Raw genomic sequence first — 57,671 nt, 5'->3', positions numbered from 1 at the left:
ATCAAGATGCGCCGTTTGAACGCACCGAAATCACCCCAGTAAAGCGTGGCGGATGTCCGTTTCATTGAGTTGCCAAACCGTGTGTAAAAATGGTAACATAGAAGCATCCAGAAGTTTGCGTTAGCTTATACGCGAAGACGGATAAATATGTCTTTCGAATGGAGTTTTTACGATGAATTTTGCGAAAACATTGGGGATTATTGGAGCATTGCTCGCGATGGGGCTTAGCCTAACCGTTATTTCCGTCGACAGCATTGCACGCGTTTTGGAAGAAGATTCATTAGTATTCACGATTCTGAACTTCGTGGCATTAGCGATGTCATTTGTCGGTTTATTCGGCGCCATTATCATGAACAAAGCACCGCTAAAAGGCGGCGTCATGCTAATCGCTTCGGCCGTAGCCTGCACAATGAGCGTATCGATGATGTTCCTAGTTCCGATCGTACTGCTTTGCGTGGCAGGATTAATTAGCCTGAGCACAGCAGATGACTTAACAGAAGCAAAAGCATAATTTGAAGAAGCAAAATCCGCGCCTCACTCAGCGTTTTTGAGTAGACGCGGATTTTGTTTTTTGTCTGCCGTAATATTGTTAAGTTTATGTAAATAAGTCCCTAGTATGATATAGTATGAACAATAAATATGTTACAATAGAAGCTAACTGTGATTAAACAGAATAGCAGAATTTAAAATAGGACGTGATAGATTCGTGGATATTATCCAGGCGATGATTAGTTTTATCATCCATATTGATCAACATCTAGTTGAAATTATCAATACATTTGGCATTTGGACGTATGTCATTATTTTCTTAATTATATTTGTAGAAACCGGACTTGTTATATTTCCATTCTTGCCAGGAGATTCCTTACTGTTCGCAGCTGGCGCCTTGGCAGTGTTACCAGGCTCAGAGCTCAATATCATCATCCTGCTCATTGTTTTGTGGGTAGCCGCAGTACTTGGCGACACGGTCAACTACCATATCGGTAAAAAAGTCGGCACCTCGATCCCGCCAGATAGCTGGCTCGGCAAATTCATCAACCAAGAAAAAATGGACAAAGCAGAAGCATTCTTCAATAAACACGGCGGTAAAACAATTTTCATCGCGCGTTTCATGCCATTCATCCGTACTTTCGCGCCATTCGTAGCCGGTGCAAGTCGCATGAATTACCGTTATTTCTTGAATTACAACTTACTGGGCGCAACTGTGTGGGTACTTCTTTGTACGATGGCCGGCTATTTCTTCGGGAATATCCCAGTCGTTAAGGAGAACTTCTCACTCGTTGTACTAGGTATTATTTTCGTATCGATCTTGCCGATGATTTTCTCGTTTGTTAAAAGTAAGATGGATAGCAAAAAAGCTAAATAAAAGTATTGAAAGCAGGTAGAGTCGGGATTTTTGACTTGCCTGTTTTTTGAGTTGATAAAGGAATATTTAGAGTGGGGAGAGATTAAAAAATGGTTACAATAACTGTTCGCATTTCAGATGCGGAGAAAAAGTTTCTAGATGAAATGGCGAAATTTGAAGGAAAAAGCCTATCTGATTTACTAAAAACTACGAAACTTGAATCGTTAGAAGATGAATATGATGCTCGCGTTGCTGATTATGCATACGAAGAATATTTAAAACAGCCTAAATCGCGTCCCTTATCAGATCCTATGTCAGAATACGGATTGGATGACAAGGAATGAGCTATCAAATTGACGGCGGAGATAATCCACGAGTAAGTGGAAAGCCCTTATTAGGGAATCGTGCTGGACGGTGGAGATATCGTATTGGCGATTACCGCGTTATTTGTAAAATTGATGGTGATAAACTAATTGTACTTGCCTTGGAAGTTGGTCATAGGAAACAAGTATATAAAAAATAAATTTTGCGAGAAATGTTAAATAAAGGAGCTTCTATCCAGTGGCAGGATGGAAGCTTCGATTTGTCAAACCTAATGTTGGTATATTAAAAGTGAGATTTATCCATTATAGTAATTTTGCTTAGAGTATGTGACTTTTGAAATAAGTCATATTGTAGAAAATATAATTTGTGATTTTGTGAACAAAAATAACTAAAAACCTGATAAAAATCCAGCTAATAACTAATTTAAAGGATAATAAATGCTTTTTGAATTCCGTAATTAGAATATAAATCCAACCTGTGTAAATAAAATCCATACCGTGTAAGTTGTGTGTGTAACAAAAATTACATTAAAATTGCGATGTCAGCGCTTTCTTATTTGGCACAATACTTGCATATTACATAGTTGTCCAGAATTTAGTACACGATAAAAGGGGGAGCTAGCGGGAAGATTTTTTGAAATTCTGGGTTTAGAAATTGCAGAGAAAGTAGGCATACCGTAAGCAGAACGCAAAAATTATGAAGAGGTGAAGAAATGAAAAAGGTAACAAAGAGGGTTGTAAGTGTAGTCTCGGTGTTGTTGTTAGTCGTTTCGTTATTTGCGTCATCCGTTCTAGGTAGTGTAGGGAATTCTTCTGTAAAAGCTAAAGCCGCAACCACATCGCAATACAGAAACGTGATGTATTATGGAGATTGGTCCATTTGGGGCGGGGAAGGTCAATTTTATCCGAAAGATATACCAGCAGAGCAATTGACACATCTAAACTTTGCGTTTCTTGATTTCGATAGTAACGGAAACTTGAAATTCACTGATAAAGATGCGGCAGTTGGCGCGCCAGTTGGGCAAGATGGAGTTCAATGGGGCGGAGCAAATGCAGGTATTTTAAACGCGTTACAAGAGTTGAGAGCTAAAAATCCGAATATGAAAATCGGTATCTCTATCGGCGGTTGGTCGAAATCTGGTGACTTCTCTGCAATCGGAGAAAATGCCACAGCTCGTGCTAATTTTGTAAGTAATGTTATGAAATTTATCAAATATACAAATATGGATTTTGTCGATCTAGATTGGGAATATCCTGCATCCGTTCGTGCTGCTGACTTAGTGGACAATAAGAACGATGAAGGTACGCCGAATGCAAAACCTGCGGATAAACAAAACTATATTACGCTTCTTCAAGACTTGCGCACGGCTTTAGATAAGCAAGGCGTAGATGTGAAGAAAAAATATGAGTTATCTGTAGCGCTACCAGCATCTCAAGGCATGCTTGCAAACGGTGTTGATGTGGCGAAACTTTTCAATATTGTTGATTTTGCGAATATCATGACGTACGATATGAACGGTGCTTGGACTCCGAATAGTGCGCATCACACGGCGCTTTACGGTAACCCAGCGGATCCTAATTATAGCGATGGTTTCTCCGTGGACCAAACGGTGAAATATCTGAAGGATAACGGCGCAGCATCCAATAAAATCGTTGTCGGCGCAGCATTCTACACACGTGGTTGGAACAAAGTGGAAGCGGGTACAAGTACTACGCAACCAGGACTTTTCCAAGCAGCTACAAAAAATAACAAAGATGCAGACTTAGGAGCAACATACGGCGCGCCAAACGAAAAACCGTTAGCAACTGGGGACGGTGGACGTGCAGGCGGAGTTTGGGCATATAAGAGCATTGATGCTTTGAAAGCTAAATCGCCAACTTTAGTCGAATACTGGGATGACGTGGCAAAAGCGCCATATCTATACAGCAAAACGACTGGCGAATTCTACACGTATGACAATGTTCGTTCTGTTACTGCCAAAGCGCAATACGTGAAGGATAACAATTTGGGCGGAATGATTTCGTGGATGCAATCACAAGATAAGCCAACCACGTCAACAAAACGCGACGAATTAACAAAAGCAATTAAAGAAGGATTGTTCGGCGCTGGAGCACTTGCAGCAAACACAATCATCTATTCAAATCTAAACGTAGAAGCCACTGTAGCGCCATATAGCGAAAACGGTGTCGGCTATGAAATTACGATCAAAAACAAAGAAGTAGCGAACGAAACAAATGAAGTTCTGCAAGCAACCGAATTTGCAGCAGAAACCGTAAAATTACCGAAGTTCTATATTCCTGTAAAAGCTGGCGAAACATTGACGGCCGGGGATTATAAAGCTGGTACAGTAGCAACTGCCAATGGTTTTACAACCGTTGATTTGGCGTCCGTTTACGATGCACAACAAATTCCGCAAGGTGCCACGTATACATTCCGCTTGAAATCCAATCTAGCGTCTGTAAACGTGAATAACATTGCGAATATCTCGTTAACACAACGCATGTCTAAAGCTGGAACAGAGCTTGGCAAACAAGTTATTTTTGGTGGAGGCGCGGTTGTCCCTGATCCTAGCGATACATTAGCACCAACTGCTCCAACGAATTTAGCAACAGTAGCAGCGAACGTGACAGATGTGGCGGTTCCATTAAGTTGGACAGCCGCAACGGATAATGTAGGCGTAGCAGGTTACAAAGTGTATCGCAATGGTACCGAAGTGGCGACTGTTTCTGGAACAACTTACACAGATACAGGCCTAACAGCTTCAACGGCTTATTCGTATACTGTAAAAGCATATGACGTAGCAGGCAACGTCTCGCCATCAAGCGCGGCACTTTCTGTAACGACAAAAGCAGGTACGGTAACTCCGCCAGTTGGAACAGGTACGTGGAGTTCTACAGCGGTCTACAATCAAAATGATCAAGTGACTTATAACGGTCACACGTATAAAGCAAAATGGTGGACACAAGGTGATGTTCCAGGGGCTGAACAGTGGGGTCCATGGGAACTAGTTATCTAGTCGCGTAACGACAAACGCTCACTTTCGTCGTTAAAAGCTCCGTTCCGATGCTCACGTACAGTCGTACGCTCCGCTTCGGTACTCGCTTTTGCCTAGAAATTAAGCATTTGTCGTCCCGCTCCCTGTTTTGCGGGGAGACTTGAAAACCGGATTTAGGGAAGTGGGGGAGTTATTGGCTCTCCTGCTTTTTGTTGTTCTATCGAGTAGAGGGGAGTAAGTGGAACAAGTTAGGTCTGATAGATGGAGACTTAGCTTGTTTCATTATAGTATGATACAATTGTGATAAAATGGTATTAAAAGGCGGAGTAACGGGACGCTTATGAAATATATAATAATAAGAATAGTGATTGTGATTTTAGTGGTTATCTGATCATAGTCGCGGGATTTGGAGTGAAATATAGCATAAATCCTTGGGAGTTCTGAGTAACTATAATCGATGGAGTGAATGGAATGCGAAAAAGTACAGGCATAGTAATAATACTAGTCTTTGTATTAGTTATAACGGGAGGTTGCGGAAGTATGAAAGAAAATGATGAGACAAATAGCCCAACAAAACAAGAACAAGAATTAATGACAACTAATAAAGACGATATTGAACTACTTTTAAGACATGATTTCAATGATATCGACAAAGTAACTCTCACGGATGTTGAAAAAACACCAATGGGCTATTTTATCAATGGCTATGCGAACGGCGATAAAGAACTGAGTTTCAGCGCCTCTATTACGAATGAAAAATTGGATGGATCATTAGGATTATCAGATAAGTTTGATTCACTATTGAAATCTGAAGCGGGTAAGTCGTTAAGATGACTAAGGACGCATAAAATTATAAACATCATGGGTTATCTTTTTTTGCTCTTTGGCTTTCATCTCAGAAAATAGCTTTTAAAGCTATTTATTCTGTAGCTTGTTCTTTCTTAATTTCATCTAGTGTCTTATCTTTGTCGTACTTTCCTTTATCAATCCATTTAGGGCTGAAAGAAATGTTGCCGTCAAATGTATCATTTGTTAAGCTAGCACTAAAATTTAACTCCTTATCTTCGTTAGCATAACCATGAATAAAATAGCCCATTGGAGTTTTTTCTATATCTATTAAAGTGATTTTTTCTACATCATTATAGTTATAATTTAAAAATGTTTGGATATCATCTTTTTGTTGATTCATTATATTTTTTTCTGTATTTTCCTGTTTTGACTTCAAAATAGAACAACCTCCTGCTATAATTAAGGTAAAGATTAACAAAATGAATAGGATTGTGAGCATTAGTTTTCTCATGATTATCCCCCCTCCAATACAAATAATACCATAGATTAGAGGTAGAGTATATGAAAATATCGGATGAAAGTTATTTTGATTTATCGCGAGATAGCTATGACAATGAGAGGCTAAAAGTTGGTTCATCGTTTACCCTGCAAAACGGGCAAAAATGGGTGGCTGTAAAATCAGTAGATTCAAAAGATAGCGGGCTACAAGCTGTGGCAGTGGTTCCCTTAAAGGAATATAAAGATTTCAACGCTGGCAAAACAAAATCTTACAACAATATGGTTTTTGTAAGCCGCGGTACGGAACCAGCCAAGCTAAAAGATGTGAAAGCTGATGTTGGGCTGTTAACATCCAAGACGGAAGGGCAATTTGACGATTACGATCGCTTTGTCCATTCTACGCTGAAAAAATATGATGTAAAAGATTACAGTTTCACAGGACACTCTCTGGGCGGTGCTCTAGCACAATATGAAGCCGTAAAGCATACAAAACCCGCTACAACATTTGCGGCAGCACGAGCATATAATAAACTAACAGATGCCGAGCAAGCAAAGGCGAAAAAAGGGGACTACTGGAATCTTATTAAAGATTTAAGGCATCAGGACGATGTGGTTGGATCTCTACCACCTAATGCGCTACTATTCTATCCTACATACTTCATGGAACGTAATCAATCAGCGTCTCTTTTGGATAAAGCGGGAATTGGGGGGCATTTGGCAGGAACGTTTGAAGGATGTTTTGGAGCTAATGGTTCCGCCGAAATGTTGTATAAACCAGATGATATTCGTAGGGTTGGTACATCTATTCAGCAAATCGGAACGGATTGTTTGAGCGATGTAGAGCGGTTTCTTACATTTTTCAGAAGTGAGCAAGAACTCCGTATGCGAGAGCTGAAGAGCAAATATGTAGGTCGATTGTCGGGGGATTTGAATTTATTAACAGAATATGAGATAGAAGATGCACTTCATGATGTTGCTCAAAGTAAGTCGAATGGTGTACCAGTGGTTTTTGATGTGGCTATGCTAGAAACTGTTTTAGAGCAATTGAAGCATGAAAAAGTGGCGTGGCAAGATTTTGGAAGACGTATTGTAGATGCAGGGAACTCTATTGAGAGAAATGACGGAGAGCTAGCTCATATATTAAGGACAGATTTATCAGCAATGATGCGTTCTTGAGCCTAGAAAGGGAGAAACAGGATGATTGATTTTCAGAAAGAAATACAGCAATTAGACATAGATATTAAGAAAGCGCTGGCAGAGGGCAGTGAAGCAGTAGCTGATAATTTAACGGGGATGAAAACAGAATTTGAGAAGCAACTTCAACGTACAAAACTGTACCAAGAGTTATATCGGGACGCGGAAAAACTAGCGGAGGACGGTAAACAGATGTTACATAAAGGCATAGATAGATTTGAGATATTAGGATATGAGGGGCAACGTTTGAATGACAAATTAAGATATTCTTTTGAATCTCACGCGGGTGCAATGGTTGCTAACGAATTTGGAGAGAAGCGAAAAAAGGTTCAGCAATTTCTACAAGATGATTATGAGGCTGTTGCTTCTAGCTGTAGGGCGAATATGTTGTGAGAGGTGCTAAAAATAAATCGTTTCTCTAGGGAGGTCCCAGCTAAAAAATTAGAGTCCTCTATAAGCTAAATCTCAAGGTCATAGTGCTGGGGCTTGGCTTTTTTTCGTGTGAAATAGTTGGAATCTTGTATTCAGAGGTCTATACTTAGTGGTGAATGATAATCTGGGAGGTTTTTGAATATGGCGTTAAAGGCTACGGATTTAAAGCAGTTTCATAATGGGCAGGGGATTCCGCTTGTTGGGCTCGGTGTTTGGAAGATGGAGGATGAGAAGCAAGCAGTTGAGGCGATTCGGGTGGCTGTGAATGCTGGGTATCGGGCGATTGATACGGCTAAGGTGTATGAGAATGAGGCGTCTGTTGGTCGGGCGATTCGTGAGGTCGGGATTCGGCGCGAGGATTTGACGATTACTTCGAAGCTTTGGAACGCGGATCATGGTTATGACGAGACGCTGCGGGCTTTTGAGGCTTCCTTGAAAAAATTGCAACTGGACTATCTGGATTTGTATTTGATTCATTGGCCAGTCGGCGATTACAAAGCTTCGTGGCGGGCGATGGAGCGGCTTTACAATGAAGGACTCATAAAATCGATTGGAGTGAGTAATTTTCATCAGCATCATCTGGAAAATTTATTCACGACGGCGAATGAGAAACCGGTCATTGATCAGATTGAAATGCATCCGTTATTGTCGCAAAAACCATTGCGGGCTTATTTGGAGAGTCAGGATATTGTGCATGAGGCATGGTCGCCGCTTGCGAAAGGTGGAGAACTATTGCATCATCCTGTTTTGGCATCGATTGCAGAGGCTAAAGGGGTGACTGTGGCGCAAGTGATTTTGCGTTGGCATTTGAATAACGGCTCGGTGATTATTCCTAAATCGGTGACGCCTGAACGGATTCAGAGCAATTTCGATGTGTTTGATTTTGATTTGAGTGACGAGGATATGAAGAAAATTGATGCGTTGAATGAGGATAAGCGTACGGGATCTAACCCAGATAGTGAGGAATTTTTAGCGCGTACGTGGAGTTGAAATTTTCGGCATATTGATGGGTCTGATAGGACTTGTTGATATGCCGATTTTTTACAAAAAGTTATTTATCATATTTTCCAACATGTGTCAACATGACTTTGCTTATTTCCGGGGTTTTTTTGTGTATTTTTGTGTCTAAAATGTGTCTAAAAAAGAAAATTAATAGGCCACTTTGTCTGGAAACGGTGAAATATATTACTTATATGGTATTATTGGAATGTGAGCGAGAGATTTAAGAGACCGCGATATATATTTTTCTGCTTGCTTTTTTTGAAGAGGCTAGAGATGATTAAATAATGGCAGAATCATAGAAGACTGAATAAACTAGATAGTACATAATTGTTGGATAGACTCATTTAGGATCACTTCTGGAACGAGCCATACGAACAAGAGTGTGAAAATTCACGTTCCAACCGAAGCTAAGAAAATCGTTGGGGAAACGTATACATCGACGCTGACTTGCCCCTTGAAGCTCTAATTTAGCAAAAGAAACGCTACTTATCATCAGTAGTGTTGCTTATTTTTCTCGAGGAGGCTAGAAAATGGTGAACAAATTAATAGGGGCACTAGTCGTGGTTGGCGTACTAATAAGCGGAATTTTAATACATACAGGAACAGCGAATGCCGCGGAAATGAATTTTTCAGTGTCGGCGGTTATTCCGGAAAACCAAATTGACAAGTCAAAAACCTATTTTGAACTGCGGATGGAGCCGGGCCAAGTGCAGGAGCTGGAAGTATTGCTTACCAATGGGTTGTCGCACGCGGTGACGGTGGAAACCAACGCAAATACGGCGGTGACGAATGATAATGGGATTGTTGATTACAGTAATAAAGCACCGAAATTTGATAATACGCTCAAAACACCTTTTTCTAAAATTGCGGAAATGCCTGATGAAATAACGGTTCCAGCGAATGGGAGCAAGATGGTGAAAGTGAAAGTAACGATGCCGCGTGATCCTTTTGATGGTTTCGTTTTGGGTGGACTTCATTTTTCTGAGAAGGATAATGGGGACAAAAATGAGTCAGGGGAGGGTGTGCAGATTAAGAATAAGTATGCATACGTGATTGGTGTGATGCTTTCGGAGAACGATGTCGCGGTGGATCCTGATATGCAGTTGAAGCGGATTAAGCCGGATCAGATTAACTATCGCAACGTTTTGAAGGTTAATCTACAGAATATCAAACCGGTCATTTTGCAAAATTTGGATGTGGACGCGCAGGTGTATAAGGATGGCAGTGATGAGGCGCTTTACAAGGCAAAACAAAGTACGTTGCGTATGGCTCCGAATTCTAATTTTGATTTTGGGATTAGTTGGAATAATGAGGAGTTCAAACCGGGAAAATATCGTCTTAAAATGGTGGCGACGTCCGGGAATCATATATGGAAATGGGACGAGCGGTTTGACATAAAAGCAGATGTAGCAGCGGAGTTCAATGGTAAAGCAGTGGGGCTCGAGAAGGATTATATGATGTGGTATGTCGCGGGCGGTGTTTTGTTGGGGTTGTTAGTGCTCGGATTGGTATTTTGGCTGGGACGGCGAACGAGGAAGAAGGATGGGGAGTGACTTTTATCCGCAAGTATAGCCGTGTATTTAAGTATTATGTTCGACGTTTAAAAAGATTCTACAGATATACAATTTGTGTGTCTGTAGAATCTTTTTCTGTAATCTATTTTATCTCCACTACAATATGCTCTAATTTTCTCCATCGCGAAATCAACGTAATTTGTATAAAAAGAGCCTTGCTAATTATATCGAGACGTGATATATTGTAGACATAAAATACATCGAGGTGTGATATATTTATGGATGAAAAACTAATAAAAACTTATGTCCCGATGACGGAGACTGCCTTTTACATTTTGTTATCGTTGATGCAACCGAGGCATGGTTATGCAATCACAGATAACGTCAAAAATATGACGAAAAACCGCATTGTTTTAGGGCCAGGAACGATTTATGGTAGCCTGTCGAAAATGAAAAAAGATCAACTAGTCGCGATTATTCAAGAAGAGAAAAACCGAAAAATCTATCAAATTACGGAACTCGGCAAACAAGTTCTTGGGATGGAAAAGGCGCGTATTGAGGAACTATACAGGAATTCTAGGGAGGCGAGCGAGTATGACGAAGAAGGTATTTAAATTCATTACAGTGGATAATGTGGAGAAAGAAGAAGCGTTTTTGGAAGAAATGGCGAATCAGGGGTGGTTTTTCAGTAAGTATGCTTCATTACGATACCATTTTGAACAAGGAGAGCCGGCTGAATACACCTATTGTATTGATTACAAGGAAAATTCAGGTGACGAGGAGGAGTATTTGGGACTGTTCGAGGACGCAGGATGGGAGCACGTGTATGCGTATCCAATTCTGAATGGTAGGTGGATGTATTTTAGGAAAGCGATGAAGGAAGGCGCGCCGAAAGAAGCTATTTTCACAGACGATGCTTCCATGGTGGCGCTTTGGAAAACAATCCGTTCGCGGTGGACCCGATTTGGCGGGAGTGTGATCTTGATGCTAATCGCCGTGGGAATCGCCACCTTACTTGCATCAACGTATCTGATTGGAAGTATTTTTATGTTTGCGGCAGCGCTACTTCTCATTGTCCTCTACGGCAAAATGTACATCAGAATAACGCGGAAAATCAAGGTCAGAAGTTAGCGCTCATCCCGAAATTCCTTTGGAGTCATGCCATAATGGCGCTTAAACTGCTTGAAAAAGAAACTGGGCGAGGCGTAGCCAACCTCTTCGGCGATATCGACAAGCTTGTTATCCGTATACGCGAGTAGGTGCGTTGCGTGATGGAGCTTTTGCTTGGAAACGAGCTCCGTCCATGTCTTCCCAGTTTCTTTTCGCAATTTATTACTCAAATAATTCTTATTAAAACCGAACTCCTGCGCCATTTTTGTGAGCGTAACCGTCTTGTAATTCTTCTCAATATACTCAAGCATCGGAAATAGCGCGGAATTATCAGCAATGCGAGCTTGATAGGCTTTATTCTGATGAAAAACACGCGCCAACTCCATAAAAATAAGCGCCAAATATTGCTTCATCATCTCGCTAGAATAATCTTTCGGATCAAAAAATTCAGTGAGCATCATCTTTGTAATATGCTGCAATTGCTCATTTTCCTCAGCATCAAAGCGGATAAAATGATCTTTCGTATTGCTTGATAAGGCGGCGGAAAGCAAGAAGTCCGAAACAATACTTTTATTGCTCTCCAACGTCTTAATAAAAGTCGTTTTAATCGTTTCACTACGAAAAATCACATTCAGCAAAATATCGTTTTCGCCCATTTCGGCAATACTATGACTCGTATTTTGGTCAAATAAACAGAATTGCCCAGCGCTAAATTGATATTCTTCACCATTAATCACCTGCTTGGAGACGCCTGAATAAATATAATTCAGCTCAATAAATTGATGCGTATGCTCTGGCATCGGGGCAAAACGATGATGTTTACTAATGAAAATATCACCCTGCTCAAAAAAAGGCGAATCGGGCATCACAATTTTATCTTTTCGCGTCTGTAATTGGACGTCATTAATATTTTGATGGTCCAATACTTGCCGTTTTTCAATAGCATCATACGCTCGTAAATACTGATCTAATTGCTGAAAATTCATGACCGAATCGCGCTCCTTTTATAAATGATATTTGCGAATAAAGTAGGCCGGCGTACAGCTCCACGCATGACAATAAGAATTAATGAGGTGACTTCCGTACGGCGAAAACGACAAGTCATTCGGTTTGAAAAGCTCCCAAAACGTGTCCGCGCCTTGATGCAACATATCGCCCCAATAACCGACGAGCACTTGCTTAGCGGCTTCTTTATCGCCAACTTTGAGCCAAGCAGCTACTAAAAAATGATGCGCAAACGGCGTTGTCAAACCGATTTCTGGCGAATACTCCGCTGTCCGTCGCAACAAATCCCGTGCTTCCTCATCTGGCAAAACACCTGCCATGACCATCCAAATTTGACTATGCCATGCTATTTGTTTCTCGGGACCGCTTACAAACAGCTTTTGCGACGGGTCCCAAAGATATTTTTTCGCGGCAAATGTCACTTTTTCCAGTAGGTCAGAAAGCCAAGATTTTTCATCAGAATCTAGTGTTTCCGCTAACGAAATTGCCTGTTTCAACGTGAAAATGAGGAGTCCTTGCACAGATGCTTGCTTTGTTAACGCTTCATTCCAGTCTACAAAAGCCCACCAATACGGCTGTTCTACGGCTAAATAGTTCGCGTCCAACAACTGCTGCGCAAATCGAATCTGGTTCAGCGCCACAGGCCACAACTCCGTCAACGTTTCCAAATCCCTAGTTGCCTCATAATAGTCATGTAACGTTGTCGCGAAATAAAGCGCATAATCCACCAAATACGTATCATCCGGAATCGGCTCCGGCTCAATAAACAAATTCGCGGCCACACGCCCATCCTCATCCGCAAGCCCCGCAAACAGATACAAACAACGCTTCACCAAATCCTGGTTATCAAACGTTTCATAATTTGTCTGCGCTTGCAAATACAGATCTCCGAGCCACAAACGCCGATCCCGCTTCGGTCCATCCTCGAAAACATCCTGCATGCAATCCGCCAACGTCTTCACACTCACCCGATCCAAAGCCTGAAAAAAGTCACTCGTATCTGGGGCAACTTTTAACATCGCCCGATCCGCCGAACTTACCGTCTTTATTTTAACATGTTGCAGTGCGACTTTATACTTCGGCGACGAATCAATCACATCAATTTTTAAATAGCGAAAACTGTAGCGCCTCGTCAGCGTCAAATCACGCGGTAAAATATCGATATGATAATGCTCCTCCTGAAGCCACGATTTACTCAACCAACCATCATAATTTGTAAACGGCTCCGCGACTTCCACCGGCATTTCCCCGAACGTAAACTTGAGGTATAGCGGCGCGTCAGGCGGGCTCCCAACAGGCTCGAGCGCAAGGCTCGGAAACCCAACGACATGCTCCCCGAAGTCAAGAATCACGCTATCCCCTTGACCAAGTACGACCCGACCCAACTCTGAAATCGGCCCCACATCTCGAACTTTCCAACCATGAATCGCGTGCTCATCCGCGACGACTTCGACTATCGATTTCGCCGTGATATCCTGATGCAACAACGGTTTTCGACACGCCTCAGCCTTCGCCAAAAACGCCTTATTTTTCACAATCACAACATTCTCATTGACCTGCATATTCATCCAAAAAACCTCTTTCTAATCCTCCAACAAACGCGCATCAAGCTCTTTGCGAATCTCTGGATACAATTTATCTAACTTATAAAATGACATAATGACCATCGAAAGCACCACCAAAATCGCTGGAATCACGAGATAATTCAATTTTATCGCTAACAATGCGTCCGAACTTTGCGTTGTATTCGCTGCATAATGCCCCCAAGTCAAAATCACGCCCGAAATCGCGCCAGCCACCGCCATCGCCACTTTTCCGATAAAGCCATTGACCGCCGAAAGCACACCGGCAGCACTCACGCCAGATTTCCACTCACCGTAATCAACTGGATCTGCCTGCATTGAGAAATAAATACTCTGCCGAAGCCCGTGTCCAAGCGCCGCGACAACCGATCCAATCAATAATCCCGTCACATTCACATTCGCAAAAATCATAATCGCCAGCCCCAGCAAATTCGCCACGCTACCAATCATAAACACGCTGCGCTTCAACATCCGACTCGAGAAAAACGGCGTAATAATCGTTCCAACCATCGGAACCATCGAGCCAATCCCAGCCACCACAATCGCCAAATCCGGCCGACCAACATTATACGTATAATAGTAGATAAGCGATCCTTGCATAAAGAAAAACGAACCCCACATAAACAAAATATTCACTGCAAAAATGTACCATGGCTTGTTGCCCCTAAGTGCAAGGAAAGTCTGCTTCACCGTCACTTTTTCAAGCTTCATCTTCACTTTCTCCTCCACATTTCGGAAGGTAAAAAAGAAGAGCAACGTCCCAACTACTGCAAAAATAACCATCGTCCAAAAGAAGCCCTGCGCCTTAGAACCTCCACCGAGTAACCCGACTAACGGCAATGTCAGTACACTAACAATCGTCGCGCCAACAAAAGCAAAAATCATCCGCGTCGTCGCCAAAATCGTCCGTTCATTCGCATCGCTCGTCAAGCTAGGCAAAATCGAAGCCATCGGAATATTCACCATCGTGTAAGCTAGTGACAGACCCAAATAAGTGATATAAGCATAGACCAATTTTCCAGCAGGCCCAATATCCGGCACATAAAAAGCTAGAATCGCCAGTAATCCAAACGGAATCGCGCCAAGCAAGAAGTAAGGCCGAGATTTCCCCCATTTTGTATTCGTCTTATCAATCAAAACCCCCATCAAAACATCAGCGACACCATCCACAACCCGCGTTACCAAAAATAATACACTGACCTGAACCGCGGCTAATCCGAAAATATCCGTATAAAAATACATTAAATAAAGCGTTATCATTTGCCAAATCAAATTACAAGCCAGATCAGCCGACCCATATCCAATCCGTTGCCGCCATTTAGAAATCCCTTTATGAGCCAATACCGTCGTGTTTTCCATTCAAAAGCCTCCTCATCAAAATTTTGCGCTACGTAACATACTTCAATTAAAGCGCTTTCTTCGCAATTCGACAAGAACAGTTATACATATGTTTGTGGTTGATTTACAGGTATGAATAATATATATAGATACTAAAGCAAGGAGGGGTTACGCATGGCGACAATAGCGGTAAATGACAAAGAGTACAAAGGTGGAACACTCACAGACGGCGAATTCAAATTCTATTCTTTCGACAAAGTGAAAGCTGTAACGGATGTTGTTACTATCAAAGCACTAGATAAAGACGGTAACAGTAACAAAATAATCAAAAGTAAAACGGTGATTCCAGTTTATGGATCGCCGCTTTACTTTATTTCGGTGTGTGGAGCTTTGACAAGGTGGAAAAAATTGTTTATGATGGGGAATATAGAAATATAGTGTGATGATTGCGACTTTACAAGGGATTTTTTTAATCATGTGATGAAAATCACGTATTATTTCTAACTAAACAAATGGAGGAATGCAGAATGAATATATTAATTTTAGGCGCTTTTGGACATCTTGGGAAGGCGGTTTACCAACTTTTAGAACCGCTTTCGAACGTCAATTTAACATTGTTTGGCCGGGAAAAAGAGAATATAGAGGTGGCTTCGACTACAAAAGTCATTTTTGGCGACGCGACGGACCCAGCGGATTTGGAAGGAGCACTTCAAGGGCAAGATGTTGTTTTCTCTACACTAGGCCCGTTTCACGTTGAAACATTCGCCACGCCACTGGTTGAAACGATGGAGAAGCTGGGAGTGGGAAGGCTTTTTTGGACGACGCAATTTCAAATTAGACAAGCCGAAGTAACCGAGGAGAACATTGCGCTCGCGAAGACTTTTGGTTTTGATGAGGAGACGGAGAGGACGTATGTGGCGAATCAGCAACTAGGTGCGCAGATCATTGAAGACAGTAGTTTGGATTATACCTTGTTGATGCCGCATTTCTTCAAATACGATAATAGCATTGAAAAAGCGATTCTCCAGGATGAGGACGAGACGGTGAAAGGTGAGCCAATCAGTATTTATAGCTTGGCAGTTGTCCTTGCGAATTTGTTGCTTCAGCCGGAGAGTTACAATAGAAGCGGCGTTATTATTTCGGCGTCTAAATAAACATGTAAAAATAAAATCTTCGCTCTGTCTCCAAAAAATAGACAGAGCGAAGATTTTTTATCTTATTTGGTCTAGTTTACGATGACATTGACTTCCTGAAGAATCTCGTTCGTCGCGCTGTATGCAGTCAGGACAACTTTATCGTTCTTGCTTATAATCAAACTTTTCGCATAATATTGGAATCCTTGACCAATCGGGAGGACTTGGACTGTTGTCTGCTGTACGTTGTTAACTGTCAGGCGTATTCTTGCTACATCGCCTGTGTATTCCCCTTTTACGTAATTGTCAGCACCGATTGTGAATGGATTTACCAGGACACTTCCGTTGACTGATGCGATGGAGACAACTCTGCTGCTAACTTCTTCGCCGGCTGTGTTAAAGGCTACTAATTTTACGGTATCTGTGACTTTTGTAATGTTTGTTTTGGCGTAATATTTGATGATACCTTCTGTCGCGCCAACTCGTTGTAGTGTAACGCCGTTGACTTGTAACTCGATTTTCTTAATATCGCCAGTGTATGTGCCTGTTATATAGTGATCTTTGCCGATCGTAAACGTATCTAGGGTGTCAATTGCTCCTGTGATTGCAACTGGCTTTGTGTCGAGTACTTTGCCAGTGCTGTCGTATGCTGTAATTGTAGCGGTATCCTTGGCACTACGAATGATATTGTTAGCGTAATACTTGAAATCTGGAGCGCTAACGCCGACTTTTGTGCCTTCCACACCATTGACTGTCAAACTAACTTTTGTAACGTCGCCAGAAACTTGACCAGTTACGTAGTTTTCTTTGCCAGGTGTGAATGTTTTGATCGAAGTAATCGTTCCAGTTGTAGTGTCAGTAGTGACTGAAATCGTTTTTGTGTCTAAGACTTTGCCAGTGTTATCGTAGCCAGTAATCTTAACCACGTCCTTTAGGTTAGAAATAATGTTACTTGCATAGTACTTGAAGTCCGGCGTCGTAGCTGGGATTTTCGTACCCTCTATACCATTGACGGTTAGACTGATTTTCGTAATATCACCAGAAAATTGTCCAGTTACATAGTTTTCTTTGCCCAGCTTGAACGGATTTAGAGAAGCGAACGTTCCTGTTGTAAGCTCTTTTGTGACAATAACATTTTTTGTATCTAAGACTTGGCCGTTCGTGTCGTAACCGGTAATCTTAACGTCATCTGTTAATTTAAGGATAAGGTTCTTTGCATAGTACTTCAAGTCAGGGGCCGCGACACCAACTTTCGAACCTTCCACACCGTTGACTGTCAAACTGATTCTAGCAAGGTCACCGGTAAATTGCCCAGTTACATAGTTGTCTTTACCAATATAAAAGAAGTTTGGTGTCATTTTAACGGTTGTTGGCATTTGCACGTTTACCTTTGTTTTTTGTAGCTCGTTCCCGTTTTTGTCATAAGCAATCACGTAGACTTGGTCCGTTGACTTGCTTATTTTGTCTTTTGCGTAGTATTGGTATGGTGAACTGCTGACGGGAATGATTTGTTGCGGTGTGCCGTTTACTTCTAGCCCTATTTTAGCGACATCGCCAGTATATGTTCCCTTCACGTAGTTGTCCACGCCAAATGTAAAGACACTTGCTGTGATGGTTCCGGATGTTTTGTTGTCTAATAGATATTTAGCTTTGGCTAGTTGCGCTTGTAGCTCTGCTTTTAAAATTGGATCTTTGACAGTGTCTACGGCTTTTTGAGCGGCTGCAATAGCTAATGCGTCTGTTTCTGGCTTGATGGAGCCTGAGTCTGGGTTGTTATTTGTGAATAATTCTGAGACAGTTTTCGCTGCCGCTGCGTCTTTTTGTGCATCTGCTGCTTCTAGGGCGTTATTTGCTGTTGGGCCCCAGTTGTTTGTTGTGAATGCGCGAATGGTAAGTGATGCTGTTTTTGGAAGGACTGTTCCTGCTGTATATTTCGTTGCATTGCTTGATACAACGCCATTCGCTCCCATTGGATCTGTGCCGTCTGTTGTGTAGTAAACGTCTGTGTTGGCGTTCGGGTTGTTTAATACAACGCCAGAACCGCTCGGTATGATGCTTACGTTTTGTAGTGTGTGGGCCATGCCGTATTTTGTCCACATTTCTAGGTTGTATTTCACGCGGTCTGGGACTTGGGCCTGGATTTTGACTTGGGCTGCTAACCAATCTTTGTAAATGGTAGTCCTAGCGCCCATGTATGCTGCATCTAGTTTGTACGCCGCGTCGATTTGTTTTTGGTTATCCAGAATCAGTTGTCTCACGTTTGCTACAGATAATGGAGCGCCTGCTGCACCCGCGAAGTCACCGTTTGCTGGGCCGATTTGTTTCAGTACTTGGTCTTTCACGAGCGTTTTGAATTCTAGATTTCCAGCTGTTGGAACCGTCGTACTATCTCCTGAAAAATTACCGAATAGAATGCCGGCACCTTTTCTTGAGTTAAGATCGGACCATTTGTAGCGATACGTTCCACCGCCACCTATGAATGCAGAAGGGGTCGTACCAGCAAGGCCGTTATTGTAGAAAGCACCGTCTGTATCGTTGATGTTGAATTTCATCTTGATGCCGTTGCCGTTTAAAATATCATTGGAAACGACTGCGTCAACTTCTTGTTCGGTATCAATAAACATGAAGAGAATTTGTGTTTTGATTAAATCTTCAACATCGACATAGTTTTTAAATTCTTGGAAATTTTTCGCTGTTGCAACGGCTTTTACTTTTGTTAAAATGTTTGCGTCACCTTCGCCAGCTTCTACGATACCTGAAGTGAAATAGCCATCTTGGAAGCGGATTTTCGTGTAGTTGTCATCGCTGTCGCCGAAGTATTCTTCAAACATGTTTTGACCAAAGTCTTCGCGCATTGTTTTTACGCCCATGTATTTCCCGTTGTAGTAGTAGTGTACGTATTTTGTGTGTAGGGAGATTTTATTCATTTGCTGTGCTAAGGTGTCAGTTACTTTTTCGTCGTAGCGGTTGTAGCCAAGGTTGTAGACGTCATTTTGTGGACCGTCTTGCCCTTCTTTTAGCTCTAGTTTGCTAAATTTACCTACAACTGGGAAAGCTTCGCCTGGTGTTGCGTCAAAGAAGTTGTATTTTGCTTTTTTCGCGTTGTAATCACGGTGGAATTTCACTGCTACGCCGGAGTTGTATTGAGTCACACTTGCTTGGCCGAATTTTTTTGCGCCGGAGTAGTTGAAGTAGTTAGTTCCGCCAGTTCCCATGTGGGAGTCTAAATACTCGAATGTGCCTGGTGTGTAAGGGTCGGCAACTAGGTTGGCTGCGGCACCTGTCACGGAAACAATCGGGAAATCATCGATGGCTTGCGCGTATTCATCGCTTGTAATGTTGTTTTTGAATTGCCACTGGTAGCCTGATGTGACTTCGTTTTTGTAGTTGTCGCGCAGTACGTAAGTGTTGGAAAGGATGCCTGTGTTACCAGTCGCATCATAACCATAGACTTTGACGACGGTTGTTTTGCTGATCTTGATTGGGCCAGTGTAAATCGTCCCTTTTGTTGCGCTTGGTTCGCTGCCGTCTAGCGTGTATTTCAGTGTGATGCCGGCTTTAGAAGTCATTGTTAAGTCAAAACCAGTATCATACATGCCGCGATCTTTGTTGAATTGTACGGCGTAGTTTGTTTGACCGCTGTTGTTTGATGTGCCGAATGTTTCAGAACTGAACAATGTTAATGTTTTGCTTGCGTCTGTTTGGCGTCCGAATGTTTGGTTGTAGGCTTGTTTTGTATATTTGATCGAGTCTACCGTTTTAAATTCAGAACCGACTTTTGCGGATAAAACAACATCGCCGCTACCACCGATTTCGAAGCTTAAATGGTTGTTTCCGAGTTCTGGTGCTTTGTCGGAATACAACACGCGATATCCTTTTGCAGGAATAACAAGGTTTGAAAACTCGAATTTGTCGAGCGTTTTTGTTTTGTCAGTCAAGTACATGCCTTTGTCTAAAACAACTGGTACATCATTGTCGTTGTAGAGTTCGACCCAGGCATCTTTAGAGCTCGCAGTTCCTTCTGATGATAGTTCGTTGATGTAGACGTTTTTGATTTTGTCTGGTGTGTTCAGTGCGTTCTCAATGCTTGGGCCTTTGCCATTGTTTTTATATTTGATGATGAGTCTTGCTGAGTTGGCACCGCCGCCTTGATAAACGCTACCGATATAGTTGTCGCCATCGACGCGGAATGCCATCGATTGACCGTTTTTCCAGCCATTAAAGCGATTTTCATTGATAATGTCTTTCAAATTAGCTGTGCGAACGATTTGGTTTGTTGCTATGAATGATGGTTGATTGTACTTCACGACCAAATTACTGTATGGACGGGAAGTGATGTTTCCAGCTGTAGTGCTGTAGATTTCTGGGCTACCAAGTTCGCTACGGATTTCCATGTTGGAGCTTACATTCGCTGTCCCTTTTGCTGATGTCGTAAATTCTAAATAAGCATCTTCAATTTCGGCTGAATCTGGAAGTGTCACATTGTTAAAACGGAATGCTGAGATGTCTTTGTAAGCGGGAGTAAGGGTTGCTAAGTAGTAACCGCCGATTCTCAGGTTGTCAGCAAGATTCATTGTTTTTGCTGTCCCGTATTCCTCTGCGTCATCGTTTGCTGTGGCCACTTGAGCGCTAGAATCGCCATCTTCTGAGTAATATTCTAAGACTAGTTTTGGAGCCATTGTAGCACTTGATTCAAAAGAACGAGCAGCGTAAGAGCCAGTTTTATCACCATCTACTTTGAAAACTAGGTCTTTCAGTACGGCATTGGAACTGCGCATTTCATTGATAACATCTGTCAAATCGCCTGTGTTTACAAGGTCGTTTACTGCGACTTTTGCTGGTGTTGTAGATTTCGCAGCTGTTTCTGTAAGTGCGCGGTCTGTGAAGGAAGCGACGGTGGATGTGAAAGCTTCACCATTTCCGACTTGACCTGCAACTGACAAATTCGTTGGTGTCGTTGATGCTGTTAGTGTCGTGAAAGTAAGGTAAGCTTTTGTAATTACGGCATCGGCTGTGATAGAAACATCTGCAAAACGCACAAATGTAGATTCTGGCACAGCTTTTAAAAGGCCGTTTAAGTTGAGGGATGTAGCTGTCAAATTGGTAGACGTGGCGTTTACGGAAGCGTCATCTGTACCAGCTTTGACAAGATATTCTTTTTCCGCTGAAGGGATGTTTTCCGCGTCATCACGAAGGGAATACACGTACGTTTGAACACCGCTATTTTGTTTGGTGTTGTAGGCATAGGCTTTTACGGTCGTATTTTTGTCGACTTTGATCGGGTCTGTGTAAGTCGTGCCGTTTGTTTCGCTAGGCGTTGAGCCGTCAAGCGTGTATTTGAGCGTGTTGATGCTATCTGTTTTTAGCGTTAAGTCGAACGCCGTTTTGTACATTCCTGTTGTTTGGCTAGGCGTGATGTTTACTAGTGGAGTCGCGCCATTGTTCGAGCTTTCATACGTCCCTGTTGTATAGGAAACTAGATTTTTGTCGGCGTCATTAAAACGGCCTAATGTTTCGTTAAAAGGCATTTTTTTCACGTCAAAAGTATCCAGCGTGTGGAAGCTGCCGTCGTATTTTGTAGATAGATAAAGCGTTGTGTCGCGGTCGCCTAGCGTGAAGTTCGTAGACGCATTATTTTGTGTGCCGTTCGCCTTCACGATGCAGTATCCTTTTGCTGGGATGTAGATGTTGCCGAGCTCAGATTTACCTAAAGCATTCGCGTCATCAGATATAAAAACGTCTTTTGAAAGAAATACCGGAGCATCGTTGTTGTTGAAAATTTCGATCCAGCCGTCTGCTTGATTGTCCGTCCCCATGCTCGCAACTTCGTTTATAAATAGGTTTTTCATTTTTGCCGGATCTTGGGTGACTTCCTCGCCGATTGCGTCTTTTTCGCTGTATGAATACTTAATAACGAGTTTTGGTTGAAGTGCTGCGTCGGTTCCACCTTGATAAATACTACCGATATAGTTGTCACCATCAACTTTGAAAGCGAGTGCATTGCCATTTGTCCAACCCATTAAGCGTGTTTCGTCGATGATGCTTTTTAGATTTGGTGTGCGGACGACTTGTTTGGCAGTTGTGAAAGAAGGTTGCTCATATTTTACGGTAGAAGCTGTGTAGTTACGGTTGCTGATGTTTCCAGCTGTCGTTGTGTAGGCTGCGGGATTGCCTAATTCGGCTGAAATCGCCATGTTGGAAGATTGATTGGCACCGGTAGCTTTTGTTGTGAATTCTAAATAAGCATCGTCAATTTTCGCATTTTCCGGAAGATCTACATTCGCAAAACGGAACGCGGACAGGTTTTTATTTGCCGGAGTTAGTGCAGCTGCTGTGTAACCGCCGATTTTCATTTCAGCATTTAAGGCGATAGCTTTGCCCGTGCCGGATTCTTCTGCGTCATCGGATGTGTTGCTGATTTTTGCGTTGTATTCACCTGTTGGAGACGTGTACTCAATCATGAGTTTTGGCGCCATTGGAGCGCTAGAATCGAATGAGCGCATAACGAAGGAACCTACGCCACTGCCTGTTACTTTGAATACATAATCTTTGATGTCCGCAGTATTTGCGCGCATTTCTTTCACTATAGATGAAACGTCGTCGGTATTGAAAAAGGTGTTTGTGGCAACAACGGGGGTTTTCATGCTCATCGTGGTTGTTGTGAATGTGCGGCTTGCGAAGGATGCGGCAGTACTTGCGAATGCTGCTTGCGTGCCAAGTTCTCCTGTTACGTTGATTGTCGTGGATTGTGCTGCTGAGGATGCATCACGAGTTGTGAATGCGATGTAGGCTTTCGAGATTTTTGCGTCTGCTGGTAGGGTTACATCGGCAAATCGTAAATAAGTCGCCTGTGTTGCGCCTGTTAAACCGTGTAAATCAAGGCCGGTACTCGTTAAGTTCACCGCCGTACTCGACACTTCGGCATCATCGGCACTTTTTTGAATCGGAAATTCCTTTGAAAACAGAAAGGCTTGTTCCTCGTTTACAGTGTTTGTCGATTGTGTCGTGGCTTGGGTTTCTGCGAATGTCACGATATTCCCGATGGAACTAGGTACCATGAGAGAGACGATCATCGCTATTGATAAAACTTTTAATCCAAAATTACTTTTCTTTTTCATGTTTAAAATCATAACTACTTATGCATAAATTTTTATGTCTGGCAGTTATATCCTCCTTATTTTCTCTAGAATAGTTAACATTTTTACGGTAAATGTGTCTTGCCAATTTTTTGCGAATTTTGCATGGCTTGTATATTTTTCATAAATTAATTTCTTTATCGCTATAAAGTATCCCTATGCGTGATAGCTCTGGCATATGCCTTATACTATACGCTTTTTAATCACCACTTTTCTTTTTATTCTGACTGGGAGCTCTTGCGTAAATCTCTTTTGTCCCTACCTATATCTTACCTGCATTTAGGGTTATAAGTCATTAAAAGGCGGGTAACTTTTTTTCTGTAAAAACAAATAGTCATAAAAAAGACACGTAAATTTTATGGTGTACGGGGCGCTTTTTATATACGTTTTATTGTATTTTTATTCATTATACGGTAAAAAAACAGCACACCCACCGAACTAGGAGTATACTGCCTTTCATTAATTATCTTTATACCTTGCTTCTACAATCTCGCCCAAAGCTGCGAAATCCCGTTTTATTGGAGGCATATAATACCATCCTAATAAAATTTCCAATAGAGGTCAAATGTGAGTTACCATTTTCTTGCGCTAAAATAGAAATATTACTAATAGAAGAAAGCAGAAAATTCGACCCTATTTCTAACACAATCAAGGTTGCGATACCCAATAAGCTATGCTATAATTATACCTCGTGAGTAATTAAAAATTATTCCTTGCCCGTTTCTAGTTTCAAAGCCGCAAAATGCGTTGGAAAGACTAGAGGAGTTGTTAAATACTAAGAGATGAAACGCTTAAAAAAGGCTCAACGCCAAACCTAATTTTTTAATTAGGTAAGACGTAGAATTCTGCTTTAAACAAATCAAGCGAAAGCGTTTGTATTTCAATAATTTTGTGGAATCAGGGAAAGCAGAATCACTGCGTTCTCCTGCATATTGTGGTTCTAACTCACTGAGTTTCGAAGAACCACAACAATGCGAGCGCTTGGCGCTGATTTATATCGCTTATGCAACAATTCTAGGGCCGCTAAGACCACAAGGAGGTGTAAAGAGATGGCAAGAACATATGAAATTATGTACATTATCCGTCCAAACATTGAAGATGAGGCGAAGAAAGCTTTAGTAGAGCGCTTCGACGGCATTTTAACTGACAATGGTGCGGAGATCATCGAATCGAAGGATTGGGGTAAACGTCGTTTGGCTTATGAAATCGAAGACCATAAAGACGGTTTGTACCAAATCACTCGTATTTCTGCTACTACTGCGGATTCTATCAATGAATTCGACCGTTTAGCAAAAATTTCTGATGATATCATTCGTCACATGGTTATTAAAGAAGAAGCTTAATATTTCCCGGGTCATGGCTCGGATTTTTATGAAAAAAAGAGAGGAGGTTGGTTCTACTTATGATGAACCGTGTTGTATTAGTTGGTCGTCTGACAAAAGATCCTGAATTGCGTTATACTCCTGCTGGCGTTGCAGTTGCGACATTTACACTTGCTGTAAACCGTAACTTTACTAACCAAGCTGGAGAACGTGAAGCAGATTTCATCAATTGTGTTGTTTGGAGAAAACCAGCCGAAAACGTTGCGAACTTCCTTAAAAAAGGCAGTTTAGCAGGTGTTGACGGTAAGGTTCAAACGCGTAATTATGAAGGTCAAGATGGCAAGCGTGTCTATGTAACAGAAATTCTTGCTGAAAGTGTGCAATTCCTAGAGCCCCGCAGTGCAAACGGCGGCGGAAATAGTGGTGGCGGCTACAGCAGTAACAACAATAATGATGGCGGTGGACAGCAGTCGTACGGTAATAGTACTGGCGGCCAAAGCCAACAGAATGATAATAGCTACGGACAACAGAATCAACAACAACCTCAATCTCAGAGTTACCAAGCACCACGTAACGCTGATCCATTTGCTAGTGATGGCAAGCCAATCGACATTTCAGATGACGATTTGCCGTTCTAATAAACGGGAAAAGCATACGTATCATTGGATTTTAATTTGATAGGAGGAAACTATAATGGCTGGAGGACGCAGAGGCGGACGCCGTCGGAAAAAGGTTTGTTACTTTACTTCGAACGGAATTACGCATATCGACTATAAAGATACTGAGTTACTGAAGAAATTCGTTTCCGAACGTGGAAAAATTCTTCCTCGTCGTGTAACTGGAACGAGCGCTAAATATCAACGTAAATTAACGATTGCTATCAAACGCTCACGCCAAGTAGCATTACTACCATTTGTTGCTGAAGAAAAATAAGATTGATAAAAACCTTCCGAGTTTCGGAAGGTTTTTTTATGGCTATGTTCGTTCATGATAGGTAAAGAGGTTATAGCTCGTTATAATGAATCTTACTTATTAAGTCGTTTATTAACCTCAATCGTAATGAATTCTGGCAGATAGTCAGGAGTACATCCTTTTGACACGACTTGGCCTTTGTAAAGTTCCGTTTTCTCGCCTATTTTAATGCAACGGGCACGGTTCTGTTCATCATAAACGCCTATCCAGCCCGCGGTGAAATTCATAGCCCACTGTACTTCTGGCTCTTCCTGCATAATAGTAGCTTCTAATGCAGCTAACAAGTCTTCGGTGTTATCCGGTGGTGTTTGTCCAGTCCATCTAAGTCGTGCTTGATAATACCAGAAAATGCGTCTTTGAAGGGCGGAAGAACTGTTTTCCCATGACTCCATCAATGTGATTGTTTTCTTGCTTTTCATGAGTTGATTAGCCATGAGCCAATCCATCAAATTATTTCGCTCAACAAAAGAGTGCCGTTGCATATCCTTATCAAGTTTATTTAAAAAGTCCTGTGTAAGCAATTTTTTGTCCATAATTAGAACTGCTAATAGCCTGGGGCGAAACGCTTCTGTTGACCAAAGTTCCAAGGCTAACTCATGGTCTTTTTTTATATCTTTCGCGATTTTTTTTAAATCTCCTAGCTTTGTTTCATTATCAATCTGAGTTAAAATGTTTTCTGCTACGGAAGAGCGTGTTGATTTTTCATCCATTTTTATCAAACTCCTTATATGTTTGTGACAAGCTATATGCTAAAATTTACTTGCTTATATTGTAGCATACCTGAGTATGGGGAACAAAAAAATACTTATATCATTTAAAGCATTGACGCATGTATGCTTTAAAGGTATGATGTAAATAGGATTAAGAAATACATTTTATAACAAACTAATAGGGAGCTACAATTATGTTTTTAAAATCATTATTTAGAAAAAAACCGTTAGAATCACTTATTCATAACAAAAGTAATAGTATTCATTTGAAAAAAACGCTTGGCGCGATGGATTTAATTTTCCTTGGTGTTGGAGCGATTGTTGGGACAGGGATATTTATTTTACCAGGGACGATTGCGGCGCTTCATTCGGGTCCGGCGATTGTACTGTCATTTGTCATTGCAGCGCTAGTCTGTGCGCTCGCGGCATTATGTTACTCGGAATTTTCGTCAGCAGTACCGGTTGCTGGTAGCGCCTACACGTATGGCTATGTCATTTTCGGGGAGTTCATTGCTTGGCTGCTCGGTTGGGCACTTCTGCTTGAATATGGCTTGGCTGTGGCTTCTGTGGCTAGTGGCTGGTCGTCCTACTTCAAAACGCTACTGGCTGGATTCCATATCAACATTCCGGACGCAATTTCGGGTGCGTTTGATCCTGCTGCTGGAACGTATGTCAACATTCCTGCGATTGCGGTTGTTGGGATTATTGCCTTTTTATTGACGCGCGGTGTTCGTGAATCGACACGGATTAACGCGTTCATGGTTATTTTGAAAATTAGCGTTATTTTAATATTCATCGTGGTCGGCGTGTTCTACGTGAAGCCGGATAACTGGCAACCGTTCATGCCATTTGGATTTAGTGGCGTACTGAATGGTGCAGCCTTGGTGTTCTTTGCTTATCTCGGATTTGACGCGGTTTCCTCAGCTGCTGAAGAAGTGAAAAATCCGCAGAAAAATATGCCGATTGGGATTATCGGATCGCTACTTGTTTGTACGGTTTTGTACATCGCGGTATCGATTGTATTGACGGGAATTGTTTCGTACAAAGACTTGAATGTCGCAGATCCAGTTGCATTCGCGCTACAAGTCATTAACCAGAACTGGATTGCTGGGTTTGTTTCATTGGGCGCGGTTGTCGGGATGCTGACGGTTATTCTCGTGATGCTTTATGGCGGAACGCGCTTGATTTATGCAATGGGACGCGATGGTTTGTTGCCGAAAAGTATGGCAAAGATCGATGAGAAAACAAATACGCCGATTAAAAGTACATGGACGTATGCGATTGTTATTATGTTTTTCGCGGGTGTTGTGCCACTGAATCGTTTGGCGGAGCTCGTGAATATGGGGACGCTATTTGCTTTCATGATGGTTTCGATTGGGATCATTTTCTTGCGTCGTAATAAATCGATTGCGAGCGGTGGATTTAAAACGCCATTTTACCCAGTGCTGCCAATTGTCTCATTCTTGATGTGTTTATTCTTGATTACGAGACTATCCGTTGCAACATGGATTGCGTGTGGGATTTGGTTCTTGCTAGGCCTGATTTTGTATTTTGCATATGGACGCAGGAATAGTACGTTGAATAAGTGAGTGAAAAAATGAGTCTGGGAATTTTGCCTAGATTCATTTTTTTGCGTTTGTAGTCTTTTTCTTCCTTTGGTACAATAGGTATATGAAATAACGAGATATCAAAGGAGCGCGATAGTAGATGGCAGATTTGGTTTTTGATAGCGATAGAATCGTTAGTGATTTATTGGCAAACTTTCAGCAGGTGAAAAATTCGGGCGTGATGGGTGTTGATAAGCGGATTAGATTCTTGGTAGCGCAGCTTTTCACGAGTGAGGGAGAGGTGTTTGACGGCCAGGCATTTAAGGATGTGACGACGCTGTTCAAGAAGCGGTTGGGATTCTTCAATGTGTTAGATGGAGACACGCGGGCATCACTTGCTGGGCTTTTGTTGGTGAGTGGGCAAAATGATGAAAAGACAGTGGCGCGTGTGATTGATAATTATGAATTGCTCGTGGAAAGTGGATTTAAGCGTACGAACTTTACGTATTTTGGTGCGTACTTGCTTTTACGGTCTGATAAACCACGTAATGTGGCGGATCGGGCGCGCGATATTTACATGGCTTTGCGGAAGCAGCATCCATTTTTGACGGGGGCGGAAGATGTGACGTCGGCGGTTTTGATGGCACAATTGGATACGCCGCTTTCGGTGGAGCAGTTGACGGAGATTAACGAGTATTATTTTACCGAGTTTAATCGCGCTGGGTTCAAAAGAAGTGATAGCTTGCAGTTCTTGGCGGCGACTTCGACGTTGATTTATATGGAGCGTGACGCGAATCATGTGAAAAAAGTGGTGCGTTTGGCGGAGGAACTGGAGCGCGCGGATGTGAAAATTCGTCCGATTCATTATGTGACGCTTGGAATTTTGGCGTATGTGCGGGAAAGTACGGAATTGGATGCGGTATTTTTCGATTTGTTAGCGGCGATGCGCGATGAGAGCGGTCTGCGTTGGAATCGCGAATTTTACACGGCGATGGCGCTTAGTTTGTATACAGAGGATCAAGCGCGGAACATGACGCAGGACCAGGTTGAGAGTTTGATGGTCTCCGTTCACATTCTGATTGCGATAGAACGGGCGGCAGCGGCAAGTGCGGCAGCGGCGGCGAGTGCAGCGGCAGCGAGTAGCGGAGGTTCTTAATTGACTTCGCCGAGCTAGAGTGTGAAAATGAAAAAGGAAGCGTTTATCAAATAATACAAAGAGGTGTTCTCATTGAACAAAATTAATCTTGGTAACAGTGGTTTACTCGTTCCTGAAATCGCGCTAGGTTGCATGCGTATGGCCGATTTATCGAAGGACGACGCGGCAAAAATGGTCAATACGGCAATGGATGCGGGAATTAATTTCTTCGACCACGCGGATATTTATGGTGGCGGAAAATCAGAAGAAGTTTTTGCGGATGCAGTCGGAATGAACCCAGCAGTACGCGAAAAAATGATTTTACAATCAAAATGCGGTATTCGTCCAGGCATGTTCGACTTTTCCAAAGAACATATTTTAGAGTCGGTAGATGGTATTTTAAAACGGTTACAAACTGATTATATTGACATTTTGTTGCTACACCGTCCGGATACATTAGTGGAACCAGAAGAAGTAGCAGAAGCCTTCACAGCGCTTAAAAAGAGTGGGAAAGTACGCGAGTTTGGCGTAAGTAACCAGAACCCGATGCAAATCGAGCTTTTGAGCAAATATGTGGAGCAGAAATTGGTCGCGAATCAGTTGCAGCTTAGTGTTACCAATACTGGTATGATTGATGCGGGACTTAACGTTAACATGAAAATTGATCGTTCGATTGACCGTGATGGCAGTATTTTAGACTACTGTCGCTTGAAAGATATTACAATTCAAGCTTGGTCACCGTTCCAATTCGGCTTTTTCGAAGGCGTTTTCCTCGATAATCCGAAATTCCCAGAGTTGAATAAAGTGGTTGACCGGATTTCTGCTGAAAAAGGCGTGAAAAATACGGCGATTGCAACGGCATGGATTTTGCGTCACCCGGCGAAGATTCAAACGGTTGTAGGAACGATGAATCCTGAGCGTTTGCAAGCGATTAGCGAAGCATCAAATATCACGCTAACACGACAAGAATGGTACGAAATTTATTTGGCAGCGGGGAACGAGTTGCCTTGATGATATGAAAAAAGCTACACATGTTTTCTCATCCTGGAAATAGGGCGAAAAACATGTGTAGCTTTTTTAATGAAATATTTTCTGCCAAAGAGTACGCTTGGTGTTTGTTTCTATATAATCCGCTAGCAAGACTTGCGTTTTCTGAATAGACGTATCGAGTCGTCCGAACTGACTTTGCGTCGTCTTGCTTGTTTGCTTTATCTGGCTCTCCATTTTCTTGAGCCGCGAGTCTAGCGTCACGAGCCGTTTATCTAAATGCTGGAGCAATATGGCGGTATCCGTGATGGTTTTGTTTAATTTTTTTGTATGCGTATAGAAAACGTTATATTGCTGCGTATCTTTCGGTAAATATGGAATAAATTGTTGGCGCACTAATTTGCGTCTGTGTTGCCATCTTTGAAAAATGTTCATATGGAGGAGGCGTTTCTGATACAGATATAAAGAGAGTGAATCTTTAGCGAAATTGCATGTCGCACAGGCGCAGACGAGGTTGGTGAACGTCGTTAGTCCGCCTTCACAAGCTGGAATAACATGATCCGCAGTGTCGCCCCGCCCACCACAATAAACGCAAAGTTGCCGATCGCGCCTGCGAACCATTCGCTTAATATCAATTTCGCGATAGAAAATATGAATCCGATCTGGCTGAATCATACCAGCGACCCCGCCGCGAATAAGCAGTTTCGCTTCGTCATACGTTATTTTACGCTTACCCTTGTTCTTCGTATGGAGCGCAATAGCCGTGATACTTGCTTGCTTTGTTAACAACCTGTCATCATAAAAATAATGAAACCCATCGAAAACTGTCTTCATGTGTAACCTCCTATGCATTGTGTCTATTCATGAATTGTACAATGGATAGATAGGAGAGTCAAAATATAGTTTGTCTTATTTAAAACGATTCATCACAAATCAAGTTTTACCGGCAAAACGGCTTTAAACAGCGTATCCATATGAGCCCAATCCGCGGGCGTCGACATCTGTTGTGACCAGTACATGATCGCGCCTAAGTTCGCCGCATAAATATACGTCAATAAATCTGCAGGAATATCACTAGTGAGCGTTAACTTATCCATGTTCTCCTCAATATCTTTTTGAAACTCCGTCAAGAAAAAAGAAGCCATTGTCTTGAAAAACGTATCATCATTCTTCTGTTTCTCGAGAACTAGTTGCATATCCATATAAACCGTATCAAACCCAGACTGAAACGGGTGATTAATCCGGTCTTTAATATCGAGCGCAAAATAATCCTGAAACTGCTCATGTAAAACATATACTAATAAATCATATTTATCATAAAAATGCTTATAAAAAGTCGTTCGGTGAATCAAAGCCTCTTTGCAAATACTATTCACTGTAACGCTTGCCAGTTCCTGTGTTTCGAGCATTTGCAATAGCGTTTTATAAAGTGCATTTTTCGTTTTTCGCACACGTAAATCGGAATCGTTCATCTACACATCTCCTAAAGTGTTGCTTAACTATACAGACCAAACAATCTGGTTCTTACATTTCATCTCAAAATCGTGTAATATACACTGTATGTCTATAAATATATAATAGCGCGAATCGAAGGAGGAAACAACCAATTGGCAAATTTACTTTACAAACTAGGGCAGACCTTTGCGAAACACAAATGGAAAACAATTATTTCCTGGTTTGTTGTTTTAGGAATTATCGTGGCCGTGCTGGCTATCAAAGGTATTAATTTTACCGACGATATCAAAATGAGTGGTCTGAAATCACTAGATACATCGAATAAAATCGAGGAAGAATTCAAGCAGGACAGTCAAAAAGGCAGTATCCGAGTTGTTTTCAAAAGCGACCAAGAAAAAGGTATCATAACACCCGAATCCCAAGCTGCCATCACACAAGTTTTAGCAGAAATTAAGAAAAGTGACGACAAAATCGAAAGCATCGCGAACCCGTACGAAGCAAAAACAATCAGCCCAGACATGACAACTGCTTTTGCTGATATTAGTTATAGCGTCAGCGCACTCGCGGTAAATGAGAAATCGATCGATAAAGTCAAAGATGCGCTTAAAGGCATGGATGACAAAGATCTTCAAACTGAAATGACAGGTAATGTTATGATTACGCCAATGGACATCGGTGGCTCCTCAGAAGCAATCGGTATCGTCGTGGCACTCGTGATTCTAATTATTGCGTTTGGCTCCGTTATCGCAGCTGGATTACCAATCATCACAGCAATTTTGAGCTTAGGAACGAGTGTCGGCATCATCGCGATCATTTCAAGCTATTTCGAAATGCCGAATGTCACGCTCACGCTCGCCGTCATGATTGGCCTCGCCGTCGCGATCGATTACGCGCTATTTATCCTGTTTAAATACCGCCAAATCATCCGCACCGAGAAAAATCATCTAAAAGCAGTCGGACTAGCAACAGGGACAGCGGGTAGCGCCGTTATTTTTGCCGGAATTACCGTTATTATCGCCGTATGTGGTTTATCCCTTGTCGGCATCGAATTCCTGACCGTTATGGGACTCGCATCCGCACTCAGCGTCCTATTCGCCGTGCTTTCCGCGCTCATTTTAATCCCAGCGTTCATCGGCGTTTTCCATAAAAAAATCAGACCACAAAAAGATAAAAAGAATAAAAAAGGCGACAATATTTGGACGAAATTCGTTGTTGGGAAACCGCTTATCGCCTTCCTAGCAGCAGTTATCGTTCTCGGCGGACTAAGCATCCCGTTTGGCTCGATGGAACTCGGAATCCCGGATAACGGTTCGAAACCGAAAGACTCCACCGAGAAAAAAGCGTACGATATCCTATCCGACAAATTTGGCGAAGGCTTTAACGGGCCATTAGTTATTTTAGCGGATACGACAGAAAAAGGAAGTGCAGCAAATCTAGCTACAGTCACAAAACATATTTCTGGCATGAAAGACGTGGCCATCGTGACGCCGCCAATGCCGAATGCGAATGGTGATTACGCGCTGATTACCGTTATTCCAAAAACCGGACCGACGAGCAATAAAACAACGCAACTCGTTCATGATTTGAGAAGCTACGCAAAAACAGCAGATAGTAAATATGATATCAACATGGAAGTAACCGGACAAAGCGCAATCAACATCGATATGTCCCAAAAACTCAACGACGCGATTCCGGTTTTCGCAGGCGTTATCGTTGTATTGGCATTCATCTTGCTAACAGTCGTGTTCCGTTCGCTACTGATTCCACTGACAGCCGTACTTGGCTTCGTGCTCTCACTAACGGCAACACTTGGCTTTACAACAATGGTCATGCAAGACGGCGTATTTAGCGAACTATTCGGCATCAGCACCACCGGCCCAGTTCTCGCCTTCCTGCCAGTCATAACGATCGGCATTCTGTTCGGACTCGCAATGGATTACGAGGTATTCCTCATGTCCCGCGTCCACGAAGAATATACGCTGACAAAAGACAACACGCACTCCATCAAAACCGGCCTGAAAGAGAGCGGACCAGTTATCATTGCAGCAGCTCTGATCATGTTCTCCGTCTTCATCAGCTTCGTTTTCGCACCAGACCCGATGATCAAATCAATCGGTATTGCGCTAGGCTTCGGTGTATTATTCGATGCATTCATCGTGCGTCTAACAATCATCCCAGCCCTAACGAAATTATTCGGAAAAGCTTCATGGTACATGCCGAAATGGCTCGATAAAGTGTTGCCATCGATGGATATTGAAGGGCATCATTTGAAGGATAAGAAATAAGATAAAGCTCGTTCAAGTTCGCCACATCTGGGGTCTTGAACGAGCTTTTTGCCTTGACAATCATCACTGTTAGGCGTAATTTTGAGGGGTATGAATAATAAAGAAATGAGATGATGTAGGTTGAGTATTCAAGATTTACCAAAAGTAGGCCTAGGAACATGGTTATTAACGGATTTCGATGATTTGAAGCAATCCATTCAAACGGCTTGGAAAACGGGATATCGGCATATTGATACGGCTCAAGTTTACAATAATGAATATGATATTGGTGTAATTTTGAAAGCATTAGAAATTGACCGCTCGGAGTTGTTTTTAACGACAAAAATAGCGCCGCCGAACTATCTTAAGCATACAAAAGCTTCTGTATCGGAATCGCTAGCGCGTCTGCAAACGAGTTATGTGGATTTAATATTGCTACACGCGGAGCTTGGGGAAACTGCGAATCTGGCGGCATATCAGGCTTTGTTGGATTTACAAATGGAAGGCGTCGTCAAGCATGTCGGGGTATCCAATTTTTCTATTTCGGGGATTCAGAAGCTGGTGGAGGAGACGGGAGTTAAGCCGTATTGTAATCAAATTGTTTGCTCACCGACAACGCGTCCACTGGAACTTGAGGCTTACTGCTTAGAGGAAGGTATTTTGTTAACGGGTTATTCGATTTTGAAGCCTTACACGACGCCAAATCCATTTTATCCAGATTCGGCTTTGACTTCGGAAGAGAAGGTTCAGTTGGATGATTTATGCGAGAAATACGATGTGAATATTGGCCAGCTATTGAATAAATGGGCTTTGCAACACGATTATCATGTGATTCCAAAATCAAAAAATCCAAAGCGCGTGGAGGAAAACTATCAACTAGATTTCGAAATTTTGGCGCAAGATATGGAGATAATAGACAACATGAACCGATTTTCAAGCCAAGAGTATCAAGAAAGTGTTAAGCAATGGGAAAATCAGATTACAGAGGAACAATTTGAAACAGGTTTGCTTTATAAAGAACATTTCCAACGTGACTTATAAAATAGAAGCAGAAAACGAATGCATCATGCCTTTGTTTTCTGTTTTTATTTTTGATATATAATTTACATTTTGCTAAAGAAAAAAGTTTTCGGTCGATATAAAAAGGGAAAGCACAAATAGTATGAAGTTATAAAGAGGGGGATACAAAACATGAAACGTTGGGGAATATTACTTTTTGTCGTGGCATTGATTTTGCAGATTTGTGTGCCACAATCAGGCTTAGCAGATGAACAGAAAAAGGCAGGAACGGAGCCGGTTTTTTCAATGGGGTCAGTTACGTTAGCTGATACGAAAGAGGACGGGGAATCGGTGTTTTCAGTAGAGGTCAAGGTAGAGAATAGTGGAGCAGAGGGAACGACGCAAGAAATTAAAGTGTCTGACAATTTGACGCTTAGCTCTAATCAAAACACAGAGATCGTGAACGGAAATAAGGAGCCTGTCGGAACTTACAGTGTGAAAGAGAACAAGATTGAGTTGCATGTGACGCCGGACGCGAATGGTACGGTGAAATTCGAAGTGGCAGGCAAGTATACGGGCGAAAGTACGGCTGATGGAAAGGCGGTCATCACTTTTTCTGATGGGAAAACGAGTGGTAGCCAAACGATTGATGTGCCTAAATTAGAAACAAAAGCGCAGGAGCCGGCAACTGATAAGGATGTAGTGAAGGATGAGGAAAAACCAGACGCTGACAAGGATGTAGTGAAGAAAGAAGAACCAGCGACTAAAAATAATCCTGTGCAGAAAAAAGCAGACAGCACTACGAACGACAAAGTGACGAAAAATTCGATTGGGATTCAAGCGGATGAGCCACAAGATGTGAAGGACATTTTTGCGAGCTTGGGCTATTCGGAAGAGGATTCTACGATATTGACGGGAATGGACATCACATATAAGGATGCAGATGGGAATCCTGTGACGGATCCAACGGTTGCTGATACGGTACATTTTTCTTTTACTTGGGCGATTCCTAATGATGTAGGCGCGCAAATTAATGCGGGTGATTATTATATTGTGCAACTTCCTGACAATATACTGATTACGCAAAATCAGACTATTTCACTGGGTGAGTATGGCGAGGTTCAAATTACGACGGATGGTCAAATGAAATTCGTATTTACGGACGCGGTTCATGAAAGTTCTGATGTGAACGGGACGCTCGATTTTGATGCAGCATTTAATCCAGATGATATCGACGGGCCAGGGGATTTGGTCATCGATATTCCGAATGAAGATAAATTGCCGCCAGAAACGGTTGTTATCAAGCCGGATACAGATTTGACTGTCGAGAAAAGCGGTCATTTTGATAAAGAGCTGAATCCGGATTATATTACGTGGCAGGTGGACATAAATAAAAGTCTAGACACGATCGATAATGCGGTAGTTGTCGAAGATTTTCCAGCGGGGACTACGTATGAATCGGTCGAAGTTTACAAAGTAGATGTTGATTTATACGGTAATGTTGTCGAGGGAAGCGAAGTACTTCAGACGGGTGGCTACACGGTAGATGCGAATGGGACGGTTACATTTACAGAACCGATTTCCGATGCTTACCGACTAGTTTACACGACGAAAATTGATGATAGCGCGAAACCGTCAGAAGGTGGCGCGGTGCCATTTGTCAACACAGCGACGTTGCAAGGTGATGGCGATGATATTCCTGCAACGGCTACTGTTACAGCCAATTACGGAAAACTGTTGAATAAGACGGTAGGGCATTATGATAGCGCGAATCAAGCAATAGATTGGTCTGTGCAGTATAACTACGGAGAATTAGATATCCCTGAAAGTGACGCGGTTATTCATGATACTTTTGGCTCGGATCAAATGGTTTTAGTACCTGGTTCTGTGCAGATTAATGAGGTCACGTTCGACGCTGATGGGAATCAAATTCAAGGAGATCCTTACGTAGAAGGAACGGATTATACTATTGTGCCTACCGCGGATGGATTCGATATTGTCTTCTTACATGATGTTGATACAGCGTTAAATATCACATATGAGACAACATTTGATGGAACTGTCGATAGCAACACGAGTATATCGAATACGGTGACAACAGATACTGGTGGCGAAAGTACGGGGACAGGGTCTGTTACGCAACAAAATATAGTTAAGACGTTGAGTAATGTTAACTATGATACAAAACGTGCATCTTGGAATATTGATGTTAACAAGAACCACTATGAGATGATTAATTGGTCTTTGACAGATCAGTTAAGCCCGGGTTTGACATTGGATACTTCGACTTTCCAAATGAAAGATGTAACTACAGGAGCTACATTAGTTGAGGGAACGGATTATGAACTGGAATATAATACAACGAGTAATCAGTTCACGGTAACGTTTATTGGAGCGCTCGCAGCTGGAACGACCGATGAATTTAAGATTACGTATACGACGGATTACGACACGAATGTGGAAGGTGTGGACGACCCGGATCGGATTTTCACGAATGTAGCGACAGGAACGTGGGAAGATAGTAATGGCGATTCACATACGAGTACAGATGATGCGACGTTAGATCCGAAAGATGCGGCGAAGGTCAACGGTTTTAAACGAGGTAGTTATAATGCAACGACGTCACGGATTACGTGGGGTATTGGGTTAAACTATAATACGAATGATTTAGGAAGCGCGAAAATTACTGATCCAATTACGGATAATCAGGTATATGTTCCAGGTTCGCTGCATATATATAATTATACGGTTAACCCTGATGGTTCTGTTGAATTAGGTGCAGAAGTTAGTGATTATGATCAGTTTACGATTGAGGAACCTTCTGAGAGCAATAATCAGACGCTGACCGTAGAGTATAGTGATAGTATTTCGGGTGCGTATATAGTTGAGTTCCAAACAAGTCTGGAAGGAGAAGTAGTGCATGCAACGTACGATAATGATGCCGTGTTCTCCAATGACACGTATCCAGACAGCACATTGAGTGCGGAAGTGTCGATTGCTAATGGGGATAGCTTAGCGAATAAAACTGGATTCCAAGACCAAGATGGTTTCGTAAACTGGGCGGTTACTATTAATCCTAGTTTATCAACACTTGATGACGTCGTCGTAACGGATACACCGACCGATAACCAGGCGATTGACGAAGATTCCATTGTTTTGTATCGGACGACTGTTCAACCGGATGGGACGATTACTAAAGATCCGAATTTGCCATTAGTTGAGGGCGTTGATTACACGGAGACGTTAACGACAGACAATTTAACAGGGCAGCAAGTACTCACCGTTTCATTTTTACATGAAATTGATACGGCGTATATTCTCGAGTACCGCGCGATGATCTTTATAAGCGATTCGGGAAATACGGTAGCATCGAATCAGGTAACAGTCACTGGTAATAATGAGGAGACGATTAGCGGTGGGGATGGAACGGACGTGCCGATTACAATAACAGATGGATCGGGTACTGCTTCTGGTGTCAAAGGAACAATTAGTTTTCAAAAAGTGGATACGGATGGGACCCCATTAACTGGTGCCGTTTTTGAAATGTTAGATAAAACAAAAGGTGTCGTTCTCAGGGAAAGTGAAGTGGATGCGAACGGGCGCCTAATGTTTGGGAATGTTCCGTATGGCGATTATTTTATTCGGGAAGTAAAGGCTCCAGCAGGATATACGGTGAGTGATACGTTAGCTGCGGGTGTTCCAGTCGCGGTATCAGCGGAGAGTTCCAACCAAGCGAATGTAATACCACTGGTTAACGCGCAAAATAAAGTGACACTGACGAAACAAAATGAGGCGTCACAACCGATTGCGGGTGCGGAATTCAAGCTTGAGATGGAAGGCGATTCTGGCTGGACAGAAATTAATCCAGACACGGACTACGTAACGGATGCTGACGGTCAGTTAGTGATCGAAGGCTTGCTACCGGGTTCGTATCGCCTCATTGAAGAGCAAGCACCTCCAGGCTATATTTTAAACACAACACCAATTCCATTCACCGTTGTGGAAGAAAGTGACGGTCAAATTCCAGACGTTGCGGTAGGACCATTTATTAATTACCAAGGCGATATCGAATTTGTAAAAACGGATGAAGATGGCAACACGTTGAGCGGTGCGATTTTTGCAGTAAAAGATGCGAATGGTACTGTTGTGAAACGGGCGGTTGCTGGGCCGCGAGGGAATGTGAAGGTGACTGGTTTAGCGCCAGGCTCGTATACGATAGAGGAAACGCGAGCACCAAGAGGTATGATTCTAAATACAGCGCCAATCCCGTTTGTTATAGCCGCTGAAGCAGAAGGGGACCCGGGTATAGTGTCACTCGGCGATGTGGTTAACTACAAAGGCAGTGCCATCTTGAAAAAAGAAGATAGTTCTGGTAACCCGCTTTCTGGAGCCGTGTTCACATTGAAAAATAACGCGGGCGAGACGATTCAGACTGATTTAGTATCAAATGATGATGGTGAAGTCATAGTGGAAGATTTAGCACCAGGTTCATATACGTTAGAGGAAACGAAAGCGCCAAAAGGTATGATTCTAAATACAGCGTCGATTCCGTTTGTTATAGCTGCGGAAGCACAAGGGAAACCAGACGCAGTGTCACTCGGCAACATGATTAACTACAAAGGCAGTGTCGTCTTGAAAAAAGAAGATAGTTCTGGAAATGCGCTTTCCGGAGCGAAATTCACACTGAAAAATAGTGCGGGCGAGACGCTTCAAACTGATTTGGTATCAAATGATGTCGGTGAAGTCACAGTGGAAGATTTAGCACCAGGCGACTATCAATTTGAAGAAGTAGCGGCTCCAACGGGTTATAAACTTGATAAAAAACCAATTCCATTCGAAGTTGAAGCATCAGCAAATGGTAAACCGGCAGCTCTGGAATTAGAGTTTATCAATCAGAAACTGGATGGGGGTAGTGGTGACGGCGATGGCAATGGCGACGGAAACGGAAACGGAAACGGCGGTGGAACCATTGTAACACCAAGCGATCCTGATTCTCCAGGTAACTCCGGCACCACCGGTTCATCTAATATGGAAACGACAACACAGAAAGGGGGCGCAATCTTGCCAGCGACCGGAGATAGTGACAGTGAGCTGTGGTTCGTAGGTTTTGGCGTATTATTCCTTATCGGTGGTACGGCATTATGGTTGTATCGTAGAAAAGTTTCATAAGCATGATAGCAAAGAAGCGAAAGAAAGCATACCCTTAATTGGTAAACTTTCTTTCGCTTTTTGTCGTTTTGTAGCATGTGATGGGAATGTGAGTAAAGACACTAGAATACAGCTATTTCCGCTTTATTTTTTAATAAATGACGTTAGGATTGTTACATTTTCGCTTCATAGTAACATCTAAAACCCGATTTATGGTATGATTAGAGTATTCTTATCTTCTAGAAAAAACGGAGATAGAATTTTAAAAGGGATGCTCGGAAATTTATATTTTACAAGGCTAATTACATATCAATAGACACCTAATTTCGATGCTAATCTAAAAAGCAAGGGGGATTTTTGCTGATGTCAGGATTTTTTCAGAAAAGGACGCTAAAATATCCACTATATGCGCTAATAGCAGTCGTAATTGTCCTGACAGTTATCACTTTTTACTATAAGTGGTGGTTGGCAGCACTATTATTTATAGCTGTTATATCGCTAGTCATATCATTGTTTATCATGGAAAGTCGGTTGAATAAAGAGGTTCAGTTATACATTTCAAACTTGTCGTATCGGATTAAGCGCAGTGAGGGTGAGGCGCTAGTTGAGATGCCGATGGGGATTTTGCTATATGATGAGAATTATAATGTCGAATGGTTTAATCCGTTTATGGCGAAATATTTTGGTCAGGATGATGATATTTTGGGGTCGTCGCTTGAGGATGTTGGACCGGAGTTTTTAGCGGTGATTCGTGGGGAAGAGGACCAAGGGATTCAGTCGATTGCTTGGCGGGATCATCGTTTTGATACGATTGTGAAACGGAAGGAACGCATTATTTATTTGTATGATCGGACGGAATACTATGACTTGAATGCACGTTACCAGGCGGATAAATCCGTTTTTGCGATTATTTTTCTGGATAATTATGATGAATGGACGCAAGGTATGGATGACCGTAGACGTAGCGCGCTGAACAATTTGGTGACGTCGATGCTGACGAATTGGGCGAAGGAACACCGGATTTATTTGAAACGGATTTCATCGGATCGCTTTATCGCCTTTTTGACGGAGGCGCAGTTGGAGCGGTTAGAAGAGGAGAAATTCCAGATTCTTGACCGAATTCGGGAGCGGACGTCGAAGCAGAATATTCCGCTTACGCTCAGTGTTGGGATTGGTTACAAAGAGACTGATTTGATTGATTTGGCGGATCTTGCACAGTCGGGGCTTGATTTAGCGCTCGGCCGTGGTGGAGATCAGGTCGTGATTAAGCAACCAGAGGGACAAGTTCGCTTTTATGGCGGCAAGACGAATCCAATGGAAAAAAGGACGCGTGTTCGGGCGCGGGTTATCTCGCAAGCGCTGCAAGAAATCATTACACAGAGCGATCAGGTTTTCGTGATGGGGCATCGGTATCCTGACATGGATGTGATCGGTTCGAGTCTAGGCGTGATGAAGATCGCGGAAATGAACGAACGGCAGGGCTATGTCGTGGTCGAGCCGGGAAAAATGAGCCCAGATGTGCAGCGTTTGATGCGCGAAATCGAGAAGTATCCTGATGTGATTCGCAACATCATCACGCCACAGGCCGCGCTCGATATGATTACGGACAAAAGTTTGCTGGTCGTCGTCGATACGCACAAGCCATCGATGGTTATCAATCGTGAATTGCTGGAAACCGCAGCGCATGTTGTGGTCGTGGATCATCATCGCCGTTCCGAGGAATTCGTGGAAAACCCTGTGCTCGTCTACATTGAGCCATACGCATCCTCGACGGCAGAACTTGTGACGGAGCTTTTCGAGTATCAACCAGCCACTGAAAAAGTTGGCAAAATTGAAGCGACAGCGCTCCTTTCGGGGATTGTTGTGGATACGAAAAACTTCACGCTTCGCACTGGTTCCCGTACTTTTGATGCGGCGAGTTATTTACGCTCACTTGGTGCGGACACGGTTCTTGTGCAGCAATTCTTGAAAGAAGACATTGAGACATTTAGGCAGCGGAGTCGTTTGGTCGAGTCACTAGAAGTGTACCATGATGGAATGGCAATCGCGACGGGGCACGAGGATGAAGAATTTGGAACGGTCATTGCGGCTCAGGCGGCAGACACGATGCTTTCGATGGAGAGCGTCCAGGCCTCCTTTGTCATCACGGTGCGCCCAGATAAAATGATCGGAATTAGCGCGCGCTCACTCGGTGAGATCAATGTCCAAGTTATTATGGAAAAACTGGGCGGTGGCGGACATTTATCCAATGCGGCTACTCAGATAAAAAATAGTACAATTTTAGAAGCTAAAAAACAACTTTTACAAGCCATCGATGCTTATTGGAAGGGAGAAAACTAAGATGAAAGTTATATTTTTAAAAGACGTAAAAGGTACAGCTAAAAAAGGTGAAATTAAAGAGGTAGCAGAGGGCTACGCGCAAAACTTCCTCATTAAAAAAGGCCTAGCAACAGCAGCGACAAACACGAGTATCAGCGCGCTTGAAGGTCAAAAAAAGAAAACAGAAAAAGAAGCGGCTCAGGAACTCGCAGACGCGAAAGCTTTGAAAGAAACCGTTGAGAAATTAACGATTGAATTAAAAACAAAATCAGGCGAAGGCGGCCGACTTTTCGGATCAATCACATCCAAGCAAATCGCCCAAGCCCTAGAAAAAGACCATAAAATCAAAGTCGACAAACGTAAAATCGACCTACCAGAAGCCATCCGCGCCCTAGGTCACACAAAAGTCCCAGTAAAACTACACCACGAAGTCGTTGCAACACTAGACGTCCATGTAACCGAAGAATAAAGAAAAACTGGTTTTTCACGATTGAGAGTACAAAACGAGCGGGCGGCGACAAGCGCTCAGATCCTAGGCAAAGTCGAGAACAGACTTCAACGACGGAGATGAGCGCTTGTCGCCGCCCGCGTGAAAGGAAGGAGGGTGCATGTGGACCTTCAAGACAGAACCCCACCTCAAAATGTCGAGGCGGAGCAGGCTGTATTAGGTGCTGTTTTTCTCCAACCAGAGGCACTGATTACAGCTTCAGAAATTCTAATGCCGGATGATTTTTATCGTCAAGCGCATCAACATATTTTTCAGGCAATGCTTGAACTGAGCGACCAAGGAAAAGCCGTCGATGTGGTGACTATTTATGAAGCATTGGCATCCACTGGTAAAATTGAGGATGTCGGTGGCTTGCCGTATTTGACGGAGCTTTCCGGTGCGGTTCCGACCGCTGCCAATTTAGAATATTACGCCCATATTGTAGAAGACAAAGCCTTGCTCCGTAGACTGATTCGCACCGCGACGCAAATCGCGACGGACAGTTACGCGCGTGAGGATGAAGTCGAAACACTCATGGACGAAGCGGAAAAGAACATTTTAGAAGTTTCTTCACGTAAAAATGTCGGGGCTTTTAAAAATATTAAAGATGTCCTCGTCAAAACGTATGATGATATCGAAATCCTCCATAATCGAAAAGGGGATATTACTGGTATTCCGAGTGGATTTAGCGCGCTTGACCATATGACAGCGGGTTTTCAGCGCAATGATTTGATTATCGTCGCCGCCCGTCCTTCTGTAGGTAAAACCGCCTTTGCGCTGAATATCGCGCAAAATGTGGCTACTAAAACCGATGAGAATGTCGCGATTTTTAGTCTCGAAATGGGAGCGGAGCAGCTCGTGATGCGGATGCTCTGCGCAGAGGGGAATATCAATGCTCAGAACTTGCGTACCGGTTCCCTAACCGCGGATGATTGGCAGAAGCTGACTATCGCGATGGGTACGTTATCCAATTCTGGTATTTATATCGATGATTCACCAGGCGTACGCGTGAACGAAATCCGTTCCAAATGTCGTCGTTTGCAACAAGAAGCTGGACTTGGCATGATTGTGATTGACTATTTGCAGCTGATTTCTGGAAGTGGCCGTAATGGCGGTGAAAACAGGCAACAAGAAGTTTCCGAAATTTCGCGTTCCCTTAAAGCGCTGGCCAGGGAGTTAAAAATCCCAGTCATTGCACTATCTCAGTTATCACGTAGCGTGGAGTCGCGACAAGATAAGCGCCCGATGATGTCGGATATCCGGGAGTCTGGTTCGATTGAGCAAGATGCGGATATCGTGGCTTTCCTGTATCGCGATGATTACTACGATCATGAAAGTGAGAACGACGGTACAATCGAAATCATTATTGCTAAACAGCGTAACGGACCAGTTGGAACCGTGCAGTTGGCATTTGTAAAAGAATATAATAAGTTCGTAAATCTCGAAGTAAGATATGATGATTCTCAAGTTCCGCATGGAGCCTAGGACGCAAAAAGTAGTTGTATAAACCAGTCTTGGTTTTGCAACTGCTTTTTTTTTGAAAACTGTAACAAAATCTATGCATTTCACTCTTGTTTAGGGGAAATATGTTATTTTTTTTAGGAGAAATAATGGTATCTTTAGAGTACGGTAGAAATGAGAAAAAGAGAGGAGGGTGGACAGTATGCAAGAAATGCTAGTGGAATTGTACAGTCATCGTGTTATACGTCAGCGATTTAACTACGATAATTTTTTGGATACCTTGCTAGAAAATCGAGTACCATATACTAAAAAAATGATACCAAAACAAACAATTTTAATAAAAGAACAAGAAACAGACGCATTTGTGTATTTCATTGAGAGCGGAATTATATCGTTGGAACGAGATGAGCAGGTTATCTCTTTTTTAGGCAATAAGCAAATTGCGGGTTTGAGTAATACCTTCATTATTGAAGAAAGTTTATATACGTTTAGGGCGCTGGAAAGATGCAGTGTGTATGCATTTGCGCGTGATGCGGTCGTAGAGCTGTTGCTTAGCATGCAAGAAGGCTGGATTTATTTATATATGAATCACATGAACCACGATGGCTTTTTAATCGAGCAATGTGTGATGATGCGCGAACCTAGTGAAATCAGATTAAAAGGTTGTTTGACAGAGCTATTGGGGAAATATGCTGTTTCGGATGGTAGAAAGAAGATACTGGCGAAATGCTTCACAAAAAAAGTGGTTTCAAATTATGCCAATGTTAGCACGAAAACAATGACACAAACATGGAAAAACTGGAGCGATGAAGGATACATTGATGGCGCTGCAAACCAGTTTATATTTTATTCTTTAGATTTTTTAAAGGAATAGGATAAAGAGGATAGAACCCAGATTTTAGATATTGGGGCTAGCCTCTTTTTGTGTTTACAGGGTGTGTGTCATGGTGTAATCGTCCATGATGTAACCTTCGCCGACATCGGTGATTATGGCTTTTTCGATGATGAATCCCATTTTCTTATAGGCTTCGATGGAATTTGTGTTGTATTTGTTAACGTAAAGGCGGATAGTTGGCATGTTATTTTTTTTTGCGAAAAGGACAACTTCGGAAAATAGCTGTTTGCCGATTCCTTGCTTATGGTAAGCGGGATCGATGTATAGTTTGCTTAGAAATAGTTCACCATCTTTCTGATAAAAGGCGGCGTATCCGACGAAAGTTTTGGATTTATAGGCCATTAAATAAGTTGTGCCGTTTGTTAGTTCGCTATGGATTGTGTCGGCGGATTGGAATTTGCTTAGCATATAGTCGATTTGTTCTTCGGTGATGATGGAAGGGTAGTGTTCATGCCAGATGTGATGTGCAAGTTCGGAAATATGTTGGCTATCTGCTTTTGATTTAGCGATTTTGATATGCATGGGAAAACTCCTTTATTTTCAGTATGATAGTATTGTAGCATATCGGGAATGCATAATAAAATGTTATAAATCGTCCAAAATTTTTTCGATTTGTTGCGGGACAGGGATTTGCGGATCGATGTATGGGTTATTCATTCGGGTTCCTGTATAAGATTTGCGATATTGATTCGGCGTTAAGGACGTCTTCTTTTTGAACATGCGAATAAAATACTTATCTTCATTGAAATAAGCTAAATCTGCTATTGTTTTGAGCGGTAACTGCGTCTGAACAAGGAGGACTTTAGCCACCGAGATTTTCAGTTGAATGATGTAATCGCGCAAGTTATAGCCCAGTTCTTTTTTGAAAAGTCGGGAAAGATAGTCGGCGGATAGGTTGAAATGTTCTGCGACAGTCGTGATGGTCATCTCGTTGCTAATGTTGACGCGAATCCACTCCTTGATTTGAGCCATTTTTTTTGAAGGATTGTTATGTTTCGTGGCATTTTGTTTCAGAAAATTATTGCTAAGTTCAATCAAGATGGTCGCTGTCAGTTGTTCGTATATTTTAGACGTGTAATAATCGTTGTTCGTGACGTTCAGAAGCTGATTTAATAACAAAATCGTGAAGTTAGCGTCTGCTAGTTGGAAATGATTGGGCAGAAAGCAGTGATTGAACAAAGTCGCTGTTTTTTCTCTTTTCGAAAATGTGGTTAATATTTGCTGAAAACTTTCAGAATTCTTCTCAAGCATTTCCCATTTTGCATAGAAGTGGAGCCAGTAGAAGCTGACTTTTTTTTGAGATGGTGATCCGCCAGAAATCGTAGTGGCAGGTGGGACGACTAGGCAATCATTTTTTTGCAATGTGTATGGTGTCCCGTCGATTTGCAGTGATAGGCCATCTGCCAGGCAAAAAATGATCTCAAAATCTTTATCGTGATGAAGGCATTTGTGTTTCCAGTTAACGCCAGCGCTAAACTCTCCGGATTTATAATAAAGAATCGGGTGCTCTAAAGAAATTTGAAATAATTGCATCGTCTCAATCTCCCATCATAAATGCTGTATGTAGCGTTAATTATTGGCTCCTTGTGAAAAAAAGTCTAGTATTTCCCCTTGAATACCGAAAAAGTCCTCTTTTTTTACGGATTACACAACTGTAATCGGTTACATTATGCGATATATTTAAAACAACGAAAGATAGGGAGGAATTTTCAATGGAAATGACAAAAGAAAGCGCTACATTTATTGAGAATAAAATACCTACGCACAGAAAGGTGACTTATGCTTTCACCGATTTGTCGGGAAATTTGTTGTATTGTTTGATTGGAAGTTATGCGCTGTATTTCTTCACGGATGTTTATGGGTTATCAGCAGCGGCGGCGGGGGTTATTCTACTTGTGGCGCGCTTTATTGATGGGCTTGATGCGCCGGTGTGGGGAATGGTGATTGACCACACGAAGAGTAAATACGGGAAAAGTCGACCGTGGTTTATTCGAATGGCGTTTCCTTTTGCATTATCGGTCTGGTTGTTGTTTACGACGCCCAACTTGACGGGAACGGGATTAATTGTTTATGCAGCTGTGATGTATATTATTGCTGGGATTTGTTATACTGGGGTTTCGACGCCGATTACGTCTGTGTTGCCGAACCTCTCTTCTAGTACAAAGGAACGCACGCTGGCCAACACTTTTCGGATGGTTGGTGGGAATATTGGGAACTTCTTGGCGATTACGTTTATTTTGCCTTTAGTCGCTTTGTTTGGTGGCGGAAATACACAAAAGGGTTGGTCCATTGCGGTTGGACTGTATGCGATTGTGGCGCTGATTTTGTTAGTTATTGCGTTTTTCGATATGCGTGAGAAGAATGTGACCCAAATTAAAAGTATCTCGATTCGTGAGAGCTTTAAAGCTGCGAAGGGCAACTGGCCTTGGATTCTAATTGTTTGTGGGAATATTCTTTTCTGGATGGCATTGACTGCTCGTAACTCTTCTTTAATTTACTATTTTCAGTATAATGTCCAAAATCAAAACTTGGTTGCGGTTTTTAATGGGATTTCGATTATCCAAGTGCTCGGAATGATAGCGGTTCCACTTCTTGTTCGACGCTTTAACAAGTGGGGAACGACGGTGCTAGGCTTTATTATTGCGTCGGTCGGCCAGATTGGAATGGGGCTTTTTAACGATGATCTTACGACGCTAATCGTATTTTGGTGTATCGCTTGTATTGGAAGTGGCATGGCTTGTTCGCTGTTTTTCCAAATGGTTGGGGATACGGTGGATTATGGTGAATGGAAAACGGGAGTTCGCGCGAATGGCTTTTTGACGGCGATTGGGAGTTCGTTTTGTATCAAAATTGGTGCTGGGTTAGGTGCGTTTTTACCTTCCATGATTATGAATGCGTCGGGATATGTGGCTGAACAATCGCAAAGCCAGACGTCTCTGAACGGGATTCAATTCACATTCATTTGGTTACCTCTGATTATTTTTGCAATCGCGATTATACCGTCTGTTTTATACCGGAAATTTGAGAAAAATGAGCCTGCTATTCGTCAAGATTTGATGAGCAGACAATAAGTGAGGAGATAGGGAAATGAGTGATATCAAGATTACATCAGCTTTTTGGAGGGAATATCAGGAGTTGATTACGAAAGAGGTTTTGCCGTATCAGTGGGACGTGATGAATGATGCGGCGGAAGTGGAGATGATGCATGAGCCGGGCGGTAATGAGGAGTTGCCGGAGTCGAGTCATGCGATTGCGAACTTGGAGATTGCGGCGGGCTTGAAGGACGGGCGGCATTCTGGCTACACGTTTCAGGATACGGACGTTTATAAATGGCTGGAGGCTGCGGCGTATTCGCTGAAATATCATCCAGATGCAAAACTGGCGCGGATAACGGAGCGGTTGCTTGATCTAATCGCGGAGGCGCAAGATGATGACGGGTATTTGGTGACTTTCTTCCAAATTGAGGCGCCGGACCGGAAGTTTGCGCGGTTGAAGCAGTCGCACGAGTTGTACACGATGGGGCATTATATCGAGGCTGCGGTGGCCTATTATGAGGTGACGGGAAATGAGAAGGCGCTTGGGATTGCTGTGCGGATGGCGGATTGTATCGACGCGCATTTTGGTAGTGATGAGGATCAGATCGCGGGTTATGACGGGCATCCTGAGGTGGAACTGGCGTTGGTGCGGTTATACGAGGTAACGCATGATGCGAAATATTTGAAGCTGGCAAAATTCTTTATTGATGAGCGTGGCCAGGATCGCTTTTTTGATCGCCAAATGGAGGCGGATGGATTGGATCGCGATGTGATTGATGGGATGCGGAATTTCCCGTTATCGTATTATCAGGCGGAAAAGCCGGTTCGTGAGCAGGAAACGGCGGATGGGCATGCTGTACGGCTCGTTTATTTGTGCACGGGGATGGCTAAGGTGGCGCATTTGACGCAGGACACGGAATTGGCGGATGCTTGCCGGACGCTTTGGGGAAACATTGTGAATAAACGGATGTATGTGACGGGCGCGATTGGTTCGACGAATATCGGTGAGGCGTTCACGGGGGATTATGATTTGCCAAATGATACGATGTACGGGGAAACGTGTGCTTCTGTTGGTTTGGCATTTTTCGCGAAGGAAATGTTGGAGCTTGATAGCAAGGGCGAGTATGCGGATGTACTGGAGCGCGTGTTGTTTAATAGTATTATTAGCGGGATGTCGCTGGATGGGACGCATTTCTTTTATGTGAATCCGCTTCAGGCGAATCCGGGAATTTGCCAGCATAATCCGAATCGGGCACATGTTTTGAGTCGCCGGGCGGACTGGTTTGGCTGTGCTTGTTGCCCTAGTAACGTTGCGCGAATGGTCGCGTCGATTGATCGCTATATGTATACGATGAAGGAAAACTGTATTTTAATGCATCAGTTTATTTCGAATGAGGCGACTTTTGATAATGGTGTGAAAGTGTCGCAAACGAGTAATTATCCTTGGGACGGGGCGATTCAGTGTGAAATTCAGAAGGAAGGTAGCCGAATTGAAAAAATGGGTATCCGGATTCCGAATTGGACGGAGGGGCATTTTACGGTCGTTGTTGATGGCAAACAGGAAAGCTTTGTGCCGGAAGATGGTTTTGTGTATGTTCCTTTGAAGGAGGGCAAAACGGTGATTTCGCTTGATTTGGATATGTCGGTCAGACAGTGGCAGGCGAATCCGAAAGTTCCGTACAATTTTGGCAAAGTGGCGTTACAGCGCGGTCCGATGGTATATTGTTTGGAGCAAACGGATCATAAGGCGGACTTGTGGCGCTATCGGTTGACGAATGACTCGGAATTTACGTATCGATTTGAGGAGCAATTGCTGAACGGTGTTGGGGTTATTTCGGGTAATGGCGAGCGGTCGTGTGCGCCGGAGAGCGAGGATTTGTATCACGCATACGGTGATATTGTCTGGGAGCAGGATGATTTGTTCTTTATTCCGTATTATGCGTGGGCGAATCGCGAGGATGGGCAAATGCAAGTGTGGATTGATCATAAATAATAGGAAACGGCTTTACTCGGATGGGATTGTCTGAGCGAGGCCGTTTTTGTGATTTTAGAAGTAGACAAAACACATAAGAATAGACTTATCATAGGGCTTGCGCGCAGGTCATTGGTTTTCGAAATGGAGGCACATCTTTACGAAAGTGATCCACATCAAGTCATCCGCATGCTCAGTGAAGTCGCGCTGATGACTACAAAACAGCCGGTGACAGCAATTGCCGAAGAATCAGGATACACGGACAGGGCTTATTTTTACCGACAATTCAAGAAATATACAGGTTACACCCCGAACGGCTTCCGCAAAAAAGAGAAAGTACAATAACAAAAAACGTGCCTCGGCTTACAAAGTGGGGCGCTATTTTTAATATAGGTGGAATTTGCTAAGTTCAAAACGCCGAGCTATAATTGACATAGTATTTGAAAAGCAATGCGCAACTACAGTTCAGGCAGTCTAGATTAATATAAAATATGAGAGTGAGTGAAGTATGATGGCAGAAACAAAGATAAAGCAAATTTTGGTGGCGTTTGACGGGTCAGAACAATCGAAGGACGCATTTCAAGAAGCGGTCAGGATTGCGAAATTCGAAAAAGCGAGCCTGACCTTCCTAACCGTAATAACGGAAATCATGCCAAACGACGATGAACTTTACTTACAGCTGGATGTGCGCCCAGAAATCGACGACATCTACCGAGCGCTGGCAGAAAAAAGATTAGAGACAATAACAGCTGACCTTGATAAAACGATTCCTTACAAAAATGAAGCAGTGCATGGCGACGCGAAACGAAGCATTGTAGAATATGCGAAAGAAAATCAAAGCGATCTAATCGTGATCGGCGCGACAGGAAGAGGGGCGCTTGAAAGAAGACTCATCGGCTCAACAACGGCTTATGTAGTCAATCATGCGCCGTGTAACGTGATGGTAGTTAAATAGAATTAAGCGAGGTGTGGTCACTGTACAAGTTACCATACCTCGCTTAATTTTATCATAATATCGAACTATTCCTAATTTTAAAACATCTTCTTGGATATTATTATTACATACTCAGCTGCTCATCTTGCAATCGTTTCATCCGAGTAGTCAAACGATAAAAACGCCGTCTATTTTGAGTTTCCAGAGCAAGATCAATCTCGTTTTGGATTCGTTCCATCCGTTGTTTCTGTGCGAGCATTGTCATGAAACAGTCGATGAACACATCCATAACGATTCTTTCATTTTCAAGCTCCTTGTATTGCTGGGACATTGCTTCAGATATTTTCTTGGCAGACATGACAATCACTCCTTCAAAGTATATTTTCTAAATTATTAATAGACAATACCACCTTAAAAGAAGGATGAAACATTTAATGGAAAAATATTTAGGATAGTGGGACTTGAATCGGATGGATTTATGTTTATCTTTTGTGATATTCATGGTTTGGTGATCTAACGCCAACGCTCTAATTTTTTCAAGAATTTTTTAGTATACATTTTATTGAGGAAAAACTTCCCGACTTTACTCATGTCAGACTTCTGAAATCCTTTTAAGCTTATTTCATAAAACTCATCAAATGTTGCGTCAGGGTTGGTCCAACTCCCCATTTCATAACACTTCAAACAATATTTCTCCGAGCGCGTTCCATCTTTTTCGGTACCAAATACTTCTGGTTTATCCATAGGCATGCCGCAACTTTGACACTGTGGTGTTTTCGCCATTATTCATCTCTCCGTTTCTGTATTATCAGTAGAACTGTACATGTCATTTTTGTTTGAATAATAGAAGTATAGCGCACTCTACCTCTAGAAACAATAGGCCAGTTGTAAATGTAGAAATATGAAAGTTTTGTAAGCGTTTTGTCACCTTAATGAAGGGAAAGCTAGCGCAAATTACTTTATGATAATTAGTGACAGAATATTTTAGAATGGTGGTTTTAGAAATTATGAATAGTAATAAATTAAACGAATGTGAACCAGGTAGAAGCAACTACAGTGGTACCAGTAGCAGAGCCGTTTTGGACGCTACCAGTCATCTTATTTAGCATTTGGCTTGCAGGATTCCTCCTTTTTCTTGGCTATAACATTTGGAAACACTATAGCTTTTTGCGAATGGTGAAAAGATGGACAACGCCAGTAACAGATGCCGCTATTTTAGCATTATTTGAACAAGAGAAACGCAATGTAGGGGTGGATTCAAAACATATTGGTATACGCATGTGTAAATTTGAAATTAGTCCGATGTTGATTGGTTTCCGAAAGCCAACGATTTTATTACCGGAAAAACCGATTGACGCAGAGGAAATGGCTCTCATTTTGCGACATGAACTGGTGCATTTTAAACGCAAAGATTTATGGGTGAACGCAGCACTTTTAGTTGCAACGGCGATTCACTGGTTCAATCCGTTTGTATATTTGATGGGGAAAGCGTTCCAGAATGACTGCGAAGAATCTTGTGATGAAACATTGCTAACAGGTGAAGACATGGAGAAACGAAGAACGTATGGTGAGGCAATTATTGGCCTGATTAGAAATAAAGATGTAAGACAAACAGCACTATCAACTAATTTTTATGGGGGCAAGAGAACATTGAAAAATAGACTAACATCAATCATGGATACAGGTAAGAAGAAAGCAGGCGTGGCGGTACTTTGTCTAGGAGCTACAGCAGCGGCAGTTGTACTATCAGGAAGCCTATTCTTGAACCAAGGTAGCGAAAAAGCGGAAGCCTCAGAAATTTCAGCGGCACGTGCTAAGCAAATCGCCTTAGCAGAAACAGGCGGCGGAACGATTGTGAAATACAGCTTGGATTACGAAAATGGCAAGAAAATGTATGATATCAAAATCGTGAACGGTAACACAGAGTACGAAATGGATATCAGCGCAACCGATTCAAAGATTTACAGTTTTGAGAAGAAAACGATAAAAGCGGCAACAACAAACGCTGCACTCAAAGTAACGCCAGCAAAAGAAATCACAATCGAAAAAGCTAAGCAAATCGCACTAGCAAAATCAGGTGGCGGAACCGTTACGAGCGCGAAAGTTGATTATGAAAATGGCAAGAAAGTCTTTGATATTAAGATTACAAACGGCAATGTGAAGCATGAAATGGACGTTAACGCAACCGATTCAAAAATTTACAGTTACGAAAAAGAGACAATTAGAACTGTAACTAATAACAATAACGCCACGACGAATAATAAGGCGCAAACAACAACGCCGAAAACAACGACACCACCAAAAACTAGCGCTACAACACCAAAAGCAACAGAAATTTCAGCTGCAAGAGCGCAACAAATTGCCCTTGGAAAAACGGGTGGCGGACGAGTTACGAAATCGTATGTCGATTATGAAAATGGGCGTAAAGTATACGATATTACAATTGTGAACGGCAACTATGAGTATGATTTGGAAATTGGCGCGACGAATTCAGTTGTGTATAGTTTTGATAAGGAAGTAATTCAGGGAGCAACGACACCGACAGCGCCTGTGAAACCAACAAAACCTACTACTAGTGGTAATGCAACTAACAATAACGGAACGTATCACAGCGATGATGACGATCGTTACGATGATGACGACAAATATGATACGGATCGCGACGATGACGATGATAGATACGACAACGATTAATATCGAAATCGGGTAATACCAATAAAACATCTAATTAATTCCTGCGAATGGGAAGTTAGGTGTTTTTTTGTCGTAGCAATATTCTATGAAATTTCCAATATTTGATTGCAGACTGCATGTACAATGGTTATAATTAGAGTAACTGTTGACATCAGCAGAATGACATGATGGTAAGGGAGCTGCATAATGAAGAAAATCGCAAAGCAACGTTTAGTAGGAGTTTATTTTTATTCAGTAATTGTTTGGTTGGTGTATGAGTTTATCTCGGATCAGGCTGGGGTGTATCGGACGGAGTATAACGGGGTTGGCTTCTCGGTACCTACAATCAGCACGTTCTTGCCGCATACTCTACTCATTGCCGCAATTATGTGGTTATTTTATATTTTTATAGTATTACCACTTATGGCTTCGATTCAGTGGTTTTTCCTGCGAATTGCGGATGAACAAAGACCGAGCTGGCGCGAAATATTAGAGGTATTCACGAAGCAGAACTACACACGCTATTTCGTGGCGAGCCTGCTTATCACGATTTTTACAGGTTTATGGACATTATTGTTTATTGTACCAGGAATCATAAAAACATTTAGTTATTCACAGACGTTTCGATTGATGCGCGATAATCCTGAACTTGGCGCTCTTGATGCGATAACGCTTAGTCGAGAACGCATGAACGGGGCCAAAGCGAAATTGTTTTCCATTCAGCTTAGCTTCGTCGTCTGGTTCATCATCCCGATTGTTTTGCTGATTACAGGTGTGACGACGGAAAATCAGGCATTGATGTTGATTACGAATATTATCTTTACGGTTATATTACTCTTTATCGGCCCGTATTTCCAGACGACGAGTGCCGTGTTTTATACGGAGCAGATTAGGGGCAAACACGACACGATAAAACTATAATTTGGAGGAATTTGAATGGTTGAAACGACTGATCAGTATATGGCGAATTTGGAAACGGAGGAGCAGCGAAAATGGACAATGATATTTGTCTCGTTCATGCGCGAGAATTATCCTGATTTTGAAGAGAAAATCTCCTATCAAATTCCGACATTCAAATTTGGAAAGCAGTACATCGCGTTTTCTAATGCAAAAACTCATTTTTCGGTACATACGTTGGATTTTGAGTTAGTTTTAGAGATGAAAAACCGGTTGCCTCATGCGAAATTCGGCAAAGGGTGCGTAAAAGTGAAGTTTGCGGATGAGGACGCGATTCCGGAGTTGTTTAAATTTTGCCGAGAAGTTGTCGTCAGGAATCCAATATGAATCAGGTGGGACGAGGGCTCGAATTAGAAGTGTAAGGGGTGATAAGAATGGCGAAGTATCCAACGATTCATGAGGCAGCGCTAAGTTTGAAAGGCGCAACACATGATTATAAAGCAGAGTGGGGCGCAGATCGCTTTTTTGTAGGTGAAAAAATATTTGCGATGCTTGGAACGAACAAAGAAGGCCGCAATATTTTAACCGTTAAAGTGGAGCCGAATCAAGGCGAAGTTTTGCGAGCAGAGAATCCCGCGATCGTCCCAGGATACCATATGAATAAGTCGCATTGGGTGTCGGTAGTGCTAGACGAAGAGAATAACGCGGAATTTCTTGCTAAACTATTAGCACATGGGTACGAACAAGTCTTACGAAAACTCCCGAAATACCGTCAAAAAGAGATAGAAGGCTAGAAAAAGAGGTTATCGCTGGCGATAACCTCTTTTTCACTATTTTTCCAAGTTAGCCAACTGCGCACGGTCGACATCTTTAAAATCAGGCAAGTATTCCGCAGCATCTTTTTTCATAATGACCGTCGCAACACTTTCGCGATTGGCGTGGATGCTATCCCAAAGATCATCGGGTACGAGTACAATACTGTCTGCATAAGCACGTGTGTCTCCAAACGTAATATTGCCGCCATATATGACAGGCACTTTCTTCCCGCCAACCGAAGTTTCCGACGCGGTATCCTTTGCCAGCAATAGCATTTTCCCGTTTGTGGCAGGTAGTTCCTTCAAGGCTTCTGTTTTATCTGAACTAATAATTTTCGTGAAAGCTTGCTGTTTTTGCATTTTTTTTGCATCAGATCTTTTTAAGAACACGGTTAAGGTATCGTCCTGCTTATCTTGTTTCGTCTCATAAATTTGGAATGAATCGACATTTTTCTTATTGCTATCAATCGCTTGTTGCACCTTCTCCTGATTTCCGAACAGAACAATCCCCTCCGCTTTATCAAAAATACAACCAGATAAGACCACCAAAAGTCCGCCTAGGATTGCGCTAATAAGTAATAATTTTTTCATGTTTTTTATCCAACTCCTAAAAAATATTGAGCCGATTTCTTAGCTCTTACAACCATATTATCCGATTTCAGGAGAGGCTACCCTCGATTCGTGTGACAGTTTATGTGACATTTCTTACGTTTTTGTTATGAAACGTGAAAGGTAAGTATGCAACATTCCTAGTAACCGAACAATCTAGGTGCATTATTTTAAAACGTTCGATAATTCATTGACTATTGCCAAGACAAACGGTACAATTAGTAGTGGAAAAAGCTTGCGAAACCGAGCTTAAAAGACCAATTAAATGAGGTGTTTAGATGTCTTCAGTTGTTGTTGTAGGAACACAGTGGGGCGATGAAGGAAAAGGGAAGATTACGGATTTTCTTTCCGAGAATGCGGAGGCTATCGCGCGTTACCAAGGCGGTAATAACGCAGGCCATACGATCAAATTTGATGGAGAAACGTACAAATTGCACTTAATTCCATCGGGTATTTTTTACAAAGAGAAGATTAGTGTTATCGGAAACGGGATGGTTGTTGATCCGAAAGCGCTTGTGACGGAACTGAATTACTTGCACGAAAAAGGCGTAACTACGGAGAATTTGCGTATTTCGAACCGAGCTCACGTTATTTTGCCGTATCATATTCGGATTGACGAAGCGGATGAAGTACGTAAAGGTGCTAACAAAATCGGTACAACGAAAAAAGGAATCGGCCCAGCGTACATGGATAAAGCCGCTCGTGTCGGTATTCGTATCGTGGACCTTTTGGATAAAGAGGCTTTTAAAGAGAAATTAGAGCATAACTTACAAGAGAAAAACCGTTTATTGGAGCGTTTCTATGAGTTAGAAGGCTTTAAAATAGAAGATATTTTAGAAGAGTATTACGAATATGGTCAGCAATTTAAGCAATATGTTTGCGATACATCGGTCGTGTTAAATGACGCGCTAGACGATGGTAAACGTGTTCTTTTTGAGGGTGCGCAAGGGGTTATGCTGGATATTGACCAAGGTACATATCCGTTTGTGACGTCGAGTAATCCGATTGCTGGTGGCGTTACAATTGGTAGCGGTGTTGGCCCATCTAAAATTAATCACGTTGTCGGTGTTGCAAAAGCTTATACGACACGTGTTGGTGATGGCCCGTTCCCGACGGAGCTTGATAATGAAATTGGCGATAATATTCGTGAAGTTGGTCGTGAATACGGAACAACGACTGGCCGTCCGCGCCGTGTTGGTTGGTTTGATAGTGTTGTTGTCCGCCACGCTCGCCGTGTGAGTGGGTTGACCGATCTTTCCTTGACGCTTTTGGACGTGTTGACAGGCATTAAGAAATTGCAAGTTTGCGTCGCGTACGAGTTGGATGGCAAGGTTATCGAAGAATTCCCAGCGAGTTTGAAAGAATTAGCTCGTTGTAAACCGGTATATGAAGAGCTTGACGGTTGGGAAGAGGACATTACGAATGTGAAGTCGCTCGATGATTTACCAGCGAATGCGCGTCATTACATGGAGCGTATCGCCCAATTGACCGGCGTTCAGGTTTCGATGTTCTCTGTAGGACCAGACCGTTCGCAGACACATGTTGTGAAGAGTGTATGGCGATTATAAAGCTGAAACGGCCCGTTCAGCTCCGAAAAAAACTGGAGCGGCCGCAGTAAAAAGCCGATCTTGCTTTTT

49 protein-coding genes and 1 pseudogene (1 of these 50 running past the window's edge) are annotated in these 57,671 nt (G+C 42.5%); 37 read left to right on the top strand and 13 right to left on the bottom strand.

Annotated elements, in window-relative coordinates; all coding sequences use genetic code 11:
• The 7 genes from HCJ66_RS10040 to HCJ66_RS10010 all read left to right on the top strand — a co-directional run.
• A protein-coding gene (locus tag HCJ66_RS10040) for a nitric oxide synthase oxygenase (protein WP_187133001.1) crosses the window boundary here: on the top strand, nucleotides 1-68 show its end. It extends 1,057 nt beyond the left edge of the window; the window shows 68 of its 1,125 coding nt (coding positions 1,058-1,125); its start codon lies off the left edge, out of view; it ends in the stop codon at nucleotides 66-68.
• Between the two features lie 104 nt (nucleotides 69-172).
• Nucleotides 173-511 carry a hypothetical protein gene (locus tag HCJ66_RS10035; RefSeq protein WP_036061360.1) on the top strand — a complete coding sequence of 113 codons (339 nt, stop codon included), beginning with the start codon at nucleotides 173-175 and terminating at the stop codon, nucleotides 509-511.
• 195 nt (nucleotides 512-706) lie between these two features.
• Nucleotides 707-1,366: a DedA family protein gene (locus HCJ66_RS10030; RefSeq protein WP_036061361.1), complete on the top strand. Its 660-nt coding sequence runs from the start codon at nucleotides 707-709 to the stop codon at nucleotides 1,364-1,366.
• A gap of 89 nt (nucleotides 1,367-1,455) precedes the next feature.
• Nucleotides 1,456-1,689: a type II toxin-antitoxin system RelB family antitoxin gene (gene relB, locus HCJ66_RS10025; RefSeq protein ID WP_187133000.1), complete on the top strand. Its 234-nt coding sequence runs from the start codon at nucleotides 1,456-1,458 to the stop codon at nucleotides 1,687-1,689.
• Complete coding sequence (locus tag HCJ66_RS10020) at nucleotides 1,686-1,868, top strand: type II toxin-antitoxin system RelE family toxin (RefSeq protein WP_187132999.1); 183 nt, start codon at nucleotides 1,686-1,688, stop codon at nucleotides 1,866-1,868. The genes relB and HCJ66_RS10020 overlap by 4 nt, the downstream gene beginning before the upstream one ends.
• Before the next feature lie 513 nt (nucleotides 1,869-2,381).
• Entirely contained in the window at nucleotides 2,382-4,685 is a 2,304-nt protein-coding gene (locus tag HCJ66_RS10015) for a glycosyl hydrolase family 18 protein (protein ID WP_187132998.1), read from the top strand.
• Nucleotides 4,686-5,204: 519 nt separating this feature from the next.
• Nucleotides 5,205-5,498 carry a DUF1433 domain-containing protein gene (locus HCJ66_RS10010; RefSeq protein ID WP_187132997.1) on the top strand — a complete coding sequence of 98 codons (294 nt, stop codon included), beginning with the start codon at nucleotides 5,205-5,207 and terminating at the stop codon, nucleotides 5,496-5,498.
• 85 nt (nucleotides 5,499-5,583) lie between these two features.
• On the opposite strand, the gene HCJ66_RS10005 is transcribed toward HCJ66_RS10010, so the two are convergent.
• A complete protein-coding gene (locus HCJ66_RS10005) occupies nucleotides 5,584-5,964 on the bottom strand; it encodes a DUF1433 domain-containing protein (protein WP_187132996.1) in 381 nt (126 codons plus the stop codon).
• 50 nt (nucleotides 5,965-6,014) lie between these two features.
• Here HCJ66_RS10005 and HCJ66_RS10000 point away from each other — a divergent pair, with 50 nt between their 5' ends.
• The 6 genes from HCJ66_RS10000 to HCJ66_RS09975 all read left to right on the top strand — a co-directional run bounded on the left by HCJ66_RS10000 (nucleotide 6,015) and on the right by HCJ66_RS09975 (nucleotide 11,224).
• On the top strand, nucleotides 6,015-7,127 hold the full coding sequence (locus tag HCJ66_RS10000) for a Tle-like phospholipase domain-containing protein (RefSeq protein ID WP_187132995.1): 1,113 nt from the start codon (nucleotides 6,015-6,017) through the stop codon (nucleotides 7,125-7,127).
• A 21-nt stretch (nucleotides 7,128-7,148) separates the two neighbouring features.
• Entirely contained in the window at nucleotides 7,149-7,538 is a 390-nt protein-coding gene (locus HCJ66_RS09995; protein ID WP_187132994.1) for a hypothetical protein, read from the top strand.
• A 180-nt stretch (nucleotides 7,539-7,718) separates the two neighbouring features.
• A complete protein-coding gene (locus tag HCJ66_RS09990) occupies nucleotides 7,719-8,567 on the top strand; it encodes an aldo/keto reductase (protein WP_187132993.1) in 849 nt (282 codons plus the stop codon).
• 542 nt (nucleotides 8,568-9,109) lie between these two features.
• Entirely contained in the window at nucleotides 9,110-10,132 is a 1,023-nt protein-coding gene (locus tag HCJ66_RS09985) for a WxLIP family cell surface protein (protein ID WP_187132992.1), read from the top strand.
• Between the two features lie 239 nt (nucleotides 10,133-10,371).
• Complete coding sequence (locus tag HCJ66_RS09980) at nucleotides 10,372-10,707, top strand: PadR family transcriptional regulator (RefSeq protein WP_187132991.1); 336 nt, start codon at nucleotides 10,372-10,374, stop codon at nucleotides 10,705-10,707.
• Nucleotides 10,688-11,224: a DUF2812 domain-containing protein gene (locus tag HCJ66_RS09975; RefSeq protein WP_187132990.1), complete on the top strand. Its 537-nt coding sequence runs from the start codon at nucleotides 10,688-10,690 to the stop codon at nucleotides 11,222-11,224. Before HCJ66_RS09980 ends, HCJ66_RS09975 begins: the two co-directional genes overlap by 20 nt.
• Here the strand turns inward: HCJ66_RS09975 and HCJ66_RS09970 are convergent.
• Genes HCJ66_RS09970 through HCJ66_RS09960 form a run of 3 tightly spaced genes read right to left on the bottom strand, consistent with a single transcriptional unit; the run spans nucleotide 11,221 to nucleotide 15,150 of the window.
• On the bottom strand, nucleotides 11,221-12,189 hold the full coding sequence (locus HCJ66_RS09970; protein WP_187132989.1) for an AraC family transcriptional regulator: 969 nt from the start codon (nucleotides 12,187-12,189) through the stop codon (nucleotides 11,221-11,223). The genes HCJ66_RS09975 and HCJ66_RS09970 overlap by 4 nt on opposite strands.
• Before the next feature lie 18 nt (nucleotides 12,190-12,207).
• Nucleotides 12,208-13,776: an alpha-L-rhamnosidase-related protein gene (locus HCJ66_RS09965; protein WP_187132988.1), complete on the bottom strand. Its 1,569-nt coding sequence runs from the start codon at nucleotides 13,774-13,776 to the stop codon at nucleotides 12,208-12,210.
• Nucleotides 13,777-13,791: 15 nt separating this feature from the next.
• Nucleotides 13,792-15,150, bottom strand: coding sequence for a glycoside-pentoside-hexuronide (GPH):cation symporter (locus HCJ66_RS09960; protein WP_187132987.1), 1,359 nt, complete (start codon nucleotides 15,148-15,150; stop codon nucleotides 13,792-13,794).
• A gap of 153 nt (nucleotides 15,151-15,303) precedes the next feature.
• Here HCJ66_RS09960 and HCJ66_RS09955 point away from each other — a divergent pair, with 153 nt between their 5' ends.
• Nucleotides 15,304-15,567, top strand: a complete 264-nt coding sequence (locus HCJ66_RS09955) for an immunoglobulin-like domain-containing protein (RefSeq protein ID WP_187132986.1) — start codon at nucleotides 15,304-15,306, stop codon at nucleotides 15,565-15,567.
• An 89-nt stretch (nucleotides 15,568-15,656) separates the two neighbouring features.
• A complete protein-coding gene (locus tag HCJ66_RS09950) occupies nucleotides 15,657-16,283 on the top strand; it encodes an NAD(P)H-binding protein (RefSeq protein ID WP_187132985.1) in 627 nt (208 codons plus the stop codon).
• 71 nt (nucleotides 16,284-16,354) lie between these two features.
• Here HCJ66_RS09950 and HCJ66_RS09945 read toward each other — a convergent pair whose 3' ends face one another.
• Nucleotides 16,355-23,380: an immunoglobulin-like domain-containing protein gene (locus HCJ66_RS09945; protein WP_187132984.1), complete on the bottom strand. Its 7,026-nt coding sequence runs from the start codon at nucleotides 23,378-23,380 to the stop codon at nucleotides 16,355-16,357.
• A gap of 1,067 nt (nucleotides 23,381-24,447) precedes the next feature.
• Here HCJ66_RS09945 and rpsF point away from each other — a divergent pair.
• The 3 genes from rpsF to rpsR are packed head-to-tail and all read left to right on the top strand — an operon-like array spanning nucleotide 24,448 to nucleotide 25,653.
• A complete protein-coding gene (rpsF, locus tag HCJ66_RS09940) occupies nucleotides 24,448-24,741 on the top strand; it encodes a 30S ribosomal protein S6 (RefSeq protein WP_036081486.1) in 294 nt (97 codons plus the stop codon).
• A gap of 59 nt (nucleotides 24,742-24,800) precedes the next feature.
• A complete protein-coding gene (gene ssb / locus HCJ66_RS09935) occupies nucleotides 24,801-25,358 on the top strand; it encodes a single-stranded DNA-binding protein (protein ID WP_187132983.1) in 558 nt (185 codons plus the stop codon).
• A gap of 55 nt (nucleotides 25,359-25,413) precedes the next feature.
• The gene (gene rpsR / locus HCJ66_RS09930; RefSeq protein WP_036061496.1) at nucleotides 25,414-25,653 is read left to right on the top strand and encodes a 30S ribosomal protein S18; all 240 of its coding nucleotides are present in this window, start codon (nucleotides 25,414-25,416) and stop codon (nucleotides 25,651-25,653) included.
• A gap of 92 nt (nucleotides 25,654-25,745) precedes the next feature.
• On the opposite strand, the gene HCJ66_RS09925 is transcribed toward rpsR, so the two are convergent.
• Nucleotides 25,746-26,402 carry a DNA alkylation repair protein gene (locus HCJ66_RS09925; protein WP_187132982.1) on the bottom strand — a complete coding sequence of 219 codons (657 nt, stop codon included), beginning with the start codon at nucleotides 26,400-26,402 and terminating at the stop codon, nucleotides 25,746-25,748.
• 194 nt (nucleotides 26,403-26,596) lie between these two features.
• Here HCJ66_RS09925 and bcaP point away from each other — a divergent pair, with 194 nt between their 5' ends.
• From bcaP to HCJ66_RS09910, 3 genes are all read left to right on the top strand, one after another.
• Nucleotides 26,597-27,991 (top strand): branched-chain amino acid transporter BcaP, encoded by a 1,395-nt coding sequence (gene bcaP, locus HCJ66_RS09920; RefSeq protein ID WP_187132981.1) that lies wholly within the window; start codon nucleotides 26,597-26,599, stop codon nucleotides 27,989-27,991.
• 118 nt (nucleotides 27,992-28,109) lie between these two features.
• Nucleotides 28,110-29,105: a DUF4003 family protein gene (locus HCJ66_RS09915; RefSeq protein WP_187132980.1), complete on the top strand. Its 996-nt coding sequence runs from the start codon at nucleotides 28,110-28,112 to the stop codon at nucleotides 29,103-29,105.
• Nucleotides 29,106-29,177: 72 nt separating this feature from the next.
• Nucleotides 29,178-30,095, top strand: coding sequence for an aldo/keto reductase (locus HCJ66_RS09910; protein WP_187132979.1), 918 nt, complete (start codon nucleotides 29,178-29,180; stop codon nucleotides 30,093-30,095).
• 66 nt (nucleotides 30,096-30,161) lie between these two features.
• Here HCJ66_RS09910 and HCJ66_RS09905 read toward each other — a convergent pair whose 3' ends face one another.
• Both HCJ66_RS09905 and HCJ66_RS09900 read right to left on the bottom strand, forming a co-directional pair.
• The gene (locus tag HCJ66_RS09905; RefSeq protein WP_187132978.1) at nucleotides 30,162-30,905 is read right to left on the bottom strand and encodes an HNH endonuclease; all 744 of its coding nucleotides are present in this window, start codon (nucleotides 30,903-30,905) and stop codon (nucleotides 30,162-30,164) included.
• A 92-nt stretch (nucleotides 30,906-30,997) separates the two neighbouring features.
• Nucleotides 30,998-31,543, bottom strand: a complete 546-nt coding sequence (locus HCJ66_RS09900; RefSeq protein WP_187132977.1) for a TetR/AcrR family transcriptional regulator — start codon at nucleotides 31,541-31,543, stop codon at nucleotides 30,998-31,000.
• Nucleotides 31,544-31,678: 135 nt separating this feature from the next.
• Here HCJ66_RS09900 and HCJ66_RS09895 point away from each other — a divergent pair, with 135 nt between their 5' ends.
• From HCJ66_RS09895 to HCJ66_RS09865, 7 genes are all read left to right on the top strand, one after another.
• Complete coding sequence (locus HCJ66_RS09895) at nucleotides 31,679-33,811, top strand: MMPL family transporter (protein ID WP_187132976.1); 2,133 nt, start codon at nucleotides 31,679-31,681, stop codon at nucleotides 33,809-33,811.
• Between the two features lie 120 nt (nucleotides 33,812-33,931).
• A complete protein-coding gene (locus tag HCJ66_RS09890; protein ID WP_187132975.1) occupies nucleotides 33,932-34,831 on the top strand; it encodes an aldo/keto reductase family protein in 900 nt (299 codons plus the stop codon).
• Between the two features lie 150 nt (nucleotides 34,832-34,981).
• Entirely contained in the window at nucleotides 34,982-39,958 is a 4,977-nt protein-coding gene (locus tag HCJ66_RS09885) for a SpaA isopeptide-forming pilin-related protein (protein ID WP_187132974.1), read from the top strand.
• A 342-nt stretch (nucleotides 39,959-40,300) separates the two neighbouring features.
• Entirely contained in the window at nucleotides 40,301-42,277 is a 1,977-nt protein-coding gene (locus tag HCJ66_RS09880; RefSeq protein WP_187132973.1) for a DHH family phosphoesterase, read from the top strand.
• 1 nt (nucleotide 42,278) lies between these two features.
• On the top strand, nucleotides 42,279-42,725 hold the full coding sequence (rplI, locus tag HCJ66_RS09875) for a 50S ribosomal protein L9 (protein ID WP_187132972.1): 447 nt from the start codon (nucleotides 42,279-42,281) through the stop codon (nucleotides 42,723-42,725).
• Between the two features lie 141 nt (nucleotides 42,726-42,866).
• Nucleotides 42,867-44,228: a replicative DNA helicase gene (dnaB, locus tag HCJ66_RS09870; RefSeq protein WP_425489643.1), complete on the top strand. Its 1,362-nt coding sequence runs from the start codon at nucleotides 42,867-42,869 to the stop codon at nucleotides 44,226-44,228.
• 178 nt (nucleotides 44,229-44,406) lie between these two features.
• A complete protein-coding gene (locus HCJ66_RS09865) occupies nucleotides 44,407-45,078 on the top strand; it encodes a Crp/Fnr family transcriptional regulator (RefSeq protein WP_187132970.1) in 672 nt (223 codons plus the stop codon).
• A 54-nt stretch (nucleotides 45,079-45,132) separates the two neighbouring features.
• Here HCJ66_RS09865 and HCJ66_RS09860 read toward each other — a convergent pair whose 3' ends face one another.
• Together HCJ66_RS09860 and HCJ66_RS09855 are read right to left on the bottom strand one after the other, a co-directional pair.
• Nucleotides 45,133-45,621, bottom strand: a complete 489-nt coding sequence (locus HCJ66_RS09860; RefSeq protein ID WP_187132969.1) for a GNAT family N-acetyltransferase — start codon at nucleotides 45,619-45,621, stop codon at nucleotides 45,133-45,135.
• Nucleotides 45,622-45,684: 63 nt separating this feature from the next.
• Nucleotides 45,685-46,632, bottom strand: coding sequence for an AraC family transcriptional regulator (locus tag HCJ66_RS09855; RefSeq protein ID WP_187132968.1), 948 nt, complete (start codon nucleotides 46,630-46,632; stop codon nucleotides 45,685-45,687).
• A 179-nt stretch (nucleotides 46,633-46,811) separates the two neighbouring features.
• Between HCJ66_RS09855 and HCJ66_RS09850 the strand changes: the two genes are divergently transcribed.
• The 4 genes and pseudogenes from HCJ66_RS09850 (at nucleotide 46,812) to HCJ66_RS09835 (ending at nucleotide 51,061) form a co-directional block, all read left to right on the top strand.
• Nucleotides 46,812-48,170 carry an MFS transporter gene (locus HCJ66_RS09850; RefSeq protein ID WP_187132967.1) on the top strand — a complete coding sequence of 453 codons (1,359 nt, stop codon included), beginning with the start codon at nucleotides 46,812-46,814 and terminating at the stop codon, nucleotides 48,168-48,170.
• Between the two features lie 16 nt (nucleotides 48,171-48,186).
• Nucleotides 48,187-50,127 (top strand): glycoside hydrolase family 127 protein, encoded by a 1,941-nt coding sequence (locus HCJ66_RS09845; protein ID WP_187132966.1) that lies wholly within the window; start codon nucleotides 48,187-48,189, stop codon nucleotides 50,125-50,127.
• Between the two features lie 186 nt (nucleotides 50,128-50,313).
• Nucleotides 50,314-50,451, top strand: a pseudogene (locus tag HCJ66_RS16480) (helix-turn-helix domain-containing protein); the annotation flags it as partial.
• A 163-nt stretch (nucleotides 50,452-50,614) separates the two neighbouring features.
• Nucleotides 50,615-51,061 (top strand): universal stress protein, encoded by a 447-nt coding sequence (locus tag HCJ66_RS09835; protein ID WP_187132965.1) that lies wholly within the window; start codon nucleotides 50,615-50,617, stop codon nucleotides 51,059-51,061.
• A gap of 103 nt (nucleotides 51,062-51,164) precedes the next feature.
• Here the strand turns inward: HCJ66_RS09835 and HCJ66_RS09830 are convergent, their stop codons facing one another.
• Together HCJ66_RS09830 and HCJ66_RS09825 are read right to left on the bottom strand one after the other, a co-directional pair.
• Nucleotides 51,165-51,398, bottom strand: a complete 234-nt coding sequence (locus HCJ66_RS09830) for an IDEAL domain-containing protein (RefSeq protein ID WP_036063570.1) — start codon at nucleotides 51,396-51,398, stop codon at nucleotides 51,165-51,167.
• A 155-nt stretch (nucleotides 51,399-51,553) separates the two neighbouring features.
• The gene (locus tag HCJ66_RS09825) at nucleotides 51,554-51,823 is read right to left on the bottom strand and encodes a zinc ribbon domain-containing protein (protein WP_187132964.1); all 270 of its coding nucleotides are present in this window, start codon (nucleotides 51,821-51,823) and stop codon (nucleotides 51,554-51,556) included.
• Nucleotides 51,824-52,096: 273 nt separating this feature from the next.
• On the opposite strand from HCJ66_RS09825, the gene HCJ66_RS16425 reads away from it, so the two are divergent.
• From HCJ66_RS16425 to HCJ66_RS09805, 4 genes are all read left to right on the top strand, one after another.
• Nucleotides 52,097-53,734 (top strand): M56 family metallopeptidase, encoded by a 1,638-nt coding sequence (locus HCJ66_RS16425; protein ID WP_187132963.1) that lies wholly within the window; start codon nucleotides 52,097-52,099, stop codon nucleotides 53,732-53,734.
• 186 nt (nucleotides 53,735-53,920) lie between these two features.
• The gene (locus HCJ66_RS09815; RefSeq protein ID WP_187132962.1) at nucleotides 53,921-54,634 is read left to right on the top strand and encodes a DUF975 family protein; all 714 of its coding nucleotides are present in this window, start codon (nucleotides 53,921-53,923) and stop codon (nucleotides 54,632-54,634) included.
• A 15-nt stretch (nucleotides 54,635-54,649) separates the two neighbouring features.
• Complete coding sequence (locus HCJ66_RS09810) at nucleotides 54,650-54,997, top strand: DUF1801 domain-containing protein (RefSeq protein ID WP_187132961.1); 348 nt, start codon at nucleotides 54,650-54,652, stop codon at nucleotides 54,995-54,997.
• Nucleotides 54,998-55,044: 47 nt separating this feature from the next.
• Entirely contained in the window at nucleotides 55,045-55,404 is a 360-nt protein-coding gene (locus tag HCJ66_RS09805) for an MmcQ/YjbR family DNA-binding protein (protein ID WP_187132960.1), read from the top strand.
• A gap of 36 nt (nucleotides 55,405-55,440) precedes the next feature.
• On the opposite strand, the gene HCJ66_RS09800 is transcribed toward HCJ66_RS09805, so the two are convergent.
• Complete coding sequence (locus HCJ66_RS09800) at nucleotides 55,441-56,016, bottom strand: lipoprotein BA_5634 family protein (RefSeq protein WP_187132959.1); 576 nt, start codon at nucleotides 56,014-56,016, stop codon at nucleotides 55,441-55,443.
• 296 nt (nucleotides 56,017-56,312) lie between these two features.
• On the opposite strand from HCJ66_RS09800, the gene HCJ66_RS09795 reads away from it, so the two are divergent.
• Nucleotides 56,313-57,602, top strand: a complete 1,290-nt coding sequence (locus HCJ66_RS09795) for an adenylosuccinate synthase (RefSeq protein WP_187132958.1) — start codon at nucleotides 56,313-56,315, stop codon at nucleotides 57,600-57,602.
• The last annotated feature ends 69 nt before the right edge of the window (nucleotides 57,603-57,671 follow it).

The sequence above is a fragment of the Paenilisteria portnoyi genome, from assembly GCF_014322795.1.
GTDB classification, from domain to species: Bacteria; Bacillota; Bacilli; order Lactobacillales; family Listeriaceae; genus Listeria_A; species Listeria_A portnoyi.
This window is presented reverse-complemented; position numbering and strand designations above follow the sequence as displayed.

What these genes read in the sequence shown, in the direction of transcription:
- HCJ66_RS10035 (WP_036061360.1), top strand. Translation starts at nt 173, where the DNA reads ATGAATTTTGCGAAAACATTGGGGATTATTGGAGCATTGCTCGCGATG.
- relB (WP_187133000.1), top strand. Translation starts at nt 1,456, where the DNA reads ATGGTTACAATAACTGTTCGCATTTCAGATGCGGAGAAAAAGTTTCTA.
- HCJ66_RS10020 (WP_187132999.1), top strand. Translation starts at nt 1,686, where the DNA reads ATGAGCTATCAAATTGACGGCGGAGATAATCCACGAGTAAGTGGAAAG.
- HCJ66_RS10015 (WP_187132998.1), top strand. Translation starts at nt 2,382, where the DNA reads ATGAAAAAGGTAACAAAGAGGGTTGTAAGTGTAGTCTCGGTGTTGTTG.
- HCJ66_RS10010 (WP_187132997.1), top strand. Translation starts at nt 5,205, where the DNA reads ATGAAAGAAAATGATGAGACAAATAGCCCAACAAAACAAGAACAAGAA.
- HCJ66_RS10005 (WP_187132996.1), bottom strand. Translation starts at nt 5,964, where the DNA reads ATGAGAAAACTAATGCTCACAATCCTATTCATTTTGTTAATCTTTACC.
- HCJ66_RS10000 (WP_187132995.1), top strand. Translation starts at nt 6,015, where the DNA reads ATGAAAATATCGGATGAAAGTTATTTTGATTTATCGCGAGATAGCTAT.
- HCJ66_RS09995 (WP_187132994.1), top strand. Translation starts at nt 7,149, where the DNA reads ATGATTGATTTTCAGAAAGAAATACAGCAATTAGACATAGATATTAAG.
- HCJ66_RS09990 (WP_187132993.1), top strand. Translation starts at nt 7,719, where the DNA reads ATGGCGTTAAAGGCTACGGATTTAAAGCAGTTTCATAATGGGCAGGGG.
- HCJ66_RS09985 (WP_187132992.1), top strand. Translation starts at nt 9,110, where the DNA reads ATGGTGAACAAATTAATAGGGGCACTAGTCGTGGTTGGCGTACTAATA.
- HCJ66_RS09980 (WP_187132991.1), top strand. Translation starts at nt 10,372, where the DNA reads ATGGATGAAAAACTAATAAAAACTTATGTCCCGATGACGGAGACTGCC.
- HCJ66_RS09975 (WP_187132990.1), top strand. Translation starts at nt 10,688, where the DNA reads ATGACGAAGAAGGTATTTAAATTCATTACAGTGGATAATGTGGAGAAA.
- HCJ66_RS09970 (WP_187132989.1), bottom strand. Translation starts at nt 12,189, where the DNA reads ATGAATTTTCAGCAATTAGATCAGTATTTACGAGCGTATGATGCTATT.
- HCJ66_RS09965 (WP_187132988.1), bottom strand. Translation starts at nt 13,776, where the DNA reads ATGAATATGCAGGTCAATGAGAATGTTGTGATTGTGAAAAATAAGGCG.
- HCJ66_RS09960 (WP_187132987.1), bottom strand. Translation starts at nt 15,150, where the DNA reads ATGGAAAACACGACGGTATTGGCTCATAAAGGGATTTCTAAATGGCGG.
- HCJ66_RS09955 (WP_187132986.1), top strand. Translation starts at nt 15,304, where the DNA reads ATGGCGACAATAGCGGTAAATGACAAAGAGTACAAAGGTGGAACACTC.
- HCJ66_RS09950 (WP_187132985.1), top strand. Translation starts at nt 15,657, where the DNA reads ATGAATATATTAATTTTAGGCGCTTTTGGACATCTTGGGAAGGCGGTT.
- HCJ66_RS09945 (WP_187132984.1), bottom strand. Translation starts at nt 23,380, where the DNA reads ATGAAAAAGAAAAGTAATTTTGGATTAAAAGTTTTATCAATAGCGATG.
- rpsF (WP_036081486.1), top strand. Translation starts at nt 24,448, where the DNA reads ATGGCAAGAACATATGAAATTATGTACATTATCCGTCCAAACATTGAA.
- ssb (WP_187132983.1), top strand. Translation starts at nt 24,801, where the DNA reads ATGATGAACCGTGTTGTATTAGTTGGTCGTCTGACAAAAGATCCTGAA.
- rpsR (WP_036061496.1), top strand. Translation starts at nt 25,414, where the DNA reads ATGGCTGGAGGACGCAGAGGCGGACGCCGTCGGAAAAAGGTTTGTTAC.
- HCJ66_RS09925 (WP_187132982.1), bottom strand. Translation starts at nt 26,402, where the DNA reads ATGGATGAAAAATCAACACGCTCTTCCGTAGCAGAAAACATTTTAACT.
- bcaP (WP_187132981.1), top strand. Translation starts at nt 26,597, where the DNA reads ATGTTTTTAAAATCATTATTTAGAAAAAAACCGTTAGAATCACTTATT.
- HCJ66_RS09915 (WP_187132980.1), top strand. Translation starts at nt 28,110, where the DNA reads ATGGCAGATTTGGTTTTTGATAGCGATAGAATCGTTAGTGATTTATTG.
- HCJ66_RS09905 (WP_187132978.1), bottom strand. Translation starts at nt 30,905, where the DNA reads ATGAAGACAGTTTTCGATGGGTTTCATTATTTTTATGATGACAGGTTG.
- HCJ66_RS09900 (WP_187132977.1), bottom strand. Translation starts at nt 31,543, where the DNA reads ATGAACGATTCCGATTTACGTGTGCGAAAAACGAAAAATGCACTTTAT.
- HCJ66_RS09885 (WP_187132974.1), top strand. Translation starts at nt 34,982, where the DNA reads ATGAAACGTTGGGGAATATTACTTTTTGTCGTGGCATTGATTTTGCAG.
- HCJ66_RS09880 (WP_187132973.1), top strand. Translation starts at nt 40,301, where the DNA reads ATGTCAGGATTTTTTCAGAAAAGGACGCTAAAATATCCACTATATGCG.
- rplI (WP_187132972.1), top strand. Translation starts at nt 42,279, where the DNA reads ATGAAAGTTATATTTTTAAAAGACGTAAAAGGTACAGCTAAAAAAGGT.
- HCJ66_RS09865 (WP_187132970.1), top strand. Translation starts at nt 44,407, where the DNA reads ATGCAAGAAATGCTAGTGGAATTGTACAGTCATCGTGTTATACGTCAG.
- HCJ66_RS09860 (WP_187132969.1), bottom strand. Translation starts at nt 45,621, where the DNA reads ATGCATATCAAAATCGCTAAATCAAAAGCAGATAGCCAACATATTTCC.
- HCJ66_RS09855 (WP_187132968.1), bottom strand. Translation starts at nt 46,632, where the DNA reads ATGCAATTATTTCAAATTTCTTTAGAGCACCCGATTCTTTATTATAAA.
- HCJ66_RS09850 (WP_187132967.1), top strand. Translation starts at nt 46,812, where the DNA reads ATGGAAATGACAAAAGAAAGCGCTACATTTATTGAGAATAAAATACCT.
- HCJ66_RS09845 (WP_187132966.1), top strand. Translation starts at nt 48,187, where the DNA reads ATGAGTGATATCAAGATTACATCAGCTTTTTGGAGGGAATATCAGGAG.
- HCJ66_RS09835 (WP_187132965.1), top strand. Translation starts at nt 50,615, where the DNA reads ATGATGGCAGAAACAAAGATAAAGCAAATTTTGGTGGCGTTTGACGGG.
- HCJ66_RS09830 (WP_036063570.1), bottom strand. Translation starts at nt 51,398, where the DNA reads ATGTCTGCCAAGAAAATATCTGAAGCAATGTCCCAGCAATACAAGGAG.
- HCJ66_RS09825 (WP_187132964.1), bottom strand. Translation starts at nt 51,823, where the DNA reads ATGGCGAAAACACCACAGTGTCAAAGTTGCGGCATGCCTATGGATAAA.
- HCJ66_RS09815 (WP_187132962.1), top strand. Translation starts at nt 53,921, where the DNA reads ATGAAGAAAATCGCAAAGCAACGTTTAGTAGGAGTTTATTTTTATTCA.
- HCJ66_RS09810 (WP_187132961.1), top strand. Translation starts at nt 54,650, where the DNA reads ATGGTTGAAACGACTGATCAGTATATGGCGAATTTGGAAACGGAGGAG.
- HCJ66_RS09805 (WP_187132960.1), top strand. Translation starts at nt 55,045, where the DNA reads ATGGCGAAGTATCCAACGATTCATGAGGCAGCGCTAAGTTTGAAAGGC.
- HCJ66_RS09800 (WP_187132959.1), bottom strand. Translation starts at nt 56,016, where the DNA reads ATGAAAAAATTATTACTTATTAGCGCAATCCTAGGCGGACTTTTGGTG.
- HCJ66_RS09795 (WP_187132958.1), top strand. Translation starts at nt 56,313, where the DNA reads ATGTCTTCAGTTGTTGTTGTAGGAACACAGTGGGGCGATGAAGGAAAA.